The 56,130-nt window shown below is 70.2% G+C and carries 50 protein-coding genes and 6 pseudogenes (1 of these 56 only partly in view); 24 read left to right on the top strand and 32 right to left on the bottom strand.

What is annotated here, in order from left to right; translation table 11 throughout:
- From ACZ4VA_RS33690 to fxlM, 3 genes and pseudogenes are all read left to right on the top strand, one after another.
- Positions 1–170, top strand: partial view of an RHS repeat-associated core domain-containing protein gene (locus tag ACZ4VA_RS33690; RefSeq protein WP_468083757.1) — the 3' portion only. 3,205 nt of this gene lie to the left of the window's left edge; only the last 170 of its 3,375 coding nucleotides appear in the window; its start codon lies beyond the left edge, outside the window; it ends in the stop codon at positions 168–170.
- A 391-nt stretch (positions 171–561) separates the two neighbouring features.
- On the top strand, positions 562–792 hold the full coding sequence (locus tag ACZ4VA_RS33685; protein WP_468083755.1) for a hypothetical protein: 231 nt from the start codon (positions 562–564) through the stop codon (positions 790–792).
- Positions 793–930: 138 nt separating this feature from the next.
- Positions 931–1,719, top strand: a pseudogene (gene fxlM, locus ACZ4VA_RS33680) (methyltransferase, FxLD system); the annotation flags it as partial.
- Between the two features lie 43 nt (positions 1,720–1,762).
- Here fxlM and ACZ4VA_RS33675 read toward each other — a convergent pair.
- The 10 genes from ACZ4VA_RS33675 to dnaK all read right to left on the bottom strand — a co-directional run bounded on the left by ACZ4VA_RS33675 (position 1,763) and on the right by dnaK (position 12,836).
- Positions 1,763–1,960: a hypothetical protein gene (locus ACZ4VA_RS33675; protein WP_468083753.1), complete on the bottom strand. Its 198-nt coding sequence runs from the start codon at positions 1,958–1,960 to the stop codon at positions 1,763–1,765.
- Between the two features lie 321 nt (positions 1,961–2,281).
- Positions 2,282–3,403, bottom strand: coding sequence for a hypothetical protein (locus ACZ4VA_RS33670; RefSeq protein ID WP_468083751.1), 1,122 nt, complete (start codon positions 3,401–3,403; stop codon positions 2,282–2,284).
- A 280-nt stretch (positions 3,404–3,683) separates the two neighbouring features.
- Complete coding sequence (locus ACZ4VA_RS33665) at positions 3,684–5,450, bottom strand: FAD-dependent oxidoreductase (RefSeq protein ID WP_468083749.1); 1,767 nt, start codon at positions 5,448–5,450, stop codon at positions 3,684–3,686.
- A complete protein-coding gene (locus ACZ4VA_RS33660; RefSeq protein WP_468083747.1) occupies positions 5,450–5,713 on the bottom strand; it encodes a UBP-type zinc finger domain-containing protein in 264 nt (87 codons plus the stop codon). Before ACZ4VA_RS33660 ends, ACZ4VA_RS33665 begins: the two co-directional genes overlap by 1 nt.
- Before the next feature lie 152 nt (positions 5,714–5,865).
- On the bottom strand, positions 5,866–6,324 hold the full coding sequence (gene trxA, locus ACZ4VA_RS33655; RefSeq protein WP_355788642.1) for a thioredoxin: 459 nt from the start codon (positions 6,322–6,324) through the stop codon (positions 5,866–5,868).
- On the bottom strand, positions 6,321–8,960 hold the full coding sequence (gene clpB, locus ACZ4VA_RS33650; protein WP_468083744.1) for an ATP-dependent chaperone ClpB: 2,640 nt from the start codon (positions 8,958–8,960) through the stop codon (positions 6,321–6,323). Before clpB ends, trxA begins: the two co-directional genes overlap by 4 nt.
- Positions 8,951–9,358: a chaperone modulator CbpM gene (locus tag ACZ4VA_RS33645; protein ID WP_356174636.1), complete on the bottom strand. Its 408-nt coding sequence runs from the start codon at positions 9,356–9,358 to the stop codon at positions 8,951–8,953. The genes clpB and ACZ4VA_RS33645 overlap by 10 nt, the downstream gene beginning before the upstream one ends.
- On the bottom strand, positions 9,355–10,308 hold the full coding sequence (locus ACZ4VA_RS33640; RefSeq protein ID WP_468083742.1) for a DnaJ C-terminal domain-containing protein: 954 nt from the start codon (positions 10,306–10,308) through the stop codon (positions 9,355–9,357). The genes ACZ4VA_RS33645 and ACZ4VA_RS33640 overlap by 4 nt, the downstream gene beginning before the upstream one ends.
- Positions 10,309–10,314: 6 nt before the next feature.
- A complete protein-coding gene (locus ACZ4VA_RS33635; protein WP_355792523.1) occupies positions 10,315–10,920 on the bottom strand; it encodes a nucleotide exchange factor GrpE in 606 nt (201 codons plus the stop codon).
- An 8-nt stretch (positions 10,921–10,928) separates the two neighbouring features.
- On the bottom strand, positions 10,929–12,836 hold the full coding sequence (dnaK, locus tag ACZ4VA_RS33630) for a molecular chaperone DnaK (RefSeq protein WP_468083740.1): 1,908 nt from the start codon (positions 12,834–12,836) through the stop codon (positions 10,929–10,931).
- Positions 12,837–13,255: 419 nt separating this feature from the next.
- Between dnaK and ACZ4VA_RS33625 the strand changes: the two genes are divergently transcribed.
- Both ACZ4VA_RS33625 and ACZ4VA_RS33620 read left to right on the top strand, forming a co-directional pair.
- Positions 13,256–15,046 carry a PucR family transcriptional regulator gene (locus ACZ4VA_RS33625; RefSeq protein WP_468083738.1) on the top strand — a complete coding sequence of 597 codons (1,791 nt, stop codon included), beginning with the start codon at positions 13,256–13,258 and terminating at the stop codon, positions 15,044–15,046.
- A 64-nt stretch (positions 15,047–15,110) separates the two neighbouring features.
- A pseudogene (locus ACZ4VA_RS33620) lies at positions 15,111–15,271 on the top strand (IS630 family transposase); the annotation flags it as partial.
- A gap of 121 nt (positions 15,272–15,392) precedes the next feature.
- On the opposite strand, the gene ACZ4VA_RS33615 reads toward ACZ4VA_RS33620, so the two are convergent.
- Positions 15,393–15,638, bottom strand: coding sequence for a putative quinol monooxygenase (locus ACZ4VA_RS33615; protein ID WP_452924927.1), 246 nt, complete (start codon positions 15,636–15,638; stop codon positions 15,393–15,395).
- Between the two features lie 509 nt (positions 15,639–16,147).
- Here ACZ4VA_RS33615 and ACZ4VA_RS33610 point away from each other — a divergent pair.
- The gene (locus ACZ4VA_RS33610; RefSeq protein ID WP_468083736.1) at positions 16,148–16,828 is read left to right on the top strand and encodes an adenosylcobinamide amidohydrolase; all 681 of its coding nucleotides are present in this window, start codon (positions 16,148–16,150) and stop codon (positions 16,826–16,828) included.
- A 396-nt stretch (positions 16,829–17,224) separates the two neighbouring features.
- On the opposite strand, the gene ACZ4VA_RS33605 is transcribed toward ACZ4VA_RS33610, so the two are convergent.
- The 3 genes from ACZ4VA_RS33605 to ACZ4VA_RS33595 all read right to left on the bottom strand — a co-directional run bounded on the left by ACZ4VA_RS33605 (position 17,225) and on the right by ACZ4VA_RS33595 (position 19,463).
- A complete protein-coding gene (locus tag ACZ4VA_RS33605; protein WP_389392798.1) occupies positions 17,225–17,617 on the bottom strand; it encodes a VOC family protein in 393 nt (130 codons plus the stop codon).
- Positions 17,618–17,962: 345 nt separating this feature from the next.
- Positions 17,963–18,400 carry a VOC family protein gene (locus ACZ4VA_RS33600; RefSeq protein WP_326757429.1) on the bottom strand — a complete coding sequence of 146 codons (438 nt, stop codon included), beginning with the start codon at positions 18,398–18,400 and terminating at the stop codon, positions 17,963–17,965.
- Between the two features lie 502 nt (positions 18,401–18,902).
- A complete protein-coding gene (locus ACZ4VA_RS33595; RefSeq protein WP_468083734.1) occupies positions 18,903–19,463 on the bottom strand; it encodes a hypothetical protein in 561 nt (186 codons plus the stop codon).
- 194 nt (positions 19,464–19,657) lie between these two features.
- Here ACZ4VA_RS33595 and ACZ4VA_RS33590 point away from each other — a divergent pair, with 194 nt between their 5' ends.
- Positions 19,658–19,795, top strand: a complete 138-nt coding sequence (locus ACZ4VA_RS33590; protein ID WP_356174617.1) for a hypothetical protein — start codon at positions 19,658–19,660, stop codon at positions 19,793–19,795.
- A gap of 19 nt (positions 19,796–19,814) precedes the next feature.
- Here the strand turns inward: ACZ4VA_RS33590 and ACZ4VA_RS33585 are convergent, their stop codons facing one another.
- Positions 19,815–20,954, bottom strand: a complete 1,140-nt coding sequence (locus tag ACZ4VA_RS33585) for a helix-turn-helix domain-containing protein (protein WP_468083732.1) — start codon at positions 20,952–20,954, stop codon at positions 19,815–19,817.
- A gap of 166 nt (positions 20,955–21,120) precedes the next feature.
- Here ACZ4VA_RS33585 and ACZ4VA_RS33580 point away from each other — a divergent pair, with 166 nt between their 5' ends.
- Positions 21,121–21,726: a hypothetical protein gene (locus ACZ4VA_RS33580; protein WP_389392796.1), complete on the top strand. Its 606-nt coding sequence runs from the start codon at positions 21,121–21,123 to the stop codon at positions 21,724–21,726.
- Positions 21,727–21,855: 129 nt separating this feature from the next.
- On the opposite strand, the gene ACZ4VA_RS33575 is transcribed toward ACZ4VA_RS33580, so the two are convergent.
- The 3 genes from ACZ4VA_RS33575 to ACZ4VA_RS33565 all read right to left on the bottom strand — a co-directional run bounded on the left by ACZ4VA_RS33575 (position 21,856) and on the right by ACZ4VA_RS33565 (position 25,233).
- Entirely contained in the window at positions 21,856–22,089 is a 234-nt protein-coding gene (locus tag ACZ4VA_RS33575; protein WP_468083730.1) for a hypothetical protein, read from the bottom strand.
- A gap of 287 nt (positions 22,090–22,376) precedes the next feature.
- Entirely contained in the window at positions 22,377–23,597 is a 1,221-nt protein-coding gene (locus ACZ4VA_RS33570) for a metallophosphoesterase (RefSeq protein WP_468083728.1), read from the bottom strand.
- Between the two features lie 169 nt (positions 23,598–23,766).
- The gene (locus tag ACZ4VA_RS33565) at positions 23,767–25,233 is read right to left on the bottom strand and encodes a non-reducing end alpha-L-arabinofuranosidase family hydrolase (protein ID WP_468083892.1); all 1,467 of its coding nucleotides are present in this window, start codon (positions 25,231–25,233) and stop codon (positions 23,767–23,769) included.
- Between the two features lie 856 nt (positions 25,234–26,089).
- Here ACZ4VA_RS33565 and ACZ4VA_RS33560 point away from each other — a divergent pair.
- Positions 26,090–27,523: an endo-1,4-beta-xylanase gene (locus tag ACZ4VA_RS33560; protein WP_468083727.1), complete on the top strand. Its 1,434-nt coding sequence runs from the start codon at positions 26,090–26,092 to the stop codon at positions 27,521–27,523.
- Positions 27,524–27,536: 13 nt separating this feature from the next.
- On the top strand, positions 27,537–27,707 hold the full coding sequence (locus tag ACZ4VA_RS33555) for a hypothetical protein (protein WP_356174664.1): 171 nt from the start codon (positions 27,537–27,539) through the stop codon (positions 27,705–27,707).
- 258 nt (positions 27,708–27,965) lie between these two features.
- Here ACZ4VA_RS33555 and ACZ4VA_RS33550 read toward each other — a convergent pair.
- Positions 27,966–28,175 (bottom strand): annotated as a pseudogene (locus ACZ4VA_RS33550) (aldehyde dehydrogenase family protein); the annotation flags it as partial.
- Positions 28,176–28,349: 174 nt separating this feature from the next.
- Here ACZ4VA_RS33550 and ACZ4VA_RS33545 point away from each other — a divergent pair.
- From ACZ4VA_RS33545 to ACZ4VA_RS33535, 3 genes are all read left to right on the top strand, one after another.
- A complete protein-coding gene (locus ACZ4VA_RS33545) occupies positions 28,350–28,733 on the top strand; it encodes a hypothetical protein (protein WP_468083725.1) in 384 nt (127 codons plus the stop codon).
- Between the two features lie 1,344 nt (positions 28,734–30,077).
- The gene (locus ACZ4VA_RS33540; protein WP_468083890.1) at positions 30,078–31,328 is read left to right on the top strand and encodes a DUF2716 domain-containing protein; all 1,251 of its coding nucleotides are present in this window, start codon (positions 30,078–30,080) and stop codon (positions 31,326–31,328) included.
- A 593-nt stretch (positions 31,329–31,921) separates the two neighbouring features.
- Positions 31,922–32,542, top strand: a complete 621-nt coding sequence (locus tag ACZ4VA_RS33535) for a dihydrofolate reductase family protein (protein WP_468083723.1) — start codon at positions 31,922–31,924, stop codon at positions 32,540–32,542.
- 492 nt (positions 32,543–33,034) lie between these two features.
- Here ACZ4VA_RS33535 and ACZ4VA_RS33530 read toward each other — a convergent pair whose 3' ends face one another.
- On the bottom strand, positions 33,035–33,259 hold the full coding sequence (locus tag ACZ4VA_RS33530) for a hypothetical protein (protein ID WP_468083898.1): 225 nt from the start codon (positions 33,257–33,259) through the stop codon (positions 33,035–33,037).
- Positions 33,260–33,308: 49 nt separating this feature from the next.
- The gene (locus ACZ4VA_RS33525) at positions 33,309–34,583 is read right to left on the bottom strand and encodes an MFS transporter (RefSeq protein ID WP_356174597.1); all 1,275 of its coding nucleotides are present in this window, start codon (positions 34,581–34,583) and stop codon (positions 33,309–33,311) included.
- 231 nt (positions 34,584–34,814) lie between these two features.
- Here ACZ4VA_RS33525 and ACZ4VA_RS33520 point away from each other — a divergent pair, with 231 nt between their 5' ends.
- The 3 genes from ACZ4VA_RS33520 to ACZ4VA_RS33510 all read left to right on the top strand — a co-directional run bounded on the left by ACZ4VA_RS33520 (position 34,815) and on the right by ACZ4VA_RS33510 (position 38,305).
- Entirely contained in the window at positions 34,815–36,746 is a 1,932-nt protein-coding gene (locus ACZ4VA_RS33520; RefSeq protein ID WP_468083721.1) for a prolyl oligopeptidase family serine peptidase, read from the top strand.
- Positions 36,743–36,925: a hypothetical protein gene (locus ACZ4VA_RS33515; protein WP_355795061.1), complete on the top strand. Its 183-nt coding sequence runs from the start codon at positions 36,743–36,745 to the stop codon at positions 36,923–36,925. Before ACZ4VA_RS33520 ends, ACZ4VA_RS33515 begins: the two co-directional genes overlap by 4 nt.
- A gap of 81 nt (positions 36,926–37,006) precedes the next feature.
- Entirely contained in the window at positions 37,007–38,305 is a 1,299-nt protein-coding gene (locus ACZ4VA_RS33510; RefSeq protein WP_468083718.1) for a cytochrome P450 family protein, read from the top strand.
- 161 nt (positions 38,306–38,466) lie between these two features.
- Here ACZ4VA_RS33510 and ACZ4VA_RS33505 read toward each other — a convergent pair.
- Positions 38,467–38,557: pseudogene (locus ACZ4VA_RS33505) on the bottom strand (IS5/IS1182 family transposase); the annotation flags it as partial.
- Positions 38,558–38,633: 76 nt separating this feature from the next.
- Positions 38,634–39,608 (bottom strand): ankyrin repeat domain-containing protein, encoded by a 975-nt coding sequence (locus tag ACZ4VA_RS33500; RefSeq protein ID WP_468083716.1) that lies wholly within the window; start codon positions 39,606–39,608, stop codon positions 38,634–38,636.
- 68 nt (positions 39,609–39,676) lie between these two features.
- Between ACZ4VA_RS33500 and ACZ4VA_RS33495 the strand changes: the two genes are divergently transcribed.
- Positions 39,677–39,925, top strand: a complete 249-nt coding sequence (locus tag ACZ4VA_RS33495; protein WP_468083714.1) for a hypothetical protein — start codon at positions 39,677–39,679, stop codon at positions 39,923–39,925.
- 645 nt (positions 39,926–40,570) lie between these two features.
- Here the strand turns inward: ACZ4VA_RS33495 and ACZ4VA_RS33490 are convergent.
- Both ACZ4VA_RS33490 and ACZ4VA_RS33485 read right to left on the bottom strand, forming a co-directional pair.
- Entirely contained in the window at positions 40,571–40,891 is a 321-nt protein-coding gene (locus ACZ4VA_RS33490; protein WP_468083712.1) for a hypothetical protein, read from the bottom strand.
- A 266-nt stretch (positions 40,892–41,157) separates the two neighbouring features.
- On the bottom strand, positions 41,158–41,541 hold the full coding sequence (locus ACZ4VA_RS33485) for an SH3 domain-containing protein (RefSeq protein ID WP_468083710.1): 384 nt from the start codon (positions 41,539–41,541) through the stop codon (positions 41,158–41,160).
- Between the two features lie 767 nt (positions 41,542–42,308).
- Between ACZ4VA_RS33485 and ACZ4VA_RS33480 the strand changes: the two genes are divergently transcribed.
- Together ACZ4VA_RS33480 and ACZ4VA_RS33475 are read left to right on the top strand one after the other, a co-directional pair.
- Positions 42,309–42,821 (top strand): hypothetical protein, encoded by a 513-nt coding sequence (locus ACZ4VA_RS33480; RefSeq protein WP_468083708.1) that lies wholly within the window; start codon positions 42,309–42,311, stop codon positions 42,819–42,821.
- 194 nt (positions 42,822–43,015) lie between these two features.
- Positions 43,016–43,447: a VOC family protein gene (locus ACZ4VA_RS33475; RefSeq protein ID WP_468083707.1), complete on the top strand. Its 432-nt coding sequence runs from the start codon at positions 43,016–43,018 to the stop codon at positions 43,445–43,447.
- Positions 43,448–43,519: 72 nt separating this feature from the next.
- Here the strand turns inward: ACZ4VA_RS33475 and ACZ4VA_RS33470 are convergent.
- Positions 43,520–43,816 (bottom strand): annotated as a pseudogene (locus ACZ4VA_RS33470) (transposase family protein); the annotation flags it as partial.
- Positions 43,817–44,133: 317 nt separating this feature from the next.
- Between ACZ4VA_RS33470 and ACZ4VA_RS33465 the strand changes: the two are divergent.
- Both ACZ4VA_RS33465 and ACZ4VA_RS33460 read left to right on the top strand, forming a co-directional pair.
- Positions 44,134–44,826, top strand: coding sequence for a response regulator transcription factor (locus tag ACZ4VA_RS33465; protein ID WP_356176232.1), 693 nt, complete (start codon positions 44,134–44,136; stop codon positions 44,824–44,826).
- Positions 44,823–46,274, top strand: a complete 1,452-nt coding sequence (locus tag ACZ4VA_RS33460; protein WP_468083704.1) for a HAMP domain-containing sensor histidine kinase — start codon at positions 44,823–44,825, stop codon at positions 46,272–46,274. Before ACZ4VA_RS33465 ends, ACZ4VA_RS33460 begins: the two co-directional genes overlap by 4 nt.
- A gap of 112 nt (positions 46,275–46,386) precedes the next feature.
- Here the strand turns inward: ACZ4VA_RS33460 and ACZ4VA_RS33455 are convergent, their stop codons facing one another.
- The gene (locus ACZ4VA_RS33455) at positions 46,387–48,534 is read right to left on the bottom strand and encodes an MMPL family transporter (RefSeq protein ID WP_468083888.1); all 2,148 of its coding nucleotides are present in this window, start codon (positions 48,532–48,534) and stop codon (positions 46,387–46,389) included.
- Positions 48,535–48,620: 86 nt separating this feature from the next.
- A complete protein-coding gene (locus ACZ4VA_RS33450; protein WP_468083703.1) occupies positions 48,621–48,965 on the bottom strand; it encodes an aromatic-ring hydroxylase C-terminal domain-containing protein in 345 nt (114 codons plus the stop codon).
- Between the two features lie 68 nt (positions 48,966–49,033).
- On the opposite strand from ACZ4VA_RS33450, the pseudogene ACZ4VA_RS33445 reads away from it, so the two are divergent.
- A pseudogene (locus ACZ4VA_RS33445) lies at positions 49,034–49,626 on the top strand (DNA polymerase III subunit alpha); the annotation flags it as partial.
- A 105-nt stretch (positions 49,627–49,731) separates the two neighbouring features.
- On the opposite strand, the gene ACZ4VA_RS33440 reads toward ACZ4VA_RS33445, so the two are convergent.
- Both ACZ4VA_RS33440 and ACZ4VA_RS33435 read right to left on the bottom strand, forming a co-directional pair.
- A complete protein-coding gene (locus ACZ4VA_RS33440; RefSeq protein ID WP_356243984.1) occupies positions 49,732–50,445 on the bottom strand; it encodes a PRC-barrel domain-containing protein in 714 nt (237 codons plus the stop codon).
- A gap of 250 nt (positions 50,446–50,695) precedes the next feature.
- Positions 50,696–51,073 (bottom strand): hypothetical protein, encoded by a 378-nt coding sequence (locus ACZ4VA_RS33435; RefSeq protein ID WP_356176242.1) that lies wholly within the window; start codon positions 51,071–51,073, stop codon positions 50,696–50,698.
- A 491-nt stretch (positions 51,074–51,564) separates the two neighbouring features.
- Here ACZ4VA_RS33435 and ACZ4VA_RS33430 point away from each other — a divergent pair, with 491 nt between their 5' ends.
- A complete protein-coding gene (locus tag ACZ4VA_RS33430) occupies positions 51,565–52,122 on the top strand; it encodes a hypothetical protein (RefSeq protein WP_468083700.1) in 558 nt (185 codons plus the stop codon).
- A gap of 476 nt (positions 52,123–52,598) precedes the next feature.
- Here ACZ4VA_RS33430 and ACZ4VA_RS33425 read toward each other — a convergent pair whose 3' ends face one another.
- Positions 52,599–53,453, bottom strand: a complete 855-nt coding sequence (locus ACZ4VA_RS33425; RefSeq protein ID WP_356176244.1) for an NAD-dependent epimerase/dehydratase family protein — start codon at positions 53,451–53,453, stop codon at positions 52,599–52,601.
- A 136-nt stretch (positions 53,454–53,589) separates the two neighbouring features.
- On the opposite strand from ACZ4VA_RS33425, the gene ACZ4VA_RS33420 reads away from it, so the two are divergent.
- The gene (locus ACZ4VA_RS33420) at positions 53,590–54,438 is read left to right on the top strand and encodes a helix-turn-helix transcriptional regulator (protein ID WP_468083697.1); all 849 of its coding nucleotides are present in this window, start codon (positions 53,590–53,592) and stop codon (positions 54,436–54,438) included.
- A gap of 573 nt (positions 54,439–55,011) precedes the next feature.
- Here ACZ4VA_RS33420 and ACZ4VA_RS33415 read toward each other — a convergent pair.
- Positions 55,012–56,130 (bottom strand): aminotransferase class V-fold PLP-dependent enzyme (locus tag ACZ4VA_RS33415; RefSeq protein WP_468083695.1); only part of this gene is annotated, 1,119 nt, incomplete at its 5' end.

Genomic DNA, 56,130 nt, shown 5'->3' with positions numbered 1-56,130 from the left:
GCGACCTGGTCGGGGCCCTCGCCGGTCTCGCGACCGAGACCGCCTGCATGTTCGTCGCCGGCGCGGCCGGCGCGGCGACCGCCGGTCTGGGCGGCGCGGTCGTAGCTGGCGGCTGCGCCCTGCTGGGCTCGGCCGTCGGAGACGAGGCGAAGGACCTGTACGTCGGGTGAGATCGGGCACCCGAGCACGGAAATCCGGTTCACGGAAAAAGGGGTACGACTCATGACCGATCAGGCGGCGATCTGGTTCCCCGACGGCACCCCCGGCGTAGTGCTGACGGTCATCGCGGTACTGGCGGTGACCACCGGCATACTCATCGGCCGCCGTTCCCGAAGGAAGTGACCCCACGGCTCGGCCCGGCGGTGCATGTACAACGCTCCGCCGAGCCCAGCCCGATCCCACAACGGAAACGTGCCAGGAACGGTCCGGGCCCGGGACAGCTCGAGAACAGACCCAGGACCAGGGACGGGGCCCGGGCCCGAGAACCGCAGCGGCGGTCACGGTGGCGAGGGGCGCGCCCCAAAATGGCGCTCAGAGGTCACCCAGAGTTCGTTCGCCGACGTGGGGCAGCCGCCTCCGCTCGCCGAACGGCCCGGGTTCCCAGCGGCCTGCCGGTACGCGGCACAGGGGTACGCCGACGGCATCCTCGCCATCGCACGGCCAGCACTCACCACTGACGACGAGACGTACGCGCGCGTACTGGCCCATCTCTATGTGCGCTACGTGTTCCTCACCTACCTCCCGTCCGTCGGCGAGATGCCCCCTGGGCCCCGCTCCTTACTTGACACCTGAAGACTTGGGTCAGGAGCGGTCACCAAGCCCCCTGCGTCGTTGCGGTCGAGTGGGGCGCACCGCCGATAGCCTCCCGGCCCAGCGGCCCGGCGATGCCGGCCTACGAATTCCCCGAACACGAACGACCGAAGGAAGTCCATGACGAACACGACCGTCGAGCCCGACGAGGCGTCCCGCCTGCGGAACAAGGTGGTGGACGAGCTGTGCGCGGACGGCGACATCTCTTCCCCGGAGGTCGAGGCGGTGATGCGCAAGGTGCCCCGGCACGAGTTCACCCCGCGCTGACACGCCGCTGGACGAGGCGTACGACACGTACGCCGCCGTGATCACCAAGACGGACGAGCACGGTGTGCAGCTCAGCTCGGTCTCCGCGCCGCAGATCCAGGCCATGATGCTGGAGCAGGCCCAGGTGAAGCCCGGGATGCGGGTCCTGGAGATCGGCTCGGGCGGGCTGAACGCGGCCTACCTCGCCGAGCTCGTCGGTGAGAACGGTGAAGTCGTCACCGTGGACATCGACCCCGTCGTCACCGATCGCGCGCGCCGGCTCCTGAACGAGGATGGCTACGACAGGGTGCACGTCGTCACCGCCGATGCGGCCGAGCCCATCCCGGACCTCGGCGAGGTCAACGTCGTGATGGTGACCGCCGGGGCATGGGACATCGCCCCGGCCTGGACCTCCCAACTCAAGTTGGGCGGCGGCTCGTCGTGCCGCTGCGGATGCGCGGCCTGACCCGGTCGGTGGCCTTCACCCGGGTCGGGGGCGAGCACGGCCCGTACCTGGAAAGCGAGTCGACACGGATCTGCGGCTTCGTCCCGATGCAGGGCTCGACCGCCCACCGGGAAGAACTCCTCCTCGTCAACGGCACCCCGGAGATCGGGCTCAAGTTCGATGACGGCCTGCCGGCCGACCCGCACCGGCTCGACAATAGGACACTGTCTTAGTGATCGTTGCAGGATGAGAGCTGGACGATCATTCGTCATCGAGCCGCTGGAGAGCCCGTGTGACGTCACCGTCGTCGAGCAGGCTGGCCAGCACCTGCGTCATGTTGTCGGTGCCGGGATCCCGGACGATGAGGCCGTCGGAGCACCAGAAGTAGCGGCCGCTCAGTGCCTCACCGGTGCGGGACCATCTGTCCACGATGCGTTCGACCTTGGCGAGCGTGAACACGGTTGCGCTTCAGCGTGAGCCGTCCACCTTCAGCCGAACCTCGACATCGACGTTGCAGATGGTATCCAAAGGCTCGTCGGCATTGGGTACGAATGGACGCCTCGAACTGATCCGTTCGAACACGGTAGAAGGGTTCCGTCCCAACCCTGCTCCGCGGTTTCGCTCCCGGTGTCGGTCATCCGGGGAGTATGGCCAGCCGGCCCGAGCTGCTCAACTGGGTTGTCTGGCACGCTTCACCGTCGTGATCGCGAACCTTGTGCAAGAAGTCTTGAGTCCAGGGCCGGCCACCAACCGATGACAGACCCCACTCCAGATCACCAGCTAGTCACCGTTGTCGTCCTGCAGCGCGTTGCGGCGGTCCTGTTCGCGCTTGGAGTAGGCGGCCGCCCGGATCGCCTCGTCGCTCTCCAGCCCCGATCCCAGTGCTCCGCCCGCCGTGGCGACCGAAGCGACGAACCAGGCCAACGTCCAGTACTGCGTGGCGTGCAGCGGGTTTCGTGTCATGGAGGCGAACACTTGCTCGTTGAGGATGAACAGTGCCCACACCAAGTTGATGACCATCAACCCCACGTAGCAGGTGATCACCCCGATTGCCACGGTCAGCACTGTCGAGGCGTTGTAGAGAGTCGTCCTCTTCCGTTCTTCCGGAGAGGCCTTGGTCGTGCGATGCCACAGGTTCGCGTCCACGATCAGCCAGCCGATCATGAGTGCGACGGACCCGACCATGGCGATCACGAGACGTGGTGCGCTCAGGGACGCGGCCAGGCTCCACACGGTGGAGTTCACCGTGGCGACCGCTCCCGTCGCGAGCGCGGCCGCCAGGGCCTTCGACAAGCCCGGCACCAGCCGCCACGGCCGGTTGGCGCGGACCATTCCGAGGAGCACCCGCAGGTAGCCGCGCGGCCCGCTGACGACGTACCGAAGGTCAGGGGTCTCTTCCTCGCCGATGCGGCCTTGGTGGATAGGGGCCAAGTGACTGGCGAAGGGCCCCCGCAGCGGCTGGCCTTGTCGAGGTCCCCCGGTGTCGGCGCTGCGGGAGTCCGCCAAGCTGAGCACGGCTTCTTCCACGGCTTGCCGGGTCCGCGTATGCAGGCGCAGGCCCCCCAGTGAAGGGAGGGAGAACAGCGCCAGGCCGTGTTCGTGGCTGAGGTCGACCACGAGCTTGCGTCCGTGGGAGTGCAGCGGAAGATCTGTCAGGGCCACGACGATGTCCCAGTTCTCCTCGCTTCCGCGGTCCACGATCCGGCGCATCAAGGTGGAGGGGTCTTCGGTCCCCGCACTGAAGGGCTCGCTGATCACTTCGACGTCGAACCGCCGCCCCTGTCCCCCTCTTTCGGCGAGACCGGCGGGAAGCCTCCGGGCCAGCCGGTGGGCGATTTCCGTCGGCGCATCCGGGTCCGCCAGGAGAGCCACGACCGTGACGCCCCGATGTGCCGTCTGCATGACTGGGCCTCTTCTCGTCTACTGCCTGCGATCGCGCGTAGTAGGAAGGATGCCCCTGCGGTGACGTGGGCGCCTTGTGACACGCTGGCCCCCGCACGCCGGGCTTGGGCCTTGCGCGCAGACCTTCCCTGTTGTCGGTGGAGGGCTGCTCCCGCAAGTGGCCACCCGCATCTGCAGCGCTCCGGGCACCCGATCCACGCCGCGTCGGTGGCACTGGGCCATGCGCCAACTGGCCGCTCTCCTACGGTGTGCGCAGGCGGTCACGGCTTTACCCGCGTCGTCAGGGGGAGGGTTGGCGAGCGGACACCGGCTGATCGCTAGCCGGCCGGCGGCCTTCGGGGCCGACGGTGCGGACCAGGTTGCCGGCCTTCTCCCGGTGCTTGTGCACGAGGCGGATCGCCATGGCGCCTTCGCCGGCCGCCGATGCCACCCGTTTCACGGAGCCGCTCCTGACGTCGCCGGCGGCGAAGACCCCAGGAAGGGTGGTCTCCAGCAGCAGCGGATCACGGCCGAGCGAGTCCCAGTGAGTCGCGTCCATCTCCGGCTGGGCGTCTGCGCCGGTGAGGACGAACCCCTTCTCGTCCAGGGCCAGTACGCCCCTCAGCCAGTCCGTGCGCGGCCGGGCTCCGATGAACACGAACAGCGCCGCGGCTTCCAACTCCCGTTGTTCGTGGGTTGCGTTGTTCTCCAAGGTCAACGACTTCAGTTTCTCCTGCCCAGAGACTTCCCGGACTTCGGTGTGGAGCAGCAACTCGATCCTGGGGTGCCGTTCAACCTGGTCGACCAGGTAGCGCGACATGTCCGCGTGGAGGTCAGTGCCCCGTACCAGGAGGTGGACTCGGGAGGCGTGGTTCGCGAGGAACAGTGCGGCCTGCCCGGCGGAGTTCCCGCCGCCGACCACGGCGACTGGCTCCGCCTGGCAGAGATTGGCTTCGTGGACGGTCGCCGCGTAGTAGACGCTGATGCCCTCCAGGTGGTCGATGCCGGGCACTTCGAGTTTGCGGTACCACACGCCGGAGGCCAGCACGACGGCGCTGGTGCGGACTCTGGATCCGTCGGTGAAGGTGATGACGTATTCGCCATCCTGCGGGGTGAGGCCGTTCACCTGGGCCGGCACTCTGAGGCGGGCGCCGAACTTGTGGGCCTGGAGTACCGCGCGTTCGGCCAGTTCGCCCCCGGAGATGCCTGAGGGGAAGCCCAGGTAGTTCTCGATGCGGGACGAGGTCGCGGCCTGGCCTCCCGTGGCCACGGCGTCGACGGTGAGCGTCATGAGGCCGTCGGAGGCGCCGTACACGGCGGCGGCGAGTCCCGCGGGACCGGCACCGACCACCAGCACGTCGCACTGTCCGGCTTCCGTCAAAGGGGCGGGCAGCCCGATGAATCGGGCGAGTTCGGTGTTGCTGGGATTGCGCAGCACCCGCTCGCACTTCCAGATGACCACCGGTGTCTCCTCGGGACGGATGGAGAACCGGCGCAACAGCGCCTCGGCCTCCTTGTCCTTCTCGAGATCGACCCAACGGTGGGGCAGCCGGTTGCGGGCGGCGAACTCACGCAGCCGCAGCGTGTCCGGTGAATAGCACGACCCCAGGATCCGGAAACCGGCGCCGAGGCCGATGAGCAGATACCTGCGGCCCAGGTAGGCGCGCAGGATCAGATCGCCCAGGACGGCGTCGCGGCTGACCAGGGCGCGTTGCCGGTCCACCGGAACGGCCAGGATCTCGCCCGCTTCGCGCACCACGGCCGTGTCGAACGCTGCCTCGCCCTCGAGCAGCCCGAGTTCTCCCAGGAACCTGCCGGGTCCGTGTACCGCCACCGTGTGCTCCTCGGGCCCGCCGTGGTCCTGGACGATCTCGACGGTCCCGCTGAGGATCACGAGAAACTCCCGGAACGGCTCGCCCTCTTGGTAGAGAATCTCGCCGCCGGTGGTGTTGCGGTGCTCACCGTAGGCGGCCAGGTCCTCAATTTGCTCCGGCGTCAGGCGCGGGAAGGCCCCGTATCGGTCCGGCGTCTCGCGGCTCGCGTCATGCTGGTGCTCGGCGGTGCTCATCAGGCCACGGCCTCGTCGACGTAGCACCAGCGCCAGTCCTCCCCCGGCTCAAGGGACTGCACGACGGGGTGGCCGACACTGCCCGCGTGCAGCCTGGCGTGTTTGCGGGGCGAGGAGTCACAGCAGCCGACGTGCCCGCAGGTGAGGCAGAGCCGCAGATGCACCCAGGGCGAGTGCTCCCTCAGGCACTCCTCGCAGCCCTGCGGCGTGCGCGGCGTCACCGGGCGCACCATGGCCAGGTGCGGGTCGGGAATCGTGACCATGAGGATTCTCCTTCCGTCAACGAGAGCGATCAGCCGCGGCTGTCAGGGGTTGCTTCGCCGAGAACGCGGCAGGGCCCGTGGGCACGCGCGATGGTGTCGAGGGCCTGTCGGCCTGCGCCGGGCGGGTTTGCGCGGCTGCGAACCCATGGCGTTCAGCTTCCTGCGGAGGTTTGCCGGTCCGCTATTGCCTGTTCGACCCAGGAGCGCAGCGCCGGCGCGGGTGCCGCGCCGGCCTGCCGGGCGACCGTCTCGCCCCGGTCCAGGATGAGCAGGGTCGGTACCGCCTGGACCTCGAAGCGATGCGCCAGACGCGGGTTCTTGTCGATGTCGACCTTGACCAGCTTGATCTTTCCCGCGAGGTCGGCGGCGACCTTCTCCAGCGCGGGGCTGACCATGCGGCAGGGGCCGCACCAGGTGGCCCACAGGTCGAGGACGACGGGCACGGTGGCCTGCTCCACGATCTCGGTGAAGTCGGCTTCGCCGGCGTCGGCCATCCAGGGCAGGGGCTGCTTGCAGTTGCCGCAGACGGGGCGGCCGTCGGCGGCCGGGGGCACCCGGTTGGTGCGCCCGCAGTGCGGGCAGGTGACGTTGGTGGTCTGCACGGTGCTCATGCCGCCCTCGCTCCCTCCACGTCCTCGGGTGGGTCGTAGGTGACCACCAGTTCCGCGTGTTCGGCGTCGACGCGGACCGTCGCACCGTCCTGCACGTCACCACGCAGCAGGGCGCGCCCGACCAGTGTCTCCACCTCGTGGGAGATGTAGCGCCGCAGCGGCCGGGCCCCGTACACCGGGTCGTAGCCCTGGTGGGCGATCACTTCCCGGGCGGCGTCGGTGAGTTCGACGGTGATGCGGCGTTCGGCGAGGCGCCGGCGCAGTTCGTCGAACTGCAGCTCCACGATCCGCTCGATTTGCGCCTCGCCCAGCGGTTTGAACAGCACGATGTCGTCGACGCGGTTGAGGAACTCCGGGCGGAAGTGCCCGCGCAGCTCGCCCATCACCCGGGCGCGGGCGTCCGGCTTGATCTCGCCTTCGGCGGTGGCGCCGTCGAGGAGGTGCTCGGAGCCGATGTTGGACGTCATGATGATCACGGTGTTGCGGAAGTCGACGGTACGGCCCTGAGCGTCGGTGATGCGGCCGTCGTCCAGCATCTGCAGCAGGGTGTTGAAGACATCCGTGTGCGCCTTCTCGATCTCGTCGAACAGCACGACCGAGTACGGCTTGCGGCGTACGGCTTCGGTGAGCTGGCCGCCCTCCTCGTAGCCGACGTACCCGGGCGGTGCGCCCATGAGCCGGCTGACGGTGTGCCGCTCCTGGTACTCGCTCATGTCGAGGCGGATCATGTTCTCCTCGGAGTCGAACAGGGCCCGCGCGAGGGTCTTGGCCAGCTCCGTCTTCCCGACCCCGGTGGGGCCGAGGAAGATGAACGAGCCGATGGGGCGGCGTGGGTCGCGGATGCCGGAGCGGGCGCGGATGATGGCGTCGGCGACGAGTTTGACGGCCTCGTCCTGGCCGATGACGCGCTCGCGCAGGATCTCGTCGAGGCGCAGAAGTTTCTCGCGTTCGCCTTCCTGGAGGCGGGCGACGGGGATGCCGGTCCAGGCGGCGACGATCTCGGCGATCTCCTCCTCGGTGACGACCTCGCGCAGCAGCCGGTTCTTCCCTTGTTTGGCCACCAGTTGCTCCTCCTCCGCGGCGAGTCGGCGCTCCAGGTCCTGGAGGCGGCCGTAGCGGAGTTCGGCAGCGCGGTTGAGGTCGTAGGCGCGTTCGGCCGCCTCGGCTTCGATGCGGACCTGCTCCAGTTCCTGGCGCAGTTCCTGCACGCGGCGGATGGCCTGCCGTTCGGCTTCCCACTGGGCGCGTTTGGCGTCGGCTTCGCCGCGCAGGTCGGCCAGTTCCCTGCGCAGTTCCTCCAGGCGGGCCTTGCTGGCGGCGTCGGTCTCCATGGACAGGGCAGCCTCCTCGATCTCCAGGCGCGTGACGCGGCGGGTGAGCTCGTCGAGTTCGGCGGGCATCGAGTCGATCTCGGTGCGCAGGCGGGCACACGCCTCGTCGACGAGGTCGATGGCTTTGTCGGGCAGGAACCGGTCGGTGATGTAGCGGTGGCTGAGGGTGGCGGCGGAGACCAGCGCCGTGTCCTGGATCTTCACGCCGTGGAAGACCTCCAGGCGTTCGCGCAGTCCGCGCAGGATCGAGATGGTGTCCTCCACGTCCGGCTCGTCGACCAGTACCTGCTGGAAGCGGCGTTCGAGGGCGGCGTCCTTCTCGATGTGCTTGCGGTACTCCTCGAGGGTGGTGGCGCCGATCATGTGCAGTTCGCCGCGCGCTAGCATCGGCTTGAGCATGTTGCCCGCGTCCATGGCCCCTTCGGCGGCGCCCGCGCCGACGACGGTGTGCAGTTCGTCGACGAAGAGCAGGATGCCTCCCTGGGCGGCCTTCACCTCGGACAGCACGGCCTTGAGGCGTTCCTCGAACTCACCGCGGTATTTGGCTCCGGCGACCAGGGAGCCCATGTCGAGGGCGAACACGATCTTGTCGCGGAGTCCTTCGGGCACATCCCCGCGGACGATGCGCTGGGCGAGACCCTCGACGATGGCGGTCTTGCCGACGCCGGGGTCGCCGATGAGGACGGGGTTGTTCTTGGTCTTGCGGCTGAGGATCTGGGTGACCCGCCGGATCTCGGCATCTCGGCCGATGACCGGGTCGAGCCTGCCGTCCCTGGCCTCGGTGACGAGATCGCGGCCGTACTTCTCCAGCGCCTCGTAGGCCACTTCGGGGTTGGCGGAGGTGACACGCTGGTTGCCGCGGACCTGGGTAAGCGCGTTCAGGAAGGAGTCCCTGGTGATCCCGGCCTGGTTGAGCAGTCGTCCGGCGGCGGTCGAGGAGCCCTCTTCGGACAGGGCGAGCAGGAGGTGTTCCACGGACACGTACTCGTCCTTGAGGCGTTTGGCCTCCCGTTCGGCGGCGTCGAGCAGGCGGGTGAGACGCTGAGTGACGAAGACCTGGCCAGGTGCCGCTCCGGGGCCGGTGACCTTCGGGCGGCGGGAGAGTTCCTCGCGTACGGCCGCGCGCAGTTGCTGCGGCTCGGTGCCGGCCTGTTGCACCAAGCGCGGGATCAGGCCGTCCTCCTGATCGAGAAGTGCGAGCAGCAGGTGTTCCCCGTCGACCTCGGTCTGCCCCATGCGGACGGCCTCGGTCTGGGCCTCCTGCAGGGCTTCCTGGGACTTCTGGGTGAGACGGTTCATGTCCATGGGGGTGTTTCCCTCCTCGTGCCGCGGCCGCGCAGGGCGGCTTCGAGCAGGCTGATGCGGTCGAGCAGGTCGAGCACCAGGCCGATGGATGCGTAGTTGAGGCAGAGTCCGGAGCGCAGCCGCTGAACGCGGGCGAGGACCGCCGGCGCCGCGGGGCCGAAGACCAGGCGCCCGGCGGCGTCGCGCTCGGCGTCGACCAGGCCGAGGGCGACGAACCGGCGGATGAGATCGGGATGGAGGCCCGAACGACGGGCCACGGTGGCCAGGGAGAGCTTCGGGACCGGTACGAGCGCGTACCGGACAGTGGTCGTAGCGGTGACGTCGGCGCCGGTTCGTACCGGACGGTCGCCCACGCCGGCCCGGCCGGCGCCTGCCGCTCCCACGGGTCGGTCGTTCATCGCGTCCTCCTGGGGTCGAACGAGGAAGTGGCGGCGAGCTCCTCGAACAGTTCGCGCTCCCGGTCGCCGAGGGTGGGCGGCACCATGATGCGGAGTTCGGCGTACAGGTCACCGTTCGCGCCCCGCGGGTTCGGCATGCCCTCGCCGCGCAGCCGCAGCCGCCGGCCGCTGGAGGAGCCCGCGGGCACCGTGACCTTGGCCGTGCCGCCGCCGGGGGTGGGCACCGGAACGGTCGCACCCAGGGCCGCCTCCCAGGGGGTGACGGGGACCTGGACGTGCACGTCGCGGCCGTCCAGCCGGAACGTCGGGTGGGGCTGGACGCGCACCCGCAGGTACAGGTCGCCCGCGGCGGCGTCACCGCTGCCCCGGCCGCCCTCACCCGCCAGCCGGATACGCTGCCCGTCGGTGACGCCCGGCGGGACGTCGACCTCGTACCGCCGCGGCTGACCTGTGGGACCGGCGAGCGTCACGGTGCGACGGCCGCCGCGGTACGCCTCCTCGACGGTGAGCGGGAGCTCGGCCTCTTGGTCCGCTCCGGGGACGCCGCCCGGGGCCGCACTGCCTCCGAACATGGAGCCGAACAGGTCCTCGATGTCGATGCCTTCCGCTCCGAAGTCGTCGCCGAAGCCGCCGGCGTACCGGACACGGGGGCCGCCCGCACCCGCGGTCCTCCGGGTGCGGTAGCCGCCGCCGGCACCGGCCACGACCCGCTCGTCGAAGTCCTCGGGGATCTTGCGGAAGTCCTCGCCGAAGCGGTCGTAACGGGCCCGGGTCCTCGGGTCCGACAGGACGCTGTACGCCTCGTTGAGGTCCTTGAAGCGTTCCTCCGCGTCCGGGCCCCTGTTGACGTCGGGGTGGTACTTGCGGGCGAGCTTGCGATAGGCCTGCTGGATCTCGTCCTGGCTCGCGGCCCGCGGCACGCCCAGCACCTCGTAGAAGTCCCCTGCCATGACCGGTCACTCCCGCTTCGCGACCGTGACGGCGGCGGGCCTGAGCTGCCGTTCGCCGTCCCCGTAACCGGGGCGCAGCACCTCGACGACGGTGCCCGGCGGGGCGTCGGGGTCCTGGACGACACCGACCACCTCGTGCCGGGCCGGGTCGAAGGCGACGCCGGTCTCCGCGTGCCGTGGGTAGCCGAGCAGTTCGAGGACGTTCACCGCCTGGTCACGGACCGCTTGGACGCCCACCACGATCGCACCCGGATCGGCGCCGGCGTGGGTCAGTGCGAGTTCGAGGTTGTCCAGGACGGGCAGGAAGGCGGTGGCCGTACGGGAGCGCTCCGCCGTCCGCTCCCGCTCCAGTTCCCTCGCGTGGCGCTTGCGGAGGTTGTCAAGGTCGGCGAGCGCGCGCCGCCAGCGGTCCTCCAGTTCGCGGATCGCGGTCGTGTACTCGTCCTCGGCAGACGCGGGGCCGCCGGCGTCGGGTCCCGGTTCGTCGTGCACCGGCCGGGGCGGCGGGCCCGGTTGGGGCAGATCCCCGTGAGGAGGACGCATGGCGCCTTCCGGGATCGGTTCGACCGGTTCCGTCGCGGCCCGGTCGGGTTGCTGGGGCTGGCTGGACATGGCGCGCCTCAGTCCTTGTCGAACTCGGCGTCGATGACGTCGTCGTCACCGCCACCGCCGCTCGGGCCGCCGCCGGTCGCGTCGTCCCCGGCGGTGTCCTGGTCGGGACCGCCGGTAGCGGCGCCCTGGTGGGCCACCAGTCCGGCGAGCACCTGCTGCAGTTCGGAGGTCAGGGGCCGCACGCGCTCCACGCCCGCTTCTTCCTTGACGGCCGCCCGGGCGTCGGACACGAGCATCTCCGCGCGTGCCTTCTCGTGCGCGGGCGCCGCGTCGCCCAGTTCGGCGAGACGCTTCTCGACCTGGTACGCGACGGCATCGAGCTCGTTGCGGGCGTCGACGGCCTCGCGGAGTGCCTGGTCCTGGCCCTGGTTGCGCTCCGCCTCCTGAACCATGCGCTCGACCTCACCGCGGTCCAGGTTGGAGCTCTCGCTGATGGTGATGCCCTGTTCCTTGCCGGTGTCCCGGTCACGGGCCTTGACCTCAAGGATGCCGTTGGCGTCGATGTCGAAGGTGACCTCGATCTGCGGTTCGCCCCGGGGCGCCGGCCGGATGTCGGTGAGCTGGAACCGGCCCAGGACCCGGTTGTCGGCAGCCAGCTCGCGCTCGCCCTGGAGGACGACGATGTCGACGGCCGGCTGGTTGTCCTCGGCGGTGGAGAAGGTCTCGCTGCGGCGCACGGGGATGGTGGTGTTCCGCTCGATGATCTTCGTCATCACGCCGCCGCGTGTCTCGACGCCCAGCGACAGGGGTGTGACGTCGAGCAGCAGGACGTCCTTGACCTCACCTTTGAGCACCCCGGCCTGGATCGCGGCGCCCAGGGCCACGACCTCGTCGGGGTTGACGCTCATGTTGGGTTCCTTGCCGCCGGTCAGCCGACGGACCAGGGCCTGAACGGCCGGGATACGTGTGGAACCGCCGACGAGGATGACCTCGTCGATGTCGCTTTCGCCGACCTTGGCGTCGGTCATGGCCTGCTGGACCGGTCCGAGGCACCGCTCCACCAGGTCGCTGGTGATCTGCTCGAACGTGGACCGCATGATCGAGTCGGTGAGGTGCTTGGGGCCGTCGGCATCAGCGGTGATGAACGGCAGGCTCACCTGCGTCTGCGTCACCGAACTGAGCTCGGTCTTGGCCTTCTCCGCCGCCTCGAAGAGGCGTTGCAGCGCCTGCGGGTCCTTGCGCAGGTCGATGCCGTTCTCCTTCTGGAAGTCGTCCGCGAGGTGGTCCACCAGACGCCGGTCGAAGTCGTCGCCGCCCAGGTGGCTGTCGCCGGCGGTGGAGCGCACCTCCACCACGCCGTCGCCGACGTCGAGGATGCTGACGTCGAAGGTGCCGCCGCCCAGGTCGAAGACAAGGACGGTCTCGTGCTGCTTGCTGTCCATGCCGTAGGCGAGGGCCGCCGCGGTCGGCTCGTTGATAATCCGCAGCACCTCCAGTCCCGCGATGCGTCCGGCGTCCTTGGTGGCGGTGCGCTGGGCGTCGTTGAAGTAGGCGGGCACCGTGATGACCGCCTCCGTGACCCGCTCCCCCAGTTGCTTGGAGGCGTCGTCGGCAAGTTTGCGCAGCACCTGGGCGCTGATCTCCTCAGGCGCGTACAGCTTGTCGCGCACCTTGAACCGGGCCGCCCCGCCGTCGCCCTCGACGATGTCGTACGCCACCGCTCTGGCCTCGTCGGAGATCTCGTCGAAGTGCCGGCCGATGAACCGCTTGGCCGAGTAGATGGTGCCCTTGGGATTGAGGATCGCCTGGCGACGGGCCAGCTGGCCCACCAGGCGCTCGCCGGTATCGGTGAAGGCCACCACGGACGGTGTCGTGCGATTGCCCTCGCTGTTGGGCACGACAGACGCCTCACCGCCTTCCCATACGGCGATCACCGAGTTGGTGGTGCCCAGGTCGATACCCACTGCTTTCGCCATGAGGAACTCCTCCCGGTACGGCGGCTGCGTTGACTGTCCGGATCACGTTCGTTCAGGTACGGGTCACACCTGCGTCGGCGGGTTCAGCCCGCCCATCAGCCGTACAGCCTCGGGTGCGACCTCCTCGTCCCGCAGAAAACCCGTGGTCAGAGAGGTGGTCAACGGCGCGTTCGGCTTCCCCGCACGTCCTGGAACCCCGACATCGCCCGGCACTTCCGCCGACGCGCGGGCCCTGTGACCACCTGCCAGGGTGGCAAGGCGCGTAGCTCGTGGCCTGCTCCTGGCGAGTCACAAATGCGTGGGGCGGATCGCCCCACGAGGACGAGAGGGGGGAATCGGAAGCTCTCGCACCGGCGGACCGGCGGACCCGGAAGCAAGCACCAGCGCGCGCCTGTAGGCTCGAGGAGAACGGAGATCCCATGGCCGACAGCCGAGTACACCACCTGTACCGCCTGTCCCGTCGCCACTCCGACCGGAAGGGCGGTCTTCCGCGGGACGGCGTCAGGCGGCACACCACCTCCGCGCGGAAAACGACCGGTCCACTGGCTGCGCCGCCGGCCCAGCATGACGTCCACGAACTCGCGGCGCTGTCACAGGCCCAGCGCGACACCCCGGAGCCAGGCGAGATCCTGCGCCTGGCCATGGACCACCTAGCCGCCGTCGGGCCGTACAGCGCCGAGGCCGGCTACCTCGAGGTGGACGGTGAACTGGCCGCCGTACCGCGGGACGGGCTGATCCACGGCGCGGCCGTGGACCGCCGGGTGCGGGAGCTGGCCGGGCTGGACGGCTCCGTGACCGTACCCGGCAGGCCCTGGGGCCGGGCCCTTGGACTGCGCGGGCTTGAGGGACTCCACGGGTACCTCGTGGTGACGTCCCGCTCCTCGCCCACCGAGGCCGAGCGATTCCTGCTCGCCACGCTCGTCCGGCACACCGCCGCCGCTCTCTCGGCGGCGATCGCATACCGTCGCCGACGCGAGGACGCGCTGGAGCTGCAGCGGCTGAGAGAGGAACGCGCAGTCCTCCAGCAGCTGCTGATCTGCGTCGCGACCGAGCTGGGTTATCAGCGAGCCGTGCACGCGCTGATGTCCCATGCGGCCGCATCGGGCGATGGCGAGGAAGCCATCACCCGTGCACTTCACGAGCTCACGGGACTGCCCGCACTGGTCGAGGACCGCTTTGGCCGGCTGAGGTCATGGACCGGCCCGAACCGTCCCGATCCCTATCCGGAACCAGATCCCGAACGCCAGGACGAGATGCTGCACGCCGTCGCCCGGCAGGCCGGCCCGGTACGGATCAAAGACCGGCTGATCAGCCCGGTCCGCCGGCGCGGCGAGATCCTGGGTGTGCTGGCCGTGGTCGACCCCCGACAGCAAGCCGACGAGCACACCGTGCTCGCACTGGCACACGCCACTGCCGCGCTCGCCCTGGAACTGGCGCACCTGCGCAATCTGGCCGAGGTCGAGCTGAGGCTCCACCGCGAGCTAGTCGACGACCTCCTGGCAGGGACCGGGCGGGCGAGCGCCTACGCACGGTCCGAGGCCGCCGGATACGACCTGCACCGCAGCCACTACGTCGTTGTCGTGCAGTGGTTGAGCCGGGCCGCGGACGATTCCTTCGCGGGCACCGTGGGCCGCGCGGCCGCCGCCGTGGGCATGCGCTCGCTGCTGACCCGACGTTCCGACCACGTGGTGCTGGTAGCCGACGCCAGGCCGCACGCCCGTGCGCTGTACGAGGCCCTCGCCCGGGCGACCGGGACACGGTCCGGGACGATCGGGGTGAGCGCCCCCTCCGACTCTCTGGACGACATCCCCCACCACTACGAGGAAGCGCATCGCGCCATGGAAGTACGTCGTCACTCCCACGAGCGCTACGGCACGACATTCTTCGACGAGCTCGGCCTCTACCGGATCCTGGGACCCGGCAGCGATCACCAGGAACTGGAGACGTTCGTCCACGAGTGGCTCGGGCCGCTCATCGACTACGACTCCCGACACCACACGGTCATGGTGAAGACCCTGTCCCAGTACTTCGACTGCGGTGGCAACTACGACGAGACGGCCGAATCGCTCGCGATCCATCGCAGCACGCTGCGCTACCGGCTCCAGCGCATCCGGGACATCAGCGGCAGCGATCTCGCGAACGTCGAAAACCGGCTGAACCTCCAGGTGGCGACGCGAATATGGAAGATCATCCTGTTAGGGCCGAGCTGATGCCCTGCCGGCGTGCGGGCGGGTATCGCGGCATTTGACGGGCTACGGCACCGCGGTTTCGAGAGAGGCCGATTTCTCGATGACGCCGCCGGCCACACGCACCGGTCCCGCCGCGGCCACACCCCTGCGGTCCGCGTGCGGGGCCGCTCCCGCCGCCGCCTATCGGTGGCCGCCCCGGCCCGCTACAAGACCGGCGAAGCCTCGCGGCTGATCCATCGGCCGAAGGTGTGCGACGCTCAACGCCCTGCAGAAGCTGCTGCGTCCTTGCACCCGCAAGTCCCGAAGCCGCGTGTCCGTTACACCGGCACCATTCAGTCCTGAGAATGCCCCACCGATCCGTCCGGGATCATGTCGGGAGCTTCGAGGCGAGTACGTCGACGGTCTCGATCACGGGCGACACGGTGAACAGCTCCGCTGCCCGCTGCCCGAGCGCCGTGCCCACTCCTCCGGCCAGGTGCGCTTGCCGACCCGCGTCGTCGGGGAACACGTCGAAGATGCCGAACGTGGACGCGTCGAACTGGACGGCGAACCAGGCGCGCGTGTCGGGCTCCTGGTCGACAATCGCTTGAGCGTCCGTCAGAAACTGCGCCACTTCTGATTCCTTACCCGGTTTCGCCTGCACCCGGACCAACAGCCCGACCCGTACCACGGTTTCTCCTTCGGCTGGAGCCCTCATGTCAATTCCTCGACGAATATCGCAGACTAGGGCAATTCGGCCTTCGGGGCGCGCCGATCGGGCGCGCTTCACACGGGCCCGCACAGCGCCTCCGGGACGGCTGCCGGACCGTCCCATTCCATGTATTGCTGGTGTTCCGTGTCATGGCGGTGTCGAGGTACGGCCTGGTCGTAGTCGTCGGAGTGGTGGATCGTTTACGCGTCTTTGACGTGCAGGTCGAGCGGGTCAGGTGTGTGCTCTGGTGGTCTCCCGGCCGCTGGGGAGTGCCGGGCGTAGAGCCTCGTACCGGACGTACGTGCGGCGAGCCCGAGGAGGGGATCGCTGCGCGCCGGTCCGTCGGCCTGCCGAGGCCGGGGCCTACGGCTCCGGGTCCGGGTCCGCCGCGTAGTATCGACCGGTTCCCGCCCCGCAAGGAGTACTGCCCGGTGACCGCCGTCGTCCCGTCCTCGTGCACCACCACCGGCCTGCTGGCGGTGGAACACCTCACGCGCGTCGAGGACGGCGAGCGCTTGCACGCCCTGCTGTGGCGTGCCGGAGCCGACTGGCGGATGATCGGCAGCTCCGTGCTCGGCGGAGGCATCGGGGAACGGTCCTGGGTCCTCAACGCCCAGGTCGCGCACGGCTACCGCCGCGTCGACCCGGACCGGCACCTCGCAGATCTGGCCCGGGACGCCGGAGCGGACGGGCCAGGCGTGGGACTGATGACGGCAGCCGACGTCCGCTCGTGCGGGCGTGCTCGGGACGGCGGGGTGGACGCGCTCGCCACCGTGGGACTCGGGGTGCGCGGGTGGGCCGCATCCCCCGACGACGGCAGCACGGCGCCCCCCGCGCCCGGCACGATCAACATCGTGGTCGCGCTGCCCGTGGCACTGAGCGACGCGGCCCTCGTCAACGCCGTGGCCACCGCCACCGAGGCCAAGGTGCAGGCTCTGCTCGACGCCGGTCACGACTGCTCGGGCACCCCCACCGACGCCGTCTGTGTCGCGGCCCGGGCCCCGGGCCCCGCCGCCGAGGTCCATGCCTTCGCCGGCCCCCGTTCGACCTGGGGCGCCCGCCTGGCACGCGCCGTACACCAGGCCGTGCTCGCCGGCGCCTCCCGTTCCTGACGCACGTTCCCCGCGGCTGCCCCCCGCCCGCTGAGCCTCCCGTCGCGCCCCACCACCCGCAGGCGCACGGTTCACACGTCATCGACCGTTTCCTCGAACTGCACCCGCAGACGACCCAGTTCGAGGTCGCCGAGCCCGTCCCGATGCGCGCCAGCAAGTTCTGAGCATCGACGTACTCGCGCCGGGTCGGGCGGTCAGGATTCAGCCGTCGCCAGCCCACGTGATCCTGAACAACAAGAAGAGCGCATCTTCAGCTGGGCAGCCCGGAGCAAGGTCGAGCTGAGCTTCGCGCCGAGAACGCGCCCTGGGCAAAACCAACTGAAGCGACGCAGTCAGAGGGGTACCCGCTGGGTAGGGCGGCCCGTCGCTGCAGTGGCCTGACCAGCACCGGATCGTCTAGGAGGTCTCCTTGTGGACGGCTTCGATGTTGTTGCCGTCCGGGTCGCTGACGAACGCACAGTAGGCGCGATACTGGCTCCACGAGCGGGGCACGTGCCGGGAGACGCCTCCGGCCGCTACCGCAGCCGCGTGGAACGCGTCCACCGCATCCCGGCTGACCGCCACGAACGCGATGTGCACACCCGTCGTTGCGGAAGCTTCGTCCTCCGAGCGTTCCAGGGACAACGACGGCGTGTCCTGTTCCCGTCTCCAGTACTCGGCGACACCGTCGGCCCGATAGCCGACGCCGATCCCCAGCGCGTCCAGCGCAGAGGTGTAGAACCGTTCGCTGGCGTCAAAATCCGAAGCGAACACCCCGAGATGATGGACAAAGGACTCCAGTGTCTCCATGACACCCGAGCCTACGGAACAACGCGAGCGACACACCCCGCGACGCTCGACACCATCCTGGCGAACCTTCCCGATGAAAACACTCGGTAGCGTTCTCGACGGTGTGCCAGCCAGCCCCACCGCACCCCGCCGCCGATCGGGCCTACCGCTCCGCGCCGGTGCTGACGGATAGGGCCTACCCGTCAGCACCTGCCACCACCAGGAGGTCGCGCACGCCGCCGCGTCAACGTCCTCTGGGCCCTCCTCCGCGACGGACGGCGCTACGAGCCAGCTCCGCCGACAAGGGCTGCCGCATAGGAAGGGACGCGACACGCTGCGCGCGGCCAATTGGCCTGACCGACCCCGTCAGACCAGGCAAAACTCGTTACCTTCCGGGTCTGCCATCACCACGTGATCCGGCCTGCCCTGCAACTCGTCCTCACGGACCACGGTCGCGCCCGCAGTGGTCAACCGCTGCACCGCCTCGACCACGCGCGGCCAGCGCACCTCCCACGGGGTTTCACGGCCGCCACCAACCTGCACGTCGATATGCAGCCGGTTCTTCGCCACCTTCGGCTCCGGCACCTTCAGGAAGGACAAGGTGGGGCCCACGCCATCCGGATCTGACAGGTACGCCCCGTCATCCCACTCGTCCTCCGGAACCTCATGATGCGAGAACCACTCCTCCCAGCTCCCGAACCCTGCGGGCGCGGGCTTCTCCTCGTAGCCCAACGCCAGCGCCCAGAACGCGGCCAGTTTCCCCGGGTACGCACAGTCGATCGTCAAGCTCCACTTGGTCGCCATGAGCCCTCCCCAGTCGAATGAACGGACTGTACCCCGCACCTCCGACACCTCATGCCCGCTACCTCAAGCATGCGCCACGGCTTGACGAACGGCATTAGGAATCGCTGAGGACTGGACGTAGCGTGCGGCCAGGAGCTCGTGGAAGTTCCGCTGGGACGTGGTCGAGCACGCCACGTCCGTTCCGTATGTGCCGGTACGCCCCGGCAGTCCGCTCCCTGAGTTGTTCGCCGCCGTGGTGGCGGCCGCGATGGGCCGGTGCCTCCCGCACGAAACGGACCGCCGCTTGTCGGACCCGAAGGCGGAGCGCGTCCTGGTCGACGCGATCGAGCACGACCGGTGGCGGACGCTGATCCCGACGTTCTTGGGGCAGAGCGCTTCACCGCCGGGCGCCCGGACCGGCGCCCGGTGGGACCGTCCTAGACGTCGCTGTAGTCGCTGCTCGACGGACCAGACGCGCAGCCCACGACGGCACAACTCGGCCTCGCACGAAGCGACGTCCGGCTCAGCTGTAGGGGCTCCAGCGGCCGAAGCGGGCCAGCAGGGCCCGCGCCCCGCTCTCGCCCAGACCGAGCGCCGCCGCGGCTTGACCGAGGTCTGCGTCTCTGCGCGCGTCGTGGGCCGGCCAGTACGCGCTCTGCACCGCGAGGACCTCCAGTCGCCGGGCCGCGCGGATCGCCGCCAGCGGCGAGGACTTCGCGAGCTTCTCGACCTCCACCTCTAGCTGGGCCAGCAGGGCCGTGACGGCTTCCGGGAGTGGCACCGCCGAGCGTTCCACCTCATGGGTGTGCCCGTCCCAGTCCCGCATGCACGTGTCCGCCGCGCTCGCCCCCGTCGTCTGGAGGTCCTGGCCGTCGATCTGCTCCCAGTCCAGGCGCTGCTCGGGCCCGTTCCAGCCACACGAGCACACCCCGCGCAGCGCGGCCGCGCGCGGGCCCTGCCGGGGGCGGCCGTCGTAAACGGTCCACTGCGACACCGCCCGGCCCGCCGCCACCAGAGCTCGCGTCGAAGTAGACCGGGCGCGGGACCGTGCCGTCGTCCAGGTCTCCCGCTCGCCGTCCTCCACAGCCCCGCTCCTTCCCGCCGCGTGCCGCGCCGCCGGGCCCAGGGCGCCGACACGACCATGTCGCAGCCGGGGGGGGACCGCACGCCGAAATCATCGAAGAGATGAACCTGCATCGGGACAGCTGCAGGCCTTGGATACGGGGACGTGGGCATGCGGTCTGCGACGGCGTCACTCACACCGACGGAAGGCGGGCCATGGCCGGCAGGGAGTGGATGGTGACGGCAGTGGGAGGACGGGCACCGGACTTCGTGCCCGCGTGGGTGCAGCTGCTGCTCTTCGCCGTGCCGATGACGATCGTGGCCGTGGTGATGTACCGGCGCAACAAGTCGTAGCGCGCATCGGCAGCATCGGTCACCCGGTCTGCCCAGAGTCCGAGTCTGTGATCCAGCGCCCTTCGGCGGAGTCGTGCACGTACGCCGGCCTCCCCCTGGTCCCGCTCGTGCGGAACGGCTTCCCGCCGTCCGTGATCCGCACCGTCCCCGTACGGTCGCCGGCGCTCCACTCCAGCTCCAGGTACCAGCGGCAGTCGCAGCCCGCCGCCCGCGCGGAGACCAGCAGCTCCTCGGGGTCGGAGGAGGTGACCTTGTACGGGAAGGAGATAGCCGGGATCTTCCGGACCTCGGCGCCGGAGGCGTCAAGGCCGTCGACGGGCCTCGCGAGCGGACGCGGCCGGTCGAGGTCCACGGCGAAGTGGCGCGGGGTGACGGCGCCGCCACAGCCGTTGTCCATCCGGTACGCGTTCCACGGCAGCGGCGCGGCGCGGTCGACCACGCGCACGTACAGGGCGTGGAGGACGACGGCGTCGGACGGCGACCGGCCCTGGACCGTGATCCGCACCAGCGCCTCCCCGCCGTGCACGGCACCGTGCGTCCCGGCCCACGCCCCGGAGTCGGCCGCGACCGGCGGCGGGGCGACCGCACGGGGGGCCCGGTCCACGAGGTAGGTGTGCCCGCAGCCGCCCTCCCAGAGCTGGGAACCGATGCTCCATGTGAAGGGGAGGGGGGCCGCGGTCCGCCCCGGAGCGGTGGAAGCGGGAGCGGGAGCCGTACGGGTGGGGTGGCCGAGTAGGGCGGCGGCGAGGGCGAGCACGACGAGGGCGACGGCGGCGGCGACGAGGAGGGGAGCGGGGGCGCCACGACGGGGGCGAGCGCGGGGCGCCTCAGGCGCGGACGGTTCCGGGGTCGATTCCGGCGCGGCCGACACGGTCGGCACAGGCGTGGACACGGGCTCGGCCGCTCGGCGGCGGGCGCGGTCCGCCTCCGTCCAGGCCGCCTCCAGGGCCCGCCTTTCCTCCTCGTCCGCCCCGCACAGCAGGGCGAGGCGGTCGACCACGGCGAACTCCTCCGGGACGGTCGCGCCCGAGCAGTAGCGGTGGAGGGTGGACGCGCTGACGCTCAGTCGCCGGCCCAGCGCCTCGTAACTCCTCCCGTCCCGCGCCTTCAGCGTGCGCACGAGCCCCGCCAACTCCTCGACGGCGGCGTCCTTCGGCATTCCATCCCCCTCGACCCTGCGTCCCATCCTTCACGTCCTTGCACGTCAGCGGGGGTGGAATGGTTCCGGGACGCTGGTGGGCGCGTGATCGTTGCAGTCGGCGGCCGCCGGCCCCACGCTGGTTGAGCACTGACCGAACGAACGACCCGACGGGGGATCCACCACCATGAACAAGCTCCGCACCGCACTCGCCACGTCAGCCGCTGCCGCACTGGGCCTCGCGGCCCTCGCCACAGCCCCGGCGCAGGCCGCTGCCCAGCCCGCCTTCCTCGCCGCCTCCCAGATGCCGCCGTCGTCGACGCCGTGGAGCGCCACCCAGGTCTTCACCGGCGTCCCGGAGAACGGCGGCGTCCTCTGCGCCCCGTACAAGATCCCGGCGCAGAACACCCGCTACCGCGAGTTCAGCACCGAGCTCGACACCAACGGCGTCCAGGTCACCACCGTCGCCCGTACCGAGGCCGACGCCGTGAAGCTGGTCGACACCCTCCGCGGGGCCCTCGCCGGCTGCGGCGCCCTGCTGGAGCAGCAGAACCCGGGCCTGCACGCCGTCAGCGCCTCCCATGGCAAGCTCGCCGTCGAGGAGGGCGCCTGGGTCTACAGCCTGGACACCGCCGACCCGCAGATCGGCATCTCCGACATCCACCTGTTCTCCGTCGGCCGCGACGGCCGCACCGTCACCCTCGTCCGCTGGGGCCAGATGGGCGACCTCGAGGACGCCCCGCTGAGCGCCTTCCGCACCACGACGAAGACCGCCGTCAACAAGCTCCACTGACCCGGGGGCTCCCCGAGGGCTGACCACAGCTCGAAGCGGCGCGGCCGGAACCCGGGCGCGCCGCTGTCGTGCCTACCTGCTCCACCGACGGCGACCACTTCCTGGCCTTCACCAGCATCGCCTGCACCCTCATCTGCTACCGCAGAACGGGATCGTGGACTCGGGCAAGAAGGTGGCGCCGAGAGCAGCTGCCACCGCCACGGCGAGGATCGCGACGAAGCCGAGGTACTGGCCCAGCATGATCCGGCGGGTGGATCCAGGGTGGCCAGCGCCTCGGGCGAAGAACAGCGCCAGGACCAGGATGTCGTCGATGTTGGTGGCGGCGAACAGGCCGGCTGCCTGCCCGAGGATGCCCAGGTCCACGAGTATCGGCTCTCCTTGGCTGCGGGTGTCCCGGTGCCGCCACCGGCGACCATCCGCTCGGCCACGGCCTCCTGGTCGGTGAACTCGGCCTCCATCAACAAACCGCCGACGTCGTCGGGGGTGAGCCAGCCCCATTCCGGCACCGCCGGGGACAGGGACAGCGGAGTGCCGCCGATCATCACGCGTCCGCTGTCGTCCTGGGCGCGGAACACCTCTTCGGCATCCCACTTCGTGCCACGCGCCGCGGTCGCCCGTTTCGCCCGCCCTTGTGCCGGCCCGTCGGAGTGCTACGGAGAGGTGGGAAGGTGCGGGGAGCGGAGCACGAGGAGGGTGATCTCGCTGGGGGCGAAGACGCGGAACGGCGGTCCCCAGAAGCCGGTGCCGCGGCTGGTGTACAGGAGGGTGCGGGTGCCGTGCCGGCTTAGGCCGGCGAGGGCGGGCTGGTCGATGCGGACCAGGTGGTGGAAGGGCCAGATCTGGCCGCCGTGGGTGTGGCCGGAGAGCTGGAGGTCGATGCCGTCGGCTGCCGCCCGGTCGACGAACTTGGGCTGGTGTGCCAGGAGCAGGACGGGCAGGTCGGGGTCGGCGCCGTTCAGGGCTCCGGCGAGGTGGGCGCGGTGCCCGGCCAGGCCCGAGGACTCGGCCGTGACGTCGTCCACGCCGGCGACCACGAGGGTGTCGCCTCCGCGTTCGAGCAGCACATGGCGGTTGCGCAGCGGCTCCCAACCCAGCTCGTCCATCAGGTCGACCCAGCCCTGGGCCTCGCTGTAGTACTCGTGGTTGCCGGTGACGTACACCCGGCCCCGGGTGGCCCGCACGGTGGCGAGTGGGGCGGCCTGGGCCCGGCGGCGTTCGGCCGTGCCGTCCGCGATGTCGCCGGTGTGACAGACCAGATCGGCTTCCAGGGTGTTCACCGTCTCGCACACCCGTGCCGACCAGCGCGTGCGATCGAGGGGACCATAGTGGGTGTCGGTGATGAGGACGACGCGGAGGCCGTCCAACCCGGCACCCAGCCGGGGGAGTTGCACGTCGAGCCGGCGCACGCGTGGCACGCGGCGGGCTTCGGCGTACCCCCAGGCGAGGAGTACGGCGGTCACGCCCAGGACGGCCCACGTGACGATGCGGGCCCGGTCCTGGCTCTCGCCGACGCCGGCCACGGTCAGGGCGAGCCGCAGCAGGACACCGAGCAGAACGGACCAGGTGAACAGAACCCAGCCGGCGCCCAGCAGGGTGTCACCGACGATCGCCGCCCGGTCCTGCTGGCGCCGGCCGTGGCCGCGCGTCATCGCGAGCGGCATGGCAACGAGGCCGAGGGCGAACAGGGCGGTGCCGACCAGAGTGAGGGGCAACGGCCAGTGCTGGCCGGTGTGCAGGAGCACCCAGCAAGGCACGGTCCACAGCAGGACGGGGGCGATCAGGGGGATGTAGCGCATCAGGCGGTGCAGTCGGCTCTGTCGCGGCACGTGCGCTTCGCTGTCGGCGGGTCGGGTGTCGCTGGTGTCGGTCATGCTTCCCCTCCCTGACCGGGCTGGCGTCTCGCGCACTGTATCCGGTCGTCCTCGGGCCCGCCGGACCGGCGTTCACGGGCGCGGATCCTGGAGCAAGTTGGGGCGGGCTCGGCATTCCGCCGAGCCCGCCCCGCCGACTCCGTACCGGAGCCGGACTCGTGTCACGCCGTCAGCGCTGCAGTGTCAGCAGACCCGGACGGTAGGGCAGGAGGCCGTAGTCGCCACCGGAGTTGGGGCTGCGCCCCTGGTAGAGCAACTGCAGATTGCAGGGATCGACGGTCATGGTCTGATCGGCGCCGGTACGGATCAGTTCGCCATGACTGATGTCGTTGGTCCAGGTGGCGCCGCTGTTGGCCTTGCCGGCGAAGGGATTGCTCTCGGTCGCGGCCTGGGGCGTCCACGAGCCGTTCAGACTGGTGGCCGTGAACGAGCGGAAGTAGCGGCCCTGCGAACCGATCGCCTCGACGATCATGAGGTAGCGGTTCTGGCCCTGCAGCTTGTAGACCTGCGGGGCTTCGAACAGGTTGTTCGTCGTGTCGCTCATGACCACGGTCGACGTCGTGCCGAAGCTGCCCGGGAAGTTCCCGATCGGCATGCTGGCCCGGTAGATCTTGCCGTTGTCACCGGCGAAGAACAGGTACATGTTCGTCCCGTCACCGATGAGCGTCTGGTCGATGGGTCCTGTTCCGGAGCCGGAGATGCTTCCGGAGAAGAGGGTTTGCGGGGACGACCAGCCGTTCGGGTTGGTGGGGTCGCTCGACGTCCGGTAGGAGAAGGCGGTCGCGCCCCACTGGTAGGTGAGCACCCAGATGTTCTTCGGCGCGAAGTAGAAGAGCGTGGGCGCCACGGTGGAAGCCGACATCGTGTTCTGGCCGGCCGAGGCCATCTCCGACCAGTCGGTGAACAGGCTGAAGTTCATCGAACCCCAACTCGTCCCCGTGTCGTGCGTCGTCGCGTAGACGAGTTGCCTGCCGTTGTAGGGGACGACGGTGAAGTCCTTGAGCGAGACCCACCCCGCTTTGGGCTGCGCCAGCGCGCCCGTCGATGTCCAGCGGTATGTCGACGGAAGATCGCACGGGCCGGGGTTGTCGCCGCCGACCTTGACGAGCTGCCACTGCTGGTTGGTGCCGCCCCAGTCGTCGTACTGGACGATGTTCGCGTTGTCGGCGGTGGAGGCGCCCTGCACTTCGAGAGCCTTGTTGCTGTGGCGCGAAACGAGCCGCACGTAGCCGTCCGAGCTGTCGGCCAGCCGCCACTGCTGGTTGGTGGCGTTCAGGTCGGACCACTGGACGATCGATCCGCCGTTCGCGCTGGACCAGTTGTAGACGTCCAGCACCTTGCCCGAAAGGCGGGACTTGATGCGGTAGTAGCCGCCCCCGGAATCCACGAACTGCCACTGCTGCTGGCTCTGATCGTTCCTGGTCCACTGGGTGATGCGGGCGCCGTCGTTCGTCGCCATGTTGTAGACGTCCAGGGCCTTGCCGCTGTTGCGGTTGACCAGCACGTACGAGGCGTTGGGGTCCACGGTCGCCGCGGCGGCGGGCTGAGCGCCGAGGAAGGTGGCCACGAGCAGCAGGGGCGCAAGGAGGGCGAGTAAGTGTCGTAGACGGACCAGGGCGGGATGGCGAAACCACATCAAGGGGGCCTCCATCGGGGGCGGGAAGCGGTGGGCGGGGGAGCGGTGATCCGGATGGACCGCGGAGCGGACGTGCCGGGACAGGGGAAGGCGATCTCGAAAGTTTCGAGAGATTCTCGAATGCTTCGACGGCACAAGCTAGGAATGCGGGGCCTGTCGGTCAAGGCCTAGGGCTGATCTGTCCACAAACAGCGTCTGCCCCTTACGCCTGACAAGCCGTCGAGCCGACCGGACCCGTCCGCAGTTCGGGAAGGTCACTCGCCCATCCGCGGCGCCAGCGCAGGGAAGGGTGGTCGAGTCAGTGGCGCCGCCCGCATTCCCGGCCCGGCCCCGACCTCGCCCTGCGTCGGGTGTCGACAGCGACGCCGGAGTGGATGTAAGGGATCACACTCTCTCGTGCGGTCCAGAAAGTTTCGAGCGAGAAGTCGAAACTTATTTTGCGATGAGTATTGACGACGCCCCGTCAACACTCAATCATCCCTGTCTGGGAAACCGGCCGCAGTTCGGTATATCGAACAACTCTGGCGGCGAGCAATGCCCTAAGAACCGTGTGTGGCACGGCAGACCACGTACAGCCGCAAGACAGTCCAGCGCAGGCGTGACAGATCCGCGCACCACAGCACCTGTGCCACCTGCGCGACAGATCCGCGTCAACGGCACACGCGTCACCCATGTTGTTCCAGTGAAGTGCGTAGCAGCGATAGGCCAGTGGAGATCGTCCGATCCCACGTCCGCGGTGTCCGGTGATCCCGTGCTGCCGCGTTCAGGCCAGACCCGTCCGTCTCCGGACCGAGAGCGGACGACACGTTCCTCTTCGCTTCCGTCCTTCCGTGATGTCCACCTTGGAGGCACAGTCATGGGCTCCTACGCCCTTCCCGGACCCCACATACGCCGGAAGATCCGCGGCCTGCTGCTGGCGCTGGTCGTCGGCGTCCTCGGCGCGGTGACCGTACTGGTCGCGCCGCCGCCCGCACACGCTGCCGAGAACACGCTCGGCGCCGCGGCGGCGCAGAGCGGCCGCTACTTCGGCACCGCCATCGCCTCGGGCAAGCTGGGCGACTCGGCGTACACGACGATCGCCGGCCGTGAGTTCAACATGGTGACGGCTGAGAACGAGATGAAGATCGACGCCACCGAACCGCAGCGCGGCCAGTTCAGCTTCACTGCCGGTGACCGCGTCTACAACTGGGCGGTGCAGAACGGCAAGCAGGTGCGCGGCCACACGCTGGCCTGGCACTCGCAGCAGCCAGGATGGATGCAGAACCTCAGCGGCAGCGCACTGCGCCAGGCGATGATCGACCACATCAACGGCGTGATGACCCACTACAAAGGCAAGATCGCCCAGTGGGACGTCGTGAACGAGGCTTTCGCCGACGGCGGTTCGGGAGCCCGGCGCGACTCCAATCTGCAGCGCACCGGCAACGACTGGATCGAGGTCGCCTTCCGCACCGCGCGCGCAGCCGACCCGGCCGCCAAGCTCTGCTACAACGACTACAACGTCGAGGACTGGACCTGGGCCAAGACCCAGGCCATGTACGCCATGGTCCGCGACTTCAAGCAGCGCGGCGTACCCATCGACTGCGTCGGCTTCCAGTCGCACTTCAACAGCGGCAGCCCGTACAACAGCAACTTCCGCACCACTTTGCAGAACTTCGCGGCCCTCGGCGTCGACGTGGCTATCACCGAACTCGACATCCAGGGCGCCGCGGCCACGACCTACGCCAACGTCACCAACGACTGCCTGGCCGTCCCGCGCTGCCTCGGCATCACCGTCTGGGGCGTGCGTGACATGGACTCCTGGCGGTCGGGGGACACGCCGCTGCTATTCAACAACGACGGCAGCAAGAAGCCCGCGTACACCGCCGTCCTCAACGCCCTCAACGGCGGCACCACGACCCCGCCTCCCCCGGGCGGCGGACAGATCAAGGGCGTCGCCTCCGGCCGCTGCCTGGACGTGCCCGGCAGCAGCACCACCGACGGCACCCAGCTCCAGCTGTGGGACTGCCACTCCGGCACCAACCAGCAGTGGACGTACACCTCCGCCGGCGAGCTGCGGGTCTACGGCAACAAGTGCCTGGACGCCGCCGGCACGGGCAACGGCGCCAAGGTCCAGATCTACAGCTGCTGGGGCGGCGACAACCAGAAGTGGCGCCTCAACTCGGACGGATCCATCGCCGGCGTCCAGTCCGGCCTCTGCCTCGACGCCGTCGCGGGCGGCACCGCCAACGGCACGCTGATCCAGCTCTACACCTGCTCGAACGGCAGCAACCAACGCTGGACCCGCACCTGACGGGACCTGCCACATGCGACAGGGGGAGGTCGATGAAGACCTGCGGTGCGGCTTCCCCCGCCCCCCACGAGTTCTCATATGGACCCGGATCGCCGCCGTGGTGGCGGCGGCCCTCGCGATCGGCATGCTCGGCGTGGTGCATCCGGCGCCCGCCGCGGCGGCGACGGCCATGTCGTTTCAATGACACGCGCGCACCACGGAGTGGAGCCAGGATGATCCTGGCTCCACTCCGTCGACTACTCTCCGTTCGAAGATGCCGCGCGCCCTCGATGCCGAGCCTGGCGAGGGCAGTGGGTAGATGCAGGCGGGCACCCTCGGTGGGACCGGCCTCGTGCCACCGGTCACGTTGAATCGGTTGATCCGTCGGGTTGCCCGGCGTGCAACGTAGACGACGGCGGTCTGCGCCAGTAGGTGACAGCCGGGCAACCGCTTCCGCGCTCTGGAAGAACCCGAGCTTCTTCGGGCTGTACGAGACCAGGAGGTTCTTCGTCTGCTGGTAGTGCTCCAGCATCATCTTGTGGTTCTCGCGGCCGATACCGGACTGCTTGTAGCTGCCAAACGCCGCATGCGCGGGATACGCGTGGTAGCAGTTCGTCCAGACACGGCCGGCCTGGATCGAATGCCCCGCGCGGTGCGCGGTGCCCGCTGTACGTGGTTGGGGGCAGCAGACACGGACGTGTTTCGGGCCGTGGCCTCCGCCACAAGATCCTGAATTTCGCCGGTGACCCAGCACGCGCCGCCGATGGAGCGGGCAGGATCAGGGGAGGACGCCTCACGGGTTGGGCGTACTGCAGGGGGGGGAGGGTGCCCGGCGAAGAAGCGCGGGGTGCGGATCCCGTGGGTCACCGACGCACGCGGGGATCGCTACGACCGGTCCGAGATCGACCGCCAGCCCGCCCCGCGGTACGTGCTGCCCTTGAGGTGCGGCGGCTGCGGGACGCGGGTGAGCGCCAGGCACGGCAACGCCGACAATCCCGACAGCTGCAGCAGCCACTACTTCCGGATCGACCCGCACACCGCGGCCTGCCGGTACGACCTCGACCAGCGCGGCAAGCAGGTCACCGACCAGGCGCCGGGCACGGTAGTGCGCAAGGCTGGCCAGTGGCGGCTGATCTGCCCACCACTGCCCCACGGCGGCACCGCGGACAACAGCCGGTCCCCGGCGGGTCTGCCCGGCCGGGATGCGCCGGCGGGGCGGGGCCGCGCGTGACGAGCAAGCAGGCCGGTGCGGCCATCGCCTCGGCCCGGCGCATCGTGCGAATTCTCAACGACTTCGACCAGGACCCCGACGTCGCCGCCGAGTTCGCCGCCGTCGCGCCCAACGGCCGGCGTAACATCCCTCGGTCTGAGTTCTGCCGCGGCCGCGCGGACGTCGAGCAGCTCGCCCAGGCGCTCCTCCACCGGACCGCCGCCCCTATTCTCCAACCCGTGCGGGGACCCGTCCACACCGCTGGCGCCGCCGGCCGCAACCACGACACGTACGTCGCCCAGTACGTCGCCCGGAATCCCGTTCACATCGACGGCAAGCCGGTACGGCTGCGCGTCGCCGTGCGCAGTATCCAGCCCGAGTGGATCGGAGCAACGGCCCGCTCGGGGCAGGTCCTCGGTTACGGGTACTGGCAGCTCTTCCCTACCGATCCGGGCAAGGCTCTCGGGCAAGGCTGGATCGAGCTGCAGCTGTGGCTGAAGCAGCCCTGGCAGGCCACCCGGTGGGACACTGACGGCATCACCGTCGCCCTCCCTGAACCCCGGACCACACCCAAGCCCGCGCCACTGGCGGAACGCCGCACTTCTCCCCCGCCAGCGACAGCACCTCCAGCACCGCCCCGACCTCGAAGGCCACGCCGCTTCCCGAGGACGACGCAGCAGCTGAATCGGATGCGCCGTTCGAGCCCCACGAAAACGCTCCGCAGCCACCGGCTCCGTCCACTGAGCCGGCCCCTGCGGCCCCATCGCGCCCCGCGGTCGTCGTGCCGCCGCTCCCGCCCTTCCCGCCCTTCCCGCCGCCCGTCCCGGACGCCGGTGAACGGCGAACGAGGTTCGCAAGGTGGCTTGACAGCGCCCGACGCCCACGATGTACCTGAGCCCGCCTCGGACCAACAGAGACCCTGCCGGGCCTCGACGGGCAGCCGTCCACAGAACCGGCGCCCGCTCCCCCACCCACACCCCAAGAGCGTTCCGCAGCCACCGGCACCGCCCACCGAGCCGGCCTCAGCGACCGCTCCCCCGCCACGTCCCCCGGTCGCCGTGCCACCGATCCCGCCGCCCACCCCCGACGCCGACAAACGGCGGTCGAGGTTCGCCGGATAGCTGGACAACGCCCGGCGTTCACGGGACACCTGAGAGGCGACCGCAACGCCAAGAACGGCCCCCAGCCCAGCACTCGCCCGCACAGCCGGGCGCGGTGCGAGGGCGTGAGCGGTCCTCGGTCGAGGTGGTCCGCTGGCGGGGGCTGCTGCCGACCAACGGCTGGACGAGAGGCGCACCGCGCTCGGCGTCCCTGACATTTTCGATGGCGTCGCGGGAACCGCGGTGCTTGAATGCCGCGGTGGTCATGAACGTGGGGGAACTGCTGGCAGCGTACGAGCGCAGCCTGCGTATCCCCGATTCGGCGCATCCGCGATTCGGCACCGTGGTCGAGGGGATCGGACCGCTGACCCTCACGCACTACGGCACCCACTGCATCGTCGATCACCCCGCCCTGGACGCTTCGATGTCGACCGCGCGGCTTGCTTCGCAAGTGCAGCAGTGCGCGGCTGCGCGTGTGGAACCTGTGGAGTGGCGCGTGTTCGCCCACGACACAGAAGCGTCACGGCTGACGGCCTCGCTGGAAGCAGCGGGCTTCACCGCAGGATGGGAGCGCAGTGTCCTGGTCGGCGAAGTCGCCGAGCTCGACTTCGCCCAGCCGCCGCCCGGGTGGGGAATTGAATCGGTCCGGTGGGACGAGGCGCAGGCGCAGCAGGCGCTCGACCTCTCGGCCGGCTCCGGGCCCCACCGGGTCCCCCTGTCGGTCTGGCATGGGATGGGCTCGATCCCGTACTGGGACGTCGATGTCCGCGTGCTGACTCACCGTGGAAGGGTTGCCGCGGCGTGCTGGCTGGAGACCGTTCGGGGCACTGGGTTCGCTGCTGTCGGGGGCCTGACCGCTTCACGTGCCGAACTGCTCGCCAAGCTGCCGTTGTGGCGGTTCCAGCAGCCGGCGAAGGGGTTCCTGGTCGCCGAGGCCGACGGGCAGCTGCGCAGCGCCCTTGTGGACGTCGGGTTTCGGGACGTCACGATGGTCCGGTCCCACCATTGGACCCCGCCAGGCGAGCCCGCTGCGGCCCCGCCCGCGAGGCATTCTCTCCACGACGCCGAGTCCGGACGGATAGCGCGTCGCGGCGAGGCTCGCATCGGCTTCGACTACGCCAGCGGGAGCGGACGGTATACCGCGCCGCTCGACTCGCGCCGTTGGTTCTACGGCATGCTTGACCCCGGCGCTCCGGCGATCTCAGCCGCCGAAGGCGTCATCGAGCGCGGCCTGCGTGCCTGCGTCCGGCCCGGTGAATGGGTCTACAAGTGCCGTCCATATCTCAACGGCTGGGAGTTCGATCCGCACCGCGTCGGCGGCCCGGGACAGCCGCCCTGGCCGGGCAGCGCCATCGCCGACGATGAGTTCCAGTTCCTCCTCACCGCGGACGCCCGCCTCGGCACGTTCGCCCACTACGCCGAACAAGCCCTCGTCGTCTTCGGAGACGACCTCATCGAGCAGGTCGCCAATGACTTGGACCAACTGCTCGGCCACGGCGTCTGGACCTTCGGCTGAGCAATCAGACGACGCCCCGTCACCGATTCCTCGCGAATGTCCTGACTGAGCCGCATTCCGTGCCGTGAACCGGTGGAGCGCATCTCCGCAGAGACCGCGGTCGCACTCGTTGTGCCGGCCCCGGCTGTGCGTCCTCATGTGCCTGCATGGCGATCATGGACTCAAGCTGCGGGAACGCCTCCGTGACGTGACCCCAGACAACCTGGGCTGTCGTCGCGTTTGCGGGCCTCGACGTAGAAGACATAGTGCGCGGGCTCCATGCCGACGCCGACGGCATGGGCAGGCCTGCGGCGGCACAGGTGAGCATCGCGTAGCCAGGCTGCCAGACGCTTAGGAAACGACGAGACTGGCCCGATCGCTGGCGCGCCGAACGCTGCGGCTGCCCGGTGCCGCTTCTACACGGGTACCCGCGCCCTGTGCAAGCGGTCGAAGGAGCACAGCGTCAGGAGTCGCGGGCGGGCTGGGTGGCGCCGGGAACGGCGGTACGGCCGTGCGATGAGTTCTCGGAACCAGGACGGTCTACCTCCAGTGATGAACGGATCAGACTGCTCACCGCGAAGGCGACGGAAGGTCGCCACCAAGGGGACGGCACAGTGACCAAACGTTTGGGCAGGGTGACCTGCGATCTCTCGATCTCTGTCGACGGGTACTCGGCCGGGCTCAACCAGACCGAGCAGCGCCCGTTCGGCGACGACGCTGGTGATGGCTGGGGCGAGAGGCTGCACGCGTGGATGTTCGAAACCCCGGAGCAGCGGCAGGCCGAACTCGACCGGCTGGCGGCGGTCGGCGCCTTCATCATGGGGCGCAACATGTTCGGCCCCGTGCGCGGCAGGTGGGATCGGCAGTGGAAGGGCTGGTGGGGCGACAATCCGCCGTACCACGCACCGGTCTTCGTGCTCACCCACCACCCGCGCGACCCGCAGCCGATGGACGGCGGCACCACGTTCCGCTTCGTCACCGACGGCATCGAATCCGCACTGCAGCAGGCCCGCGACGCGGCAGGAGACCGCAACGTATCGATCCACGGGGGCGCGACCACCATCAACCAGTACCTCGCCGCAGGCTTGATCGACGAGCTGCGGCTCCACATCGTGCCGTTCACGCTCGGCGCCGGCACACGGCTGTTCGACGGAGTGCCGTCTCTGAATCTTGAACAGGTGGAGTCTCGAGCAGCGAACTCGGTCACACACGTGACCTATCGCGTGCTGTCCTGAGAGAACGGCGGTGTCGCTCACAACTGCCGCCGTGACCCGTACACACGGATCCCACCGCGTGCTGCATCGTGCGGGACGTGGGAGGCCCGCGCAGTAGTAGTGACCAGGGCCAGTCCGTCGCACGGCGTACCTATCGCAGTGCGGTACGTGCGCGGCAGCTGTCACCGACGACCAGGGCCGGGAGCAGACTGGGGCTGGCACGCTCCTGGTGCTCGGGCCCGTCCTGCTCGGCATGCCGGTCTGATGCACACAGCTCACGCCGTGCGTCCGCTGGAAGTCGAACTTTCGTTCCACACCGATGCTCACAGGCCGGACCCTTGCTGGGTTCGCGGGCACCTTCGCCGTGATGCGCCCCGGTCATGGGCCAGGGAGCGGGCTTGGGCCGATGCGCACTGCTGGCAGCGTACCCGCGCGCGATCAGGTCCGGGGGCTGGTGGTCATCGAAGACATCTGCGGAACCGCTCTTCCGAGCTGCGACACTCTGCGCGTGAACTATCCCGCGACAGACCTGCTGTCCTCTGACGAACGCGCCTTCATGATCAAGGAGAACTCGATCAGGTCGCGGGCGAGGTAAGGGGACCGGCGTTCGAGCGCGTCGGCGGAGGCGAGCGTGTCGCTGGTCATCACCAGCGGCCTCCGGATCCGCCGCATCGAGCTGCGCGAGGCCACCGCGGCGGGCTCGGACGCGGAGTACCGCGAGGAGGACTTCCGGTGCACTCCGCCGTTGTGTGCCCCGCGTCCACCGGGGTCTTCTCGGAAGGCCAGGTCAGTCCGGGTCCCCGGTGGCCTGAAGGCGGCGCAGGGCCAGGATCAGATTGCCGCTGCCGAGCGTCGCGAGGGCGGCGACGCCCCACAGGGTCGCCGTGACACCGGCCCGGTCCAGCACGGCGCCCGCGGCCAGGAAGCCCAACGGCCCGGCCAGGGCGCTGATCGTGACCACGGCCTGCAACACCTTGGGCCCGAAGCCGTCCGGCAGCCGGGCGGAGAGCAGGCCCATCAGCGGCGCGTTCGCCAGGGGTGCGGCGGCCGATGACAGGCCGACGGCGATGACGAGCACACTGGCTGGTACGGGCACCAGGAGCGTCCACAGGGGCAGAGCGACGCAGACCAGGGCCGTGCAGGCGAGTCGTACGGGGGCGACCCGTGCCGCCAGCACATAGGCGGCCACCGAGCCCACCAGGCCACCGGCGCCATGGGCGGCGATCAGCAGGCCGCCGACCCTGGCGTCCCCTTCGAACCGGGCGAACGCCAGCACCGGCATGGTGATCATCAGGGTCCGCAGCATCAGCCCGAACACCACGGTGGACAGCATCGCCCGGCTCAGGAACCAGTCGCCGCACAGATACCGCGCCCCCGCCCACAGACCGCGGGGGCCGGCCGCGGACCCTCCCCCGCCACCCCCTGCCGGGACGCGGTGCAGCAGCAGCAACCCGGAGAAGGCGAACGTGGCCGCGTCCAGCCATACCACCGATGTGGTCCCCACCAGCGGGATCAGCGCGCCCGCGAGCGCCGGTCCGGCGAACGCCGAGCCGTTCTGCACGCCTGCCAGCGCGCTGTTGGCGCGGGCCAGAGAGCGGGCGTGCGGGCTCAGCAGTTCCATCGCCAGCACCCGCTGTGCCGCGTGGTACGGAACGGCCAGCGTCCCGAGCGCCACGACGATCGCCATGAGGACGGCCAGATTGAGCGCGCCCAGTGTCTGCAGCAGCGGGATCAGCGCCACCACCGGAGCACGGGCGAAATCGGAGACGGCCATGGTCCGGCGGGCGCCCAGGCGCTGGATGACCTCTCCGCCAGCGAAGCCGAGCAGCGCCATGGGCAGCACCTGGGCCGCGAAGACCAGGCCCGCCCGGGTGGCCGAGCCGGTGGTCTCCAGCACCAGCCAGGGCAGCGCGAGCATGGTCATCTGGGTGCCCAACGCCGTCACCGCGCCCGCGACATAGACCGCCGTCAGCGCACGGTTCGGCCTGCCACCCGGTGTGCCGTTCGGCGCTCCGCCGGGTGGGACGGGGGCTGCGCCGGGCCGGGTCGCCGCGATCGTCATCGGGTCGCCCCTTTCTCCTCGGTGGGTCCGGGCCATGTGGTCGCCCCCGCACCCTGTCGCCCGCACACCGTCCGGTGCCAGGGAAGGTCCGGCAGTGGCTCACTGCCGGTGCCGCTGCGCTTTCTTCCCTGCCACGCAGCCCGCCCGTCCGGCAGTGTGATGGCCGTCGGAGCCCACCACAGCCAAGGCCACCGGCGGCGGAAGCGGACACCAACGAAGGGAGGGACGGCGATGAGCGGCGGTATCGGAACAGCGGTGCACGTCCCGTCCTTCGCCGCCCGCGACGGACGGCGAGCGGTCGAGACCCGGTATGTGGACGGTCTCCCGCAGATCGTGGCCTGGGATCTGTCGACGGGTCAGCGCCGCCGGGCGACCACCGCACCGCTGGGTGTGGAGACCGCCGCCATCGAGCCGGACGGCCACGGCCTGTGGTGGTTCGACGCCGCTCCCGGCGGTCAAGGCCGCTGGCTGCGCGGGCCGTTCGAGGGCGGGCACCCGCGCCCGGCGCTCGACGGCGTACCCGCCGGGCGGATGCACGGTCTGGCCTTCGACCCCCGCAGCGGCCTCGCCGCCGTCGGCGTCGGGGTCGCGGACCGCTCGCGGTACTACCTCGGCCGACCGGGCGAGCGTGCCCGCCTGGTGGCCGAGCAGCCCGGCTATGCGGCAGTGGTGGGCCTGGCCCCCGGCGGCCGACTGCTGGCCACCGCGGGATGCGCGTCCGGACCGGCCGCGGTCCGGCTGTGGTCACCGGCCTCCGGCGTCCTCGTGGACGCCATCCCCGGCGCAGCGGGGGACGGCGACGGCGGCGCGGTGTGGGCGCTGGGCTTCCGCCCGGACCTCACCACCGCACGGCCGGAACTGCTGCTCGTCCTCGAACGCGCGGGCCGCTACACCCTGGCCTTCTGGCGGCAGGGCGAGGGGATCCGTACGCACGGTCCCGGCTCCGCCCTCGACTTCGATACGGAGATCACCGCCTGCTGGTACGGGCCCGGCCGCACGGCGCTGGTCCAGCAGGACCGGGCGGGACGCAGCCGCCTGCTCCGCGCCGACCTCGACCGCGGTACGACGACGGTGCTTCCCACGCCCGAGGGCACGATCATCGACTTCTCCTGCGCACCCGACCGCACGGTCCACTGCCTGTGGAGCCGCGACGGCGAACCGTCCCGGCCACTGGTCTGTCACCCGGAAAGCCCGCACAGCTCGGGACCTGCGGAGCACTCGGAACCCCCGGAACGTCCCGACTGCTCCGGCCGCTCGACGACGGCGTCACGCGGCACGGCGCCCGGCGGAACGACCGGATCCAGGCGCCGCGAGCTGTGGACACGTCGGCCCTACGGGCAGATCCACAGCTTTGTGGCCACCCCGCCCGGCCGCAGGACGGGCCACCGCCCCTGGCCGACGGTCTTCCTCGTCCACGGCGGGCCCCACACCCACGACCGGGACGCCTATGACGCCCGGACCGAGGCCCTGGTCCGGGCCGGATTCGCCGTGGTGCGCACCAACTACCGCGGCTCGACGGGCTACGGCCCCCGCTGGCGGGACGACTTCGGCCACCGGGTCGGCCTCGCCCAGCTCGAAGACCTCGCCGCGGTGCGCGGCCACCTCATCGACGCGGGAGTCTCGGAGCCGGGCCGTACCGGTCTGTGCGGTTACTCCTGGGGCGGCTATCTGACGCTGCTGGCGATGGGCGTCCAGCCCCGGCTGTGGGACGTCGGGCTGGCCGTCGCCCCGGTGGCCGACTACACGGCGGCGTACCGGGCGACGACGCCGGCGCTGCGGGAGGTCGACGACCGACTCTTCGGCGGCACCCCCGAGCAAGTGCCACACCGCTATCGCGCGGCCTGCCCGATGACCTATGTGGGCCGCGTACGCGGCCCGCTCTTCCTCGCCGCCTCGGCGGACGACGAGAAGTGCCCTCCGGAACAGATCGAGCGCTATCTCGCCGCGCTGCGGCACCGCGACGTCCCGCATCGCGTCCGGTGGCTCGGTGGCGGACACGACGTGGGCCGTGACCCAGCCGGACACGCCGCCGCCTGGGCCGCCATGGTGCGCTACGCCGACGACACGCTGCGCGCCTCCCCCAGAACCGCCGACCGCCGCAACAGCGGGCGGACCGGCTCGCACCCCCCCGTCCACCACACCGAAGAAAGGTCAACCCCATGAAGCGTCACGGACTGCGCATCGACCCCATCGGCGCCACCGAGCGGGAGCGCGGGCTCATCATTCCGCCGGACACCCATGCCGCCCTGGACAAGGCGGTCCCGGTCCAGCCGAAGGCCCCGGCGCGGACCTGCACCACCCGCGCGAAGAAGAACACGGAGAAGAAGTCGCCTCTGCAGTGAGTCCAAGCAGCGCCGTAGCGGGGGGCCAGGCCCGGCACCCCGCCGCGGCGCCGGCCGTACCGGTGAGGACAGGAAGACATCATGACCGCAGCTACGGCAGCACCCCGGACGAACAGTCCCGGGCCGGAGAGGCACCGGCCGGACAAGCGCGAGACGACGGAACCGCGCCAGAACCCGCCGACGTTCCTCAGCGACCCGTACCCGACCCTGGCCAGGATGCGGCGATCGGCCCCGGTCTCCGTGCTGCACAGCGACGGCGGCCTGCGGCTGTGGATCATCCCGCGCTACGTCGATGTCCGGGCCGCGCTCTTCGACCGCCGCTTCGCGCAGGATGTGCGGCGCGCCCAGGCCCTGGCCGACAGCCGGGTCGAGGGCGTGAAGCTGGGCACCGAGGTCACCCATATGCTCAGCAGCGATCCGCCCGACCACACCCGCCTCCGCCGTGTGGTCCAGGCGGCGTTCAGCCGCAAGCGGGTCGAGGCGATGCGGCCGATGGTCGAGCGCATCACCCTCGAACTCCTCGACGGACTGGACGCGGCAGCCGCGCGCCACACCACCCGCACCACCACCGCCACGGTGGACCTGATACGTGACTTCGCCTTCCCGCTGCCGATCCTCGTCGTCTGCGAACTGCTCGGCTTCCCGCGCGAGGACCGCGACCTCTACCGGAAGTGGTCGACCGCCATCGTCACCCAGGAGGGCGACCACGCGGCGTTCCTGCGAGCCGTCCAGGAGATGGGCTCGTACGTCCTGGCCATCGCCGACCGGCGTATCCGCCGCAATGACCGTCCCGCCGATCTGCTCACCGAGCTGCTGGCGGCCCGCGAGCGCGGGGAGCTGACGGACGACGAGATCGTGGGCATGGTCGCCCTGCTGCTGATCGGCGGGCATGAGACCACCGTGAACCTGCTGGGCACCTCCTGCCTCGCGCTGCTGCGCGATCCCGGCCAGGCCGCCTGGCTGCGAGCCGATCTCACCCGGATGCCCAGGGCCGTCGAGGAGTTCCTGCGCTACGACTCCCCCATCTGTATGGCCACCACCCGCTTCACCACCGAGCCGGTGGACGTCGGCGGGGTGCAGATCCCGCAGGACGAGTTCGTGCTGCTGTCCCTCGGCGCGGCCAACCGCGACCCGGCGCGCTTCCAGGACCCCGACCGCCTCATCCTCGACCGCCGGGACGGCGGCCATCTCGCCTTCGGCGGTGGCATCCACCGCTGCCTCGGAGCCCTGCTCGGCAAGCTGGAGACCGAGATCGCGCTCACCGCGCTCCTCGCCCGCTTCCCCGGAACGACCCTGGCCTGCCAGGAGCGCGACCTGCGCTGGCGCAACACGATGATGCTGCGCGGCTTGGAGGCGCTGCCCCTCACCCTGCGCCGCTGACCCCGCCCGCACCGTCGCGGCCTGAGCCGGGTCGGTCAAGGAGAACGGGACACGGGGTGCGCAGGTGGAACTGCGCCAGACGTACGGCAGGCGAACGGGCCGCCGACCGGCGTTGCGGGCTGGTGGTCGGCCTCCGTCGCGGCCTCGCCGCAACCGGTGGCCGACCTGGTTGGACGACTGGGGGATGACAGCGCGGGTTGCGCGTCGCCGGAGGTGATTGCGGATCGCGCGGGATGAATACGCGCGGTCAGCCAGGACGACATCGCGCAGGCAGCGGATTACGCGCACCTGCCGGCCCGACGCGGGGGCGCCCTCGAAGTGGTACCGGTCAGTGCTGCCAGTAGTCGCGCTCGGGGAGTTCCACCCACAGGTCGGGGGGCCCGGTAAAGGGCCGCGGGTCGGCGGGGAAAAGGCCCGCGTGGGCGCAGCACTCGGCGATCTCGTGGGAACCGTAGATATACGCGGTAAGGACCTCCTCGGGAGCCATACCGGTGCACGGGCCCCCGCCGGGGTGCAGGTCCCAGCCCTCGACGACACCGTCGCGCACGAGGCTGCCCTGGTTGCCGCTCTTGGGGTTGGCGTACATGCCGTAGCAGACGGTACCGGCGGAGAGCATGGCCTGTACGCCCGGCATCTGTGGCCCGTACCCCCAGGGCTGGGTGACGACGCAACCGCCCGGTACGGTCGTCACTCCGACGATGCGCAGGCTGTCGTCCGTGTCGACGCCGTAAGGGTCGTCCAGGAGCTCGGCGAGCAGCGCGGCGTCCGGCGGCAGCGCTGCCAGGCGCCGTACGGCCTCCTGCGCGTCGATGCCGGCAACGCAGGCCAGTCCCGTGCCGTCGCAGTAACCGATCTCGGCCAGGGCTGCGGTGCGCCGCCGACCTTCCTGCGCCGCTGCGGACTCCGCCTCGCTGAGCCCCGGTTCGCCCTCGGGCAGCCGGAACAGGTGCGGTGTGGGCCCGGCCAGGCTCAGTCGCCCCGGTGACCAGCCGGCCAAGACCGGCCGCCATGGGTAGGCTCCCGCGGCGACGAGGACGCGTGCGATCTCCGGCCGGTGCCCGACCACCGCCTCCCACAGGGCGGTCGTACCGTCCTCCAGGGCGTCGACGTCGGCGACGCGCCCGGCCAGCTCCGCGACGACCTCGGGCGAGCCGAACGCCACGGCCCGGTGCAGGGGGCGTTCTCCGCACGGGAGCGCCTCCGGATCGGCGCCTTGGTCGAGCCGTCGCCGGATGTCCCGGTGGTCCCGCCAGCCCTCCCAGCCGACGCCGCCCTCCCAGCCGTCTCCCGGTCCCGTCCCCATGTCGCCTCCCGCACCCCGCCCGACGGCACCCTGCCGCACACCGACCACCCTTGCAGACGGGTCCGACAATGCCACCGCCGTCACGGCGTCGCGGCGGGCCATGGACGCCGACGCCACCGGTCTGCCGTGGGTCGTACCCTCGCCGAGCATCCCGACGCCCGCGGTCGCCACCTCTACCCGGCACCTGTCTGTTCGAGGGCACCAATGTGTCGAAGGGCTGCGGAACGACGCAGCCCTTCGAGAACGTCGGGGGCGCCGTACGTCGACACGCGAGCCCTGTGTTGCCGGACTCGCCGTTCCCCGACTCGTCGTCATAAGCGGCCGCCCGGTAGGCGATAGTGCGCCGGGCGCCCCGGCCTACCAGCTGCGACAGCAGGAGGAGCGCGGCGAGTCGGTGAGATGGTTGCGTCCGTGCGGGCTCGGTTCGAGGCCTCGGCGGGGGCGTGGGGCGGGGGTTTCCACGGCGAGCCGTTGATGAGCTTCTGCACGGTTTCCTCGAAGTGGTCGGCCCGGATGTTGCCCAGCGGGCCCTGTCCTTCGGGAGCGGTCGTGCACAGGGTGAGTAGGTGGCGGGTGACAGCCTCGAGGCCGACGACCATGTCGGGGCCGGCGTAGTGGGTTAGCGCCGACCGAGGCGGAGCGAACGTCTTCGCCTTCGGGGTCGCGGGAGTTGAAGGGCGGGAACGACCACGGGTCGCGTCCCGCGATGTCCAGGACGTCCCGCAGCATCTCGCGTACGTGGTCAGGCAAGTCCTCTACGGTGCCTGCTGGTTGGGGCGACAAGCGGGCAAGACAGGGTGGCTGTGCGTCGCTCACGGACGGGCTCCGAGGACCTGGTCCAAGTCGATGCCGTCGGAGTCGTCGCACCCGGCCGCGAGGAAGGCATCGACAGCCGGGGCCTGGCCGGGTGGGACTGAGCGCTCCGGTTGACACTGCTGGCCAACGGGAGCGCTCGATGCGCATCAGTGAAACCACACCACGAGGCGTACATTCTCCGCGCCGTGGATCTCGCTGAGGATGGCCATCACGCGCCACACCCGGCCCCAGTCGGTGCTGGTCCCAGCGACTGCGGCGCGGCTCCGTGTACCGGAGGCGTCTGTCTCCTGCCAGTCGGTGACCTCAAGCTCGGCCCAAGTCAGCCAGGTGGTCCCGTGCACGTCGTCCGGGCCGCCGTAGGCCATGAAGTCCCTGCGCAGCCCATCCGAGGCGTCATTCGGGAAGCCGCGCCCCTCGGCCAGAGGGCGGAAGCCGAAGGAGTTACGGATTCCGAAGAGGCAGGCCAAGCCGTCGTAGGCGTTGCCGACGTTGAGCAGAAAGAGATCGATACCGGCTTCCCATACAGAGTCCTCGTCCTCCGGCCCTCACAGGCGCGCCCCCGGCCGGCACTCGATCACTCCGCTGACATCGGTCGACATGCCCGAGATCCTGCCCTGAGCCCCTCAGCCGCCGCATGCGCATTTCGACTCGGGTCACCGGCCGCCGGAGAAATTCCCGGCGGCCGGCGGCCCGTTGAGAGGCTGGGGAACGGTGTCCTCGGCGCGGGTCCCCGTTACTCGCAGGGATAGCTGGTGATGCGGACGGTGTACGCCGAGGAGACCCAGCGGTTGGTGCCCACATTGCGGAAGCCGTTGGTGGTGGACGCCGATGCGAGGATCGTGGAGCCGTTGGCGTAGGACCCGACCGCCGAGTAGCTGGTACCGGGACCGCTGCGGATCAGCAGACCGCCGCTGGCGTTGACCCTGTAGTAGCACTGGGTGGCGAGCGCACCGGCCGGCGCGAGCTCCACGGCCCCGCCCGTCGTCCGAGCGGGCGCGGCGGCTTGGGCCGTGAGACCGCCGCCGAGGAGCGCGGCGGCGGACAGGGCCGCCACGGCCACCGTGCGGGCGGCGGACCGACGCGGTGACATGGTGCGGCGTGCTGCTGTGACGGTCATGAAATCGATTCCCCTTGTGTCGTCGGTTCTGGGTGCGGAACACGTATGTAGGAGCAGGCCCGGGTCGGCCGAGCGGTGTCACCGCTCAAAGACACCTGAGCCGCGCACGATGTGTGCGCCACCGGGGCGAAGTCGGTGAAGTGGTCATGCGCACTCCCCTTTTGTCGAAGGCGGTGTACCCAGTGGGCCGGCATCGGGCTTCCCCGGACACGCCGAATGCCATGAATGCTCCGGGGTGTCGTGTGGTGTGGCCACGCCCTTAAGCCGTGGCTTAAAGGACTGTGGCAGCGCCGTGCGGCGCTATCGGTTCCCGTCCAGCAGTTCACGGCCCAGCGCGGCGGTCATGTGCGGTACGGAACCAGGTCTGCGCTCACCGGTAGTCGACGGCCTCGAAAAGTCGCAAGTTCTGTTCGGTCCAGTGGCCGTCGTCGCCCCATCCTTCCTTCCTGTCCGTCCCTCTTCTCCCTGCCCCGGTGCAGGGAGGCAGTGCCTGAAGAAACACCCACCCGCCTGCCGGGTACGCCTGAGGTGAGGAGATACAGAGCATGCAGGCTGCGGCCCTGCCGCGCCCGGGCGGAGGGGGCGCCTGAGGCGATCAGCAGCGTGTCAGGCGGGCACCTCGCCCGGAGGAAGGGGTCACGTCTGCCAGGCGCCCTCAGGCATCATGTGCCATCCGACATCCGCCGTAACCACTCGCGAAGCTGCCGGATAAAGTCCGTGCCTGATCGGGTCCGGCTGACAGGCCCGCGCATGGAGTGGGAGCAGCAATGACCGAGGCGGCCACGGGTGGGGCATCGTGGGAGATCGACGCGAACACAGGGGGTGAACTGTCGGTCCGCTGGTGGAAGTGGGCGCTGTCGGCGCCGGACGACCGCAGCCCCGTCACGGACACGACGGGGGAGCACGCGGCCTGGAACCAGCCGGACGATGTGTGGTTCCTCGCCGGCACCTACGGAGGCCGGACAACCCGAACCTGCCCACTGCCGGCCGGTCGGCCGGTCTTCTTCCCGGTGCTCAACATAGAGCACTCGCGCAGCTACTCGAAGACGCCTGTGAGCCTTCCGGTTGCCGAGGCTTTGGCCCGCCTCAACGGTACGCCACTGCAACTCAGCGAGTTCACCGGACAGTTCCGAACGGGCTTCACGCGGCGCTACGCGTGGGGGCTGTGGGGTGCGCTCGCACCGCTGCTCCCCGGACATTACGTGCTGGAGATCAAAGCGGACACGGGTGACGGGTTCTGGGTGGACACCACCTACCACCTGACAGCCACGGATGCTTGACGCGCGGCTGTGGTGTCTTGACCAGGCGCTGCGTGGGGTGCTGCGGGGCTGCCGAGCCCCGGGCGGAGGCTAGGCGGCCGGGCCGCAGGTTCACCCCCTGCAACTGCACGACACAGCTGGTGCCTCCTTCCGACCGACAACGAGCGGACCTGCCGACCCGGGGAGATGAGGAAAGCCCCTGTTATTGTGCGCCGATGTCAACGATCAAACAGTTCCAAGTGACCTTCGACTGCGCGGAACCTGCGCGCCTCGCAGCCTTCTGGTGCGAGGTGCTGGGGTACGTCGTACCGACGGTCCCGGAGGGCTTTGCCACGTGGGGGGAGTACCACCGCTCGCTGCCGCCCGAGGACGAGATCTACTTCGCGTGTACTGATCCCTCGGGTGTGGCCCCGCGCCTGCTCTTCCAGCGAGTTCCCGAAGGCAAGGTCGTCAAGAACCGGGTGCATCTCTGTGTGCGGGCCGGCGCCGGGCTCGGGGGTGACGAGCGCCTGGCCACACTCGAGGCCGAATGCGCGCGGCTGATGGCGCTCGGCGCGAAACACGTACTGACGCAGCGCGCCGATGGTGTCAACGAGTCGTGCATCACGATGCAGGACATCGAGGGCAACGAGTTCTGCCTCGACTGATTCTCCTCCGAGACTGCGAGTTGGGGAGCCGTCGCCCATGGACCTCTCAGGTCCCGCATGCGGCGGGAGTCGACCCACAAGAGCGAGGTTGTGTAGGCGTGCGACGCCGTGCGTCGCGTGGCGCACAACGTCCCCTCTCAGGCGGCAGTCGCGCAGGATCTTCCAGGTCTTCATCCTCACGAAGGCGTGCTCGTTGACTCGGGCTCGGACCCGTTTGTGGCCGTGGTTGTGTTCGGCCTGCCAGTCGGTCAGTTCGCCGCCCCGGGGCCGGCGGTGCGCGATGACGAGGCCGGTTCCGGGGTAGCCGCCGTCGGCGATCGTGGTTGTCCGGCCGATGGCGGCCCCGGCGCCGGATTCCTCCCATGCCCTGCTCAGGCAGGCTCCGGCGTCAGCGGGTCGGTGACCAAGGTGAGGCGGCGGGCCGCATCGTAGCCGTAGGTGGTAACGGGGCCGCCCGCGTCGGTGCGTGAGGGGACGTAGCCGAGCTTGTCGTGGCCATAAGCGGTGACCGCGCCGCCGGGGGCGGTGACCTCGGTGAGCTGGTCCAGCTTGTCGTAGCCGTAGGCGGTGGCGCGCTTGTCCCAGGTGTCCGTAAGAGCGCGGTCCCCAGCGACGCTCTAATGCTGGCCTCAGGTTGATCGGGGACAATGAGCGGCAAAAACATGGATTGAAGGGGGCGGGCAGGCGTGCGGATCATGATCGCGGATGATGAAGCGGCCATCCGTGAGTCGCTGGAGCGGGTGCTCCAGGTGGAGGGTTACGACACCAGCACCGTCGCCAACGGACTCGCCGTTCTTGACGGGGTCGGTGGGGCCGAGGGCGACACGCTGGATCTGCTGATCCTCGACGTGATGATGCCCCGCCTCGGCGGGTTGGAGACCTGTCGGCGGTTGCGGGCCGCGGGTCGGGATCTGCCGGTGCTGATGCTGACCGCCCGTGACCAGGTGTCCGACCGGGTCACGGGGCTGGACGCGGGCGCCGACGACTACCTGCCCAAGCCGTTCGCGACGGAGGAGTTGCTGGCCCGGGTGCGGGCCCTGCTGCGCCGGCGCACGCCGGCCGACGGGGAGTCGCAGATCCTGTCGTTCGCCGACGTCCGGCTCGACCCCGACAGGTTCGAGGCGTGGCGGGGCGGGCGGCCGCTGCGCCTGACCCGGACCGAGTTCTCCCTCCTGCAGGTCCTCATGAGCAACGCGACCCGGGTCTTGACCCGCGACGTGCTGTTCGAGGCGATCTGGGGCTTCGACATGAGCGCCACCGCCAACAACCTCCAGGTATACGTGAGTTACTTGCGCCGCAAGATGGAGGCCGAGGGTGAGCCGCGATTGATCTACACGCTGCGCGGCCTGGGTTACGTGCTGCGGGAGACTCCTCCGTGAGCGGGCCCGCCGGCCGGGAACCGCGCCGCCTGACCCGATGGTGGCGCCGGCGGTCCCTGCGGAGCAGGCTGACGGTGATCGCGGCGACGGCCATCGCGGTCAGCGTGTTCGTGGCCTTCCAGGTGGCCAGCGAGCTCCTGGGCTGGGAGCTGCGGGACACCGCCGAGAGTCAACTGCGCGCCGACTCCCGCGTCCTGGCGACGAACGCGGAGCGCGCCGGTCTGGCGCGGGTCCAGCTACCGCCGTATCCCGGCTCCGGTCGTCTGGTGCGGGTCATCCTGCCCGACGGCTCGACCCGGACGCCGGCCGGCCAACCCGCGCTGCCCCCCGTCAGCGAGCACGCCGGGCGCGTGGCGCAGGGCGCGTCGGCCGACCTGATGGAGTCCGACGACGGCGACGAGGACGGCTACCTCATCTACACGCTGCGGGCAGGCGACGGCGCGGTCCAGGTGGCCCAGGTCGCCGACGACAGCCCGATCAACCAGTTCGGGTTCGGCATGCTGCTGATCGGGCTGCTCTGCGTGGCCGGCGGCACCCTTGTCGGGCGGACCGTGGCACGGGCCGGGCTGGCACCGATCGACCGGCTGACCGCCGCCGCGGTACGTGTCGCGCACACCCGGGATCTCGACGCCGACATCCCGGATGAGGGCGGTGGGGAGATCCGGCGGCTGATCCAGTCGATCAACGACATGCTCGCCGCACTCCGGGACTCCCGGCGGGCCCAGCGGCTGCTCGCCGAGGACGCCGCCCACGAGCTCAAGACCCCGCTCACCAGCCTGCGCCTCAACGCTGAGCTGCTGATCCGGCTCGACCGGCGCGGCACCCTGGACAGCGCACTGCCGGCGGAGAGCCGGACCCGGCTTCTCAACGATCTCGGCGCCCAGGTGGCCGAGTTGAGCACCCTTGTCGCCGAGCTGACCGACCTGGCGCGCGGTGACGTCAGCGACGAGAGCCCCGAGGTGCTCGACCTCGCCGACGTGGTGGTGGCCGCCGCGACCCGGGCGCGTTCCCGCGTGCCCGACGTGGAGGTCGCGCTCGACGTGACCTCTGTCTGGGTGAGCGGGCGTCCCGCTGCGCTCGAGCGGGCGGTGCTCAACCTCATCGACAACGCCGGCAAGTGGTCCCCCGGGGACCAGCCGGTCCAGGTCCGGCTCCGTGCCGAAGACACCTCGGCGGTGCTCGAGGTCGACGACGCCGGGCCGGGCATCGACGCCGCCGATGTACCGCGGGTGTTCGACCGGTTCTACCGTGCCGACAGCGCCCGGGCGTTTCCGGGATCCGGTCTGGGGCTGTCGATCGTGCAGCGGGTCGTCGACGCCCACGGCGGCCGGGCCACCGTCGCCCGCTCCGCACGCGGTGGCGCGCTGCTCCGGGTCGACCTTCCGGCCGCGGCCCCGCCCGCCCCGATCGCGCGGCTCACCGCCGGGGATGACACCGCGGCGTACTGACCCGCCCCGACGGCGCGGCGCAGGACCAAAGGGCGGCGACCGTCGGGCCCTTGAAAGAAAATCCGGGACGGGGCCTGGGGCCCTGTCCCGGATCTCGTCCGTGCCGCCGCGCTCACCGTTGCAGCGCGGGCTCCTCGTCGTCGACGAGCGGCTGACCGTCCGCCAGCTCCGCCGCTGGACGGGACAGCCGGCTCGGCCACCAGATCCGGCGGTCGATCAGCAAGGTGAGGGCGGGCACCAGAACCGACCGCACCAGCAAAGCGTCGAGCAGCACTCCGAAGGCGACCAGGAACCCGACCTCGATCAACATCACCAGCGGAAGCGTGGCGAGTACCGCGAACGTGGCCGCCAGGACCATGCCTGCCGAGGTGATGACGCCACCGGTGGCCGAGAGAGCTTTGAGCATGCCCTCCCTGGTGCCGAGACGCACGGTCTCCTCCCGGGCCCGGCTGGCCAGGAAGATGTTGTAGTCCACGCCCAGCGCCACCAGGAACAGGAAAGCCAACAGCGGCACCGAATAGTCGATCCCCTTGAACCCGAGGATCGTGTCGAAGACGAACACGCTGCCGCCGAAGGCCGCGGCGAATGAGACGATCACGGTGGCCATCAGGACCAGCGGGGCCAGGATCGCGCGCAGCAGCAGCCCGAGGACGATCAGGACGACGGCCAGCACCAGTGGGATCACCAGCTTCTCGTCGCGCTTGGTGGTCACCTCGGTGTCGAGGTTCTCCGCACTTGGCCCGCCGACGATCGCCTCCGCCCCGCGCACCGCGTGCACGGCGGTGCGCACCCGCTTGATCGTGTCGTACTCGGCGACGGTGTCCGGCGCGTCCTTCGGGAACACGGAGATGTTGACCCAGCCCCCGCTGGTCTGCTCCGGGATGGCCCGGGCCACCCCGCGAGTGTCCTTGACGATGTCGAGCACCCGCTCCTGGTGCGCCGGCCGCGTGAAGATCGTCATCGGCTGGCCGCCGAGCTCCGGGAAGTGCTGGCGGAGAACGGTGAAGCCGGTGACCGACTCCGGCGCGGACAGGAACTGGTCCTGCTCCCGCAGAGCGCCGGTGTTGCCCGCCAGCCCGAGGGCGAGCACGCCGAGGACGCCGAGCGAGCCGAGCGTCGCCAACCACCGACGGCGGCTAATTGCGGTACCGAGCCGTCCCCACAGCCCCGGCCTCTCCCCCACGGCTGTGCTGAACCGCGGGACGGCCGGCCAGAAGATCCGCCTGCCGAGCACCACGAGCACCGCCGGGAACAGCGTCAGCATGGCCACCAGCGCGCACAGGATGCCGGCCGCACCGATCGGTCCCAACCCGCTGGTGCTGTTCAGGTCCGCGACGAGGAGGCAGAGCAGGCCTGCGGCCACGGTGGCCGCGGACGCGACGATGGCCGGCGCCGCGCCGCGTAGCGCGTGGACCATCGCGACCCGGACGTTCTCATGGTGGTGCAGCGCCTCCCGATATCGAGCGATGAGCAACAGCGCGTAGTCCGTGCCGACGCCGAATACCAGGATCGTCAGCAGCGCCGAGTTCTGGTCGTTGACCACGATGCCGAAGCCCTTGACAAGCAGGTAGACGGTCCCCATCGCGGTCAGTGCGGCCGCGCCCACGGCCACCAGCGGGATGATCCACAACACCGGGCTGCGGTAGGTGATGATGAGCAGGAGCGTGACGACGACGATGGTGGTGAGGAGGACCTGCACGTCGATGCCGTCGAAGACGGCATCCATGTCGCCGTCGATAGCGCCCGGGCCGGTCACGTCGAGTTCCAGGCCGGAGGGGCGGTCCTTCGCGGCGTCACGCAATGGGCCGACGATGTCCTCCGGTGCGCCGTAGGCCGTGCTCACCTCGAGGGTGAACATCATCGCCTTGCGATCGCTGGAGGGCCTCAGCGGTGCGCCCTCGTCATCCTCGCCGGCCGCCGCCGTCGCCTTCGGCGGGTACCGCTTGGCAAGGGTGTTGTACTGGCGCTTGACCGTCGCGCGGTCGTCGTCGGTCATGCCGCCGGCACGGTGGTACACGAAGACGAACGTGTTGCTGTCACCACCGGGGAGACGGTCGTCCAGCGCAGCCACCTTGGTGGACTCGGCACCGGCCGGCAGGGTGTCCACGGCGCTGTCGGTGGTGACCGAGCTCAACTTTCCGCTCAGCGGCACCATGGCCGCCGCCAGCACCAGCCACAAGCCAATCACCAACCACGGCACCCACCGGCCCGCCAACCGACCGGCCGGTGCTTCCCCGGACGGCGCTGCGTTGACTGCCATCACTAGCCTCCTACGTAAGAGTTGCATCGCTTGTCTGGATGCCGACTTCCTACGGAGCGAACCTGAGACGACTGTTAATGCGCTGCTCAGACCGGTTGGCGGAACCATGCGCCCAGCGCACGCACCAGCGTGGTGGCGTCGAGGTCCTGCCCGGTGGGCAAAGCCCGGGCGACACAGTCGTCGTGCCGAATGAGCAACGCGTCGACGTCCACCCGGTCCGTGCGGGCGGTGACGGTGTTGACCCGTCCGGTCCACGCGGCCGAGGCGTCGCGGGCCTCCGCACGGTCGACGAGGTCGAGCAGGAGCCCGCGCCCCTCACGCAGCAGGTCCACCGACCGGGTCACCGCGATGACGACGTCCGGGTCGGGCCTCTCCAGCGTCAACTTCGTGTCCGGGCACAGGGAGCCGACAGCTCGCCTGGCAGCAGCCACCGATCACCTACTCGGCCCGCTACGGCGCATCCCTGCCCGACGCCCTCGTTCAGCGTGCCGCTGAGCGTGGGATGGCGACGCTGGCGCTGACCGACGGGGACACCGTCGCGGGCACTGTCCGCTTCGCCAAAGCCGCCACGGCCGCCGGAACCCGCCCGACCTTCGGCGTCAACGTGGCCGTTGCCCCACTCACCGCACCGAGTCCTGCTGTCAGCCGTTAACGGACGCCGACGCGCGGCGATGCGCACTTCGACCTCGATGTGGAATCCGAGCGGCGCCTTCAGGTGTATGACGCGGTCATCGCCCGGTTCGGGGGGAGCGGACTGCGGTCACCGGGATGCCGGAGACCTACCGGGCCCGGCACGCCCTGCGCGATACCGGCCTCGCTCTCGGCATCCCGCCGCAGGTGGTCGGGGACTTCGCCAAGAGCTTCCCGCATATCTGGGCCCGGGACATCCGCGGCGCCCTCGCCGAACTGCCAGAGCTGCGGGAACTCGCCGGTCGCGGCAGAACGTTGTCGCAGACATCTCGCTGTTCCGACCGGGTCCGGTCAGGACGGAATGCCGGCTCTCTTCATCGCGCCGGCACCCGCGTGACGGCGGGTACCCGGCGTCGTTGGACGATGCGCCCCCGGAGTCGGGCCCTGGGAGGTTGTGACTGATCCCTGGCCCGCGGTCCCGGGGGGTTAGCTTTCTTGCGCATCGCCTTGCGGTGCGCACCAATGCGAGCTTGATCCGATCCGCCCCGCCCCCTCCGCGGGGATCCTTCACGGCATATCGGAGCGGCCTTGTTGTTCGTCGGTGATGTAGTACTGGCGCAACCGGGCCCGTTCGGTCTCTCCGCGTTCAGTGCCGCGCATCCGCTCGTCGACGCCCGTCGACGCCTCGCGGTCTCTGGGGCGTTCGGAACCAGCGGCGACGGTGCCCTCCTCCTCCTGCTCCTTGCCGCTGCGGGCGATGCCCGAGGCGGTGGTGTCGTCGTAGCCGCTCTGCGGGGTGGCGGTGTCGGGGTGCTCTTCGCCGCTGCGCGCGATGCCCGAGGCGGTGGTGTCCTCGTAGCGGCTCTCCGGCGCGCCGACAGGAGAGGTGTCGGGAGAAGTCGTGGCGCCGGCGTGAGCCCAGCCACCTTCATCTGGCTGATTGGCTTGCTGCCAGGCCGCGTCCCAGGCGAGGCCGTAGTACTCGTACAGCTGGTGCTCCTCCTGTACGGACAGGTGGCCGCCTGCGTCGACGTCGACGTTGGGCGCGTCTTTGACCTTGTCTTTGGAGTAGGGCACTTCCAGGTGGTCCTCAACCACGGCGGCGTCCTGGATGGGCACGAAAGACTCGCTGGTGCCGAACAGGCCCGTTTTGACGCTCACCCACTCGGGACGACCGGTGACATCGTCGAGGAAGACGTGCTTGGCGTCGCCGATCTTGTTGCCCTCCGCGTCGTGGACCGGATGATCCAGCACTGTAGAGATCTGCTCTCGCGTGATCATTCCCGGACCTCCTCCCGCTTCCCTGCGTGATCGCGCTTTTCTTCCATTAGCCTCATCGTCCGGCTAACCATAAAATGCAGCAAAAAACACAAATCTAAGCTTTTGTCATGGAAGGCACGGCGGGTGAGGAGGATCGCTCTGAGGCGCGCGCCAACATGCGTCACCAGCACGTGAGGGGCGACGGACAGCAGGAGCGGACCCGCTTCCCCGGAGAGGAGAAACAGGCCCGCTCATACGCCCGGCGGGCGACTCAGCACTGGCGCAGGCCCGGGGCCGGGTCGACGGACGTGTGCACGTCCGAGGCCGGCACGTTGCCCCACTGTCCGTTGTCGAGCTGCGTCCAGTACCAGACGTTGTTGCCGCCGCCGTGCGAGTCACCCGGACCCCAACAGGCGAACCAGCTGAAGGACGAGTTCAGCGGACCGCGCACCGCCGAGCTGAACGAGCGGTGCGCGTACCCCTTGGCGCCGACGCGGTTGCCACACCACAGCTTGCCGTCCGCGCGCACTCCGCACTCCGCGGCGGCCACACGGGCGGGCTTCGCCGACGCCGGCGCGGCAGCGGTGACCAGACCCGTCGCCAGAGCGGCGGTGGCCAGGGCGACGGAGAGCTGCTGGCGAATGATCATGAGGGCTCCTCGGTAACGATCTCGAGCTGACGGAGCTTCGAGACTGACGTGCGCCGTGCCCGACTGTCGACAACCGCCGCGTTGCCCACCTCGACAGGAAACGGTCAACCACCGAGGAAACCCCTGGCTGCCCAGGTCGGCCTCACCTCGTGCGCGTCCTGTGCCGCCCTGCCCGGGCCGACGTCGTACTCGCCATGATGCGGCGTGACTGCCTCGGCGCGGCGCAGCGGGCAGCCGCGGCCGACGGCGCTGGGCATCGGTGGGTATGGATGGCGGTGGTGAGGAAGGCTCGAGTGCCCGGCAGGGCCGCTTCTCCGTGGCCGCTGTGGGGCGACCCGTTCCCTGCCGCCCCCGGACCAGGCCCAGCGGACGGCGCGTCCGCCCGTCCGCGCAGTAGCCGTCCCCGAGGTGCCCCCAGCCCGTGCCGCCATCACGTAGCGTCTACTGCCGGGACGTTTGCGGTACGGGGTGGGCGAGGGAGGGCTGTGAAGATGCGCGGTGTTCGGCAGGCTGCTGCGGCCGCGGCGGTGGTGCTGCTGGGGTTCGCGGTGGCATGCGGGGAGTCGGATTCGGGGGCCGGGGCCGCGACGACCGCGCCACCGGCGCACGCCCGCTTCGAGGAGGAGGTCACGCTCGATGACGGCAGCCGGGTGGGCCTGTCCTACGCGGCCGGGCGCGGACTCGTGGAGCAGCACCGTAGGCCGGGAGCACGGGCGTGGAGCGCGCCGCACCTCGTGCACCGGACCACGTCCGATCCGTGCGGGAGCATGACGGTGACGCCGTTCGGCACCACAGTCGCGGTCATCGCGAACTGGGGGCCCTACTGCGCGGACGGCGAGCCTCCCACGGAGTCGGTGGCAGCCGTCGGTACCGATGGCCCGTCCCGGTGGGACACGAAGGTCACCGAGGACTTCGACGGGTGGGAGAAGGTGTCGGTGGTACGCGGCTCTCAGGGCCTGCGTTTCGAGAGGATGTCCTCGGAATGGACAACGCTGCTGCGCTGGAACCGTGACGAGGGCTTCGCGGAAGTGGACGAGACACGGCGCTGAGTCGAGCGGGGTGCTCGGGCCCGAAACCTGCCCCCTGTGTCCCCTTCATCGCTGGGCCAGGGTCAAGCGTGAACTGCGTCCAGTACGTACCCGAGCCAACCACGGCACCGACGCTGATCGCCAGAACAACATGGTCACCGTTTATCGTGCCTCGGCTCATCCGTTGAGCCGAAGCACGATAAGCGTCACCACCAGCATCCGCTGAACTGCGGCTTCGGTCGTGCCAGAGCGGGCGGGTGGCGCTGGTGAGCAGGTCACGCCCCTGGCTCCCGCTCACGGTGGTTGTCACCGGTACGGCGCGCTACGTGTCACCAGCAGACCTCGGTGTGATCAACGTGGCGAACGCGCAGCCGCGGCACGCCGGTGCCCTCCGTTGCCGCGTCGATCGTGCGGTCCTACCTGGTGCTACCGGGTGCTGTACCTGGTGGTGACCATGATTGCGTTGCCGGTGGTGGGCTGGCCAGGGGCCGTGACCGTCACAGAGCCCCGGCGTCCCGGGCCGTCCAGACGCTCGGGTAGATCGGCCGGAAGCCGAGTTCCCGGCGGATCCGCTGGTTGGACGTGATCCCGTACCACGGGTCGGGGTCTGTGAGCTCCTGGAGCCCGGCGGGCACCTCGACGCCGTTGAGCTGGTAGAGCTCGACCGTCGTGACGGGGGCGTCATCGGCGATGTTGTAGATCCGGCCGGCGATGCCCGGCGCGTACAGCAGCCGCATCAGGCCCTGGGCGACGTCCGCGTGGTGGGCCATCTGCAGGCGCTGGTGCGGCGCCCAACGGTCGGCCCAGTGCAGGACGTCGGCGAGGTGCGGGTCACCCTCGCCGTAGACGAAGGGGAGCCGTCCGATGCGTACGTCCAGGCCCTTGAGCGCGAGCAGTTCGCGCTCGGCCTCGGCCTTGGACTCGGGGTAGGCGCCCCACATCTGGCCTCCCGGCCGGCTCTCGTCCTCCTCGGTCAGCGGGCGGCCCCGTCCCACGCCGTACACGTTGTTCGTGCTGACCTGCACGAACCGCTCCACGCCCGAGGCCTGGGCGGCGCGGCCCAGGGCCACCGCCGCGTCCCGGTTGACGGCCCATGCCTCCTCGTCCGGCACCCCGCGGAAGGAGGCGGCGACGTTCACGACGGCGTCCACGCCAGCGAGCGCCTTGCCGAGGGTCTCCTCCTCGCGCATGTCTCCTACGGCGACCTGGGCGCCCAGCTCCGCGAAGCGCTCGCCGCGGGCGGCGTCCCGTACCAGGACGCGCACCTGCTCGCCCGGCTGCAGCTGGGCCAGCAGCCTCGGCACGAAGCGGCGTCCGACCTGTCCCGTCGTACCGGTCACCAAAGTCAGCACGATGTGCTCCTCACGCATTGTGTCGCCTGTCGTCGATGACCAGCCTCGGCGGATGCGGGTACGAGGGGGAGAGACCTCTGGATCAGGGGATCGGGAGTCCCTGGATAAGTCGGCCGGCCTCACGCACCCTGGAGAAGTGAACCGAGCCGAACTCGCCGACTTCCTGCGCCGCGCTCGCGCCCGCCTGACCCCCTCCGACGTGGGCCTCACGGCCAGCGCGCGCCGCCGTACGCCGGGGCTGCGCCGCGAGGAGGTGGCCCAGCTGGCCGGCATGTCCGTGGACTACTACACACGGCTGGAGCAATCCCGGGGCCCGCGCCCGTCTCGCCAGCTGCTCACCGCGCTGGCCCGCGCCCTGCGCCTGACGGAGGACGAACGCGACCATCTCTTCCACCTCACGGACGAGCAGCCTCCGCGCCGAGAGGAGACCAGCACGCATGTGCGCCCGGGCCTGCTCCTGGTGCTGGACCGGCTGCACGACACCCCGGCCATGGTCGTGACCGACTGCGGCGAGGTCCTGGCCCAGAACGCGCTGTCGCGGGCGCTGAGCGGAGACGTCCTGGCCCGACCGCCCCGAGGACGCAACATGATCCGCCGCTTCTTCCTGGACCCGGCGGCCCAGGAGCTGTTCCCGCCCGAGGACCGCCCCGAGCGCGCCCGCGAGCAGGTGGCCGGCCTGCGAGCGGTGGCCTCGGCTCGCCCCACGGACTCCGAACCCGCCGCCCTCGTCGCCGAACTACGCGCCACGAGCGGGGAGTTCGCACGCCTCTGGGACGAACACGAGGTCGCCGTACGCCGCGCCTCCACGAAACGCTTCCGGCACCCTGCGATCGGCATCCTCGAACTCGAATGCGAGATCCTCGTCAACTCCGACCACAACCAGCAGCTCGTCATCCACACGGCCCGCCCGGGCACGGAGTCCTACGAGCGCTTGCAACTGCTGCGGGTGGTGGGCTTGCAGGACCTGACACCGACGGGCTCGTGACCACGAGCGTGCGCGAGCGCCGCCTTGGAAATTCCCTTCCCTGCATCGTTCGGCGATGACTTGGCGCATCTCTGGGCACTGGCCCCCGCGTTGCCGGCGTCGAACAGGCGCTGCGCATGCTCCGACGAAGGTTGCACCGTAAGCCTGCGGAAGCGTCCGTCGTCGGTCGTGCCGGCTGGTGCGGTGTAGCCGAACCGGGCCCGCTATGCCACGGTGATCCCGGTCGTCGAGCACACGTCACACGCGAGTGAAACCCGCCCTAGCCGACGTGCGCGCTGCCGGTGCGGTCACCGACCCTGCATCGGACTGCACCGTGCGCGAGCAACCCTCGGCTACGGGGGCCTCGGCGACGTGCGGCGCAACGACTCGGACCTTCCCGCCCTCGCTGACGAGCTCGTCCCACGACCTGGCACAGGCAACAGTCACCGGACCGGCCGGTGCCGTCATGCCGCGTTGGCAGGCATGGTGGAACTGAACGGCGTAGCGACACGCGCATGTACTAGCAGCCCGGCTGGCATGACGGCAGGCAGTCCACAGGCGAGACCCGCGTCGTCGCAGCGCGAGCAGCCCTTGTCAAGCACCGTGCAGCGGCCGTAGGTCCGCACCAACTGCAGCGCCGGCAAGCCGACGCGAACTCGATGGCAGCGACGAAACCAGACGCAGAAACTCGGCAGAAGACGCAGTCGGCTCCAAGACCGGTACGGCGTCCGGAAGCGGCACGAAGGCCCCGACCGGAGCCGGAACCGAAGCAGGCAGCGGGACCGACTCACACTCCGCGTCGGTAGGCAGAGCCGGCACAGCGCGCAACGTGACGGGGGCCCGCAGCGCGGACGCGGTACGCCGGGAGGAAGGGGTATGCAGGCTGGGCGGGGTAGGCGCAGTGCCCGGCGCGGAGGCCGCGAACGGGATGGAGGGGGTGTGGGGGGTGGGCTGGGAGTGTCCTTGGGCGATGGCGTCATGCAGGGCGTTGGCGAACCGGGTGATGTCGCCGGGGGTGATGTCGTGGCTGACACTGGCACGAACGGCTGTGGTGATACCACGCCGGGGCAGATACAGCGGGCTCTCATCGGCGACGATCTTGTCCACCAGAATGCCGCGGTCCGCGAGACGGCGGCGCAGCACGGCAGCGGGTACCCGGGCGTGGCGGAAGGTGACGATGCCACTCTGCCGGCCACCAGCGGCGATCAGTTCGCTACCGGCACTGCTGCAGACGGCCACGCGCAGCAAAGACGTCAACCGGCCGATCTGAGCGCCGGTGCCGACGTCGGCACCGGTGTCACAGCCGGCGGCGCCCAGGTCGGTGCTGGGGTTCGTACCGTCGCTAACGCCATTGCTGTTACCAGGGTTGCTGCCGGTGCCGCTGTCGGTGCTGAGGCCAGGGCCAGCGGCGGAGTTTGCGCCGGTGGTGGGGTGGTGGGTGAGGGCGGTGTTGAGGGCGGCGAGGGCCGGAGCGGGCGCCGACAGGGGAGGCAGGCCGCCGTGCGGGGCCAGGACCTCGTGCAGGCGCGGTGCGGTGTAGGCGAAGCCGGCGCCGTGGGGGCCGCGCAGGAAACGCCAGCCGTCCCCGGTGAGCAGGTCACAGCCGAAGGCGGCCACGTCCAGGGGTAGTTGTCCAACCGCGTGGGAGGCGTCGACCGCGTAGAGGCAGCGGTGCCCGGCCAGCAGGGCCCCGACCTCGTGGACGGGTTGGAC

This window comes from Streptomyces sp. NPDC028308, from assembly GCF_055565855.1.
The sequence above is the reverse complement of the archived record's forward strand: the minus strand, read 5'-3'. Positions and strand labels throughout refer to the sequence as shown.

What these genes read in the sequence shown, in the direction of transcription:
- ACZ4VA_RS33670 (WP_468083751.1), bottom strand. Translation starts at nt 3,403, where the DNA reads ATGCAGACGGCACATCGGGGCGTCACGGTCGTGGCTCTCCTGGCGGAC.
- ACZ4VA_RS33665 (WP_468083749.1), bottom strand. Translation starts at nt 5,450, where the DNA reads ATGAGCACCGCCGAGCACCAGCATGACGCGAGCCGCGAGACGCCGGAC.
- ACZ4VA_RS33660 (WP_468083747.1), bottom strand. Translation starts at nt 5,713, where the DNA reads ATGGTCACGATTCCCGACCCGCACCTGGCCATGGTGCGCCCGGTGACG.
- trxA (WP_355788642.1), bottom strand. Translation starts at nt 6,324, where the DNA reads ATGAGCACCGTGCAGACCACCAACGTCACCTGCCCGCACTGCGGGCGC.
- clpB (WP_468083744.1), bottom strand. Translation starts at nt 8,960, where the DNA reads ATGGACATGAACCGTCTCACCCAGAAGTCCCAGGAAGCCCTGCAGGAG.
- ACZ4VA_RS33645 (WP_356174636.1), bottom strand. Translation starts at nt 9,358, where the DNA reads ATGAACGACCGACCCGTGGGAGCGGCAGGCGCCGGCCGGGCCGGCGTG.
- ACZ4VA_RS33640 (WP_468083742.1), bottom strand. Translation starts at nt 10,308, where the DNA reads ATGGCAGGGGACTTCTACGAGGTGCTGGGCGTGCCGCGGGCCGCGAGC.
- ACZ4VA_RS33635 (WP_355792523.1), bottom strand. Translation starts at nt 10,920, where the DNA reads ATGTCCAGCCAGCCCCAGCAACCCGACCGGGCCGCGACGGAACCGGTC.
- dnaK (WP_468083740.1), bottom strand. Translation starts at nt 12,836, where the DNA reads ATGGCGAAAGCAGTGGGTATCGACCTGGGCACCACCAACTCGGTGATC.
- ACZ4VA_RS33625 (WP_468083738.1), top strand. Translation starts at nt 13,256, where the DNA reads ATGGCCGACAGCCGAGTACACCACCTGTACCGCCTGTCCCGTCGCCAC.
- ACZ4VA_RS33605 (WP_389392798.1), bottom strand. Translation starts at nt 17,617, where the DNA reads ATGGAGACACTGGAGTCCTTTGTCCATCATCTCGGGGTGTTCGCTTCG.
- ACZ4VA_RS33600 (WP_326757429.1), bottom strand. Translation starts at nt 18,400, where the DNA reads ATGGCGACCAAGTGGAGCTTGACGATCGACTGTGCGTACCCGGGGAAA.
- ACZ4VA_RS33590 (WP_356174617.1), top strand. Translation starts at nt 19,658, where the DNA reads ATGGCCGGCAGGGAGTGGATGGTGACGGCAGTGGGAGGACGGGCACCG.
- ACZ4VA_RS33585 (WP_468083732.1), bottom strand. Translation starts at nt 20,954, where the DNA reads ATGCCGAAGGACGCCGCCGTCGAGGAGTTGGCGGGGCTCGTGCGCACG.
- ACZ4VA_RS33580 (WP_389392796.1), top strand. Translation starts at nt 21,121, where the DNA reads ATGAACAAGCTCCGCACCGCACTCGCCACGTCAGCCGCTGCCGCACTG.
- ACZ4VA_RS33570 (WP_468083728.1), bottom strand. Translation starts at nt 23,597, where the DNA reads ATGACCGACACCAGCGACACCCGACCCGCCGACAGCGAAGCGCACGTG.
- ACZ4VA_RS33565 (WP_468083892.1), bottom strand. Translation starts at nt 25,233, where the DNA reads ATGTGGTTTCGCCATCCCGCCCTGGTCCGTCTACGACACTTACTCGCC.
- ACZ4VA_RS33560 (WP_468083727.1), top strand. Translation starts at nt 26,090, where the DNA reads ATGGGCTCCTACGCCCTTCCCGGACCCCACATACGCCGGAAGATCCGC.
- ACZ4VA_RS33555 (WP_356174664.1), top strand. Translation starts at nt 27,537, where the DNA reads ATGCGACAGGGGGAGGTCGATGAAGACCTGCGGTGCGGCTTCCCCCGC.
- ACZ4VA_RS33540 (WP_468083890.1), top strand. Translation starts at nt 30,078, where the DNA reads ATGAACGTGGGGGAACTGCTGGCAGCGTACGAGCGCAGCCTGCGTATC.
- ACZ4VA_RS33525 (WP_356174597.1), bottom strand. Translation starts at nt 34,583, where the DNA reads ATGACGATCGCGGCGACCCGGCCCGGCGCAGCCCCCGTCCCACCCGGC.
- ACZ4VA_RS33520 (WP_468083721.1), top strand. Translation starts at nt 34,815, where the DNA reads ATGAGCGGCGGTATCGGAACAGCGGTGCACGTCCCGTCCTTCGCCGCC.
- ACZ4VA_RS33515 (WP_355795061.1), top strand. Translation starts at nt 36,743, where the DNA reads ATGAAGCGTCACGGACTGCGCATCGACCCCATCGGCGCCACCGAGCGG.
- ACZ4VA_RS33510 (WP_468083718.1), top strand. Translation starts at nt 37,007, where the DNA reads ATGACCGCAGCTACGGCAGCACCCCGGACGAACAGTCCCGGGCCGGAG.
- ACZ4VA_RS33500 (WP_468083716.1), bottom strand. Translation starts at nt 39,608, where the DNA reads ATGGGGACGGGACCGGGAGACGGCTGGGAGGGCGGCGTCGGCTGGGAG.
- ACZ4VA_RS33495 (WP_468083714.1), top strand. Translation starts at nt 39,677, where the DNA reads ATGCCACCGCCGTCACGGCGTCGCGGCGGGCCATGGACGCCGACGCCA.
- ACZ4VA_RS33485 (WP_468083710.1), bottom strand. Translation starts at nt 41,541, where the DNA reads ATGACCGTCACAGCAGCACGCCGCACCATGTCACCGCGTCGGTCCGCC.
- ACZ4VA_RS33480 (WP_468083708.1), top strand. Translation starts at nt 42,309, where the DNA reads ATGACCGAGGCGGCCACGGGTGGGGCATCGTGGGAGATCGACGCGAAC.
- ACZ4VA_RS33475 (WP_468083707.1), top strand. Translation starts at nt 43,016, where the DNA reads ATGTCAACGATCAAACAGTTCCAAGTGACCTTCGACTGCGCGGAACCT.
- ACZ4VA_RS33455 (WP_468083888.1), bottom strand. Translation starts at nt 48,534, where the DNA reads ATGGCAGTCAACGCAGCGCCGTCCGGGGAAGCACCGGCCGGTCGGTTG.
- ACZ4VA_RS33440 (WP_356243984.1), bottom strand. Translation starts at nt 50,445, where the DNA reads ATGATCACGCGAGAGCAGATCTCTACAGTGCTGGATCATCCGGTCCAC.
- ACZ4VA_RS33435 (WP_356176242.1), bottom strand. Translation starts at nt 51,073, where the DNA reads ATGATCATTCGCCAGCAGCTCTCCGTCGCCCTGGCCACCGCCGCTCTG.
- ACZ4VA_RS33430 (WP_468083700.1), top strand. Translation starts at nt 51,565, where the DNA reads ATGCGCGGTGTTCGGCAGGCTGCTGCGGCCGCGGCGGTGGTGCTGCTG.